General features: G+C 30.5%; 51 protein-coding genes (1 of these 51 cut by a window edge). 25 read left to right on the top strand and 26 right to left on the bottom strand.

Translation table 11 applies throughout. The features are described 5' to 3' along the window. The 7 genes from V9L05_RS08490 to V9L05_RS08460 all read right to left on the bottom strand — a co-directional run. Window positions 1-196, bottom strand: partial view of an NADH-quinone oxidoreductase subunit M gene (locus tag V9L05_RS08490; RefSeq protein WP_338815131.1) — the beginning only. Its footprint begins 1436 nt before the window's first position; the window shows 196 of its 1632 coding nt (coding positions 1-196); its start codon is at window positions 194-196; the stop codon falls past the left edge of the window. Window positions 197-238: 42 nt separating this feature from the next. Continuing rightward, a complete protein-coding gene (locus V9L05_RS08485) occupies window positions 239-775 on the bottom strand; it encodes a hypothetical protein (protein WP_338815130.1) in 537 nt (178 codons plus the stop codon). 141 nt (window positions 776-916) lie between these two features. Further along, window positions 917-1834, bottom strand: a complete 918-nt coding sequence (locus V9L05_RS08480) for a sterol desaturase family protein (protein ID WP_338815129.1) — start codon at window positions 1832-1834, stop codon at window positions 917-919. Between the two features lie 79 nt (window positions 1835-1913). Continuing rightward, a complete protein-coding gene (locus tag V9L05_RS08475) occupies window positions 1914-3158 on the bottom strand; it encodes a competence/damage-inducible protein A (RefSeq protein ID WP_338815128.1) in 1245 nt (414 codons plus the stop codon). 106 nt (window positions 3159-3264) lie between these two features. Next, a complete protein-coding gene (locus tag V9L05_RS08470) occupies window positions 3265-3927 on the bottom strand; it encodes a DsbA family protein (RefSeq protein ID WP_338815127.1) in 663 nt (220 codons plus the stop codon). A gap of 82 nt (window positions 3928-4009) precedes the next feature. Continuing rightward, complete coding sequence (locus V9L05_RS08465; protein ID WP_338793685.1) at window positions 4010-5284, bottom strand: site-2 protease family protein; 1275 nt, start codon at window positions 5282-5284, stop codon at window positions 4010-4012. Window positions 5285-5584: 300 nt separating this feature from the next. Beyond that, window positions 5585-6157, bottom strand: a complete 573-nt coding sequence (locus V9L05_RS08460) for a ferritin (RefSeq protein WP_338793686.1) — start codon at window positions 6155-6157, stop codon at window positions 5585-5587. A gap of 371 nt (window positions 6158-6528) precedes the next feature. Between V9L05_RS08460 and V9L05_RS08455 the strand changes: the two genes are divergently transcribed. Together V9L05_RS08455 and V9L05_RS08450 are read left to right on the top strand one after the other, a co-directional pair. Further along, complete coding sequence (locus V9L05_RS08455) at window positions 6529-6921, top strand: hypothetical protein (RefSeq protein ID WP_338793687.1); 393 nt, start codon at window positions 6529-6531, stop codon at window positions 6919-6921. Window positions 6922-7111: 190 nt separating this feature from the next. Then, window positions 7112-10054, top strand: a complete 2943-nt coding sequence (locus tag V9L05_RS08450) for a glycosyl hydrolase (RefSeq protein ID WP_338815126.1) — start codon at window positions 7112-7114, stop codon at window positions 10052-10054. A 120-nt stretch (window positions 10055-10174) separates the two neighbouring features. Here the strand turns inward: V9L05_RS08450 and V9L05_RS08445 are convergent, their stop codons facing one another. The 5 genes from V9L05_RS08445 to V9L05_RS08425 all read right to left on the bottom strand — a co-directional run bounded on the left by V9L05_RS08445 (window position 10175) and on the right by V9L05_RS08425 (window position 13429). Then, on the bottom strand, window positions 10175-10618 hold the full coding sequence (locus V9L05_RS08445) for a hypothetical protein (RefSeq protein WP_338815125.1): 444 nt from the start codon (window positions 10616-10618) through the stop codon (window positions 10175-10177). A gap of 225 nt (window positions 10619-10843) precedes the next feature. Beyond that, the gene (locus tag V9L05_RS08440) at window positions 10844-11500 is read right to left on the bottom strand and encodes an ATP-binding cassette domain-containing protein (protein WP_338815124.1); all 657 of its coding nucleotides are present in this window, start codon (window positions 11498-11500) and stop codon (window positions 10844-10846) included. A gap of 10 nt (window positions 11501-11510) precedes the next feature. After that, window positions 11511-11810, bottom strand: a complete 300-nt coding sequence (locus V9L05_RS08435; RefSeq protein WP_338793691.1) for a rhodanese-like domain-containing protein — start codon at window positions 11808-11810, stop codon at window positions 11511-11513. A 149-nt stretch (window positions 11811-11959) separates the two neighbouring features. Then, entirely contained in the window at window positions 11960-12475 is a 516-nt protein-coding gene (locus V9L05_RS08430; RefSeq protein WP_338815123.1) for a hypothetical protein, read from the bottom strand. 177 nt (window positions 12476-12652) lie between these two features. After that, a complete protein-coding gene (locus V9L05_RS08425; RefSeq protein WP_338815122.1) occupies window positions 12653-13429 on the bottom strand; it encodes an IS5 family transposase in 777 nt (258 codons plus the stop codon). Between the two features lie 373 nt (window positions 13430-13802). Between V9L05_RS08425 and V9L05_RS08420 the strand changes: the two genes are divergently transcribed. The 3 genes from V9L05_RS08420 (at window position 13803) to V9L05_RS08410 (ending at window position 16032) form a co-directional block, all read left to right on the top strand. Then, window positions 13803-14186, top strand: coding sequence for a hypothetical protein (locus V9L05_RS08420; RefSeq protein ID WP_338815121.1), 384 nt, complete (start codon window positions 13803-13805; stop codon window positions 14184-14186). 132 nt (window positions 14187-14318) lie between these two features. Continuing rightward, window positions 14319-15407 (top strand): alkene reductase, encoded by a 1089-nt coding sequence (locus V9L05_RS08415; protein WP_338815120.1) that lies wholly within the window; start codon window positions 14319-14321, stop codon window positions 15405-15407. A gap of 106 nt (window positions 15408-15513) precedes the next feature. Next, window positions 15514-16032 (top strand): metallophosphoesterase family protein, encoded by a 519-nt coding sequence (locus tag V9L05_RS08410; RefSeq protein WP_338815119.1) that lies wholly within the window; start codon window positions 15514-15516, stop codon window positions 16030-16032. A gap of 2 nt (window positions 16033-16034) precedes the next feature. On the opposite strand, the gene V9L05_RS08405 is transcribed toward V9L05_RS08410, so the two are convergent. The 4 genes from V9L05_RS08405 to V9L05_RS08390 form a co-directional block, all read right to left on the bottom strand. Then, window positions 16035-16631, bottom strand: a complete 597-nt coding sequence (locus V9L05_RS08405) for a hypothetical protein (RefSeq protein ID WP_338815118.1) — start codon at window positions 16629-16631, stop codon at window positions 16035-16037. A 138-nt stretch (window positions 16632-16769) separates the two neighbouring features. Next, window positions 16770-18524: a phospho-sugar mutase gene (locus V9L05_RS08400; protein WP_338815117.1), complete on the bottom strand. Its 1755-nt coding sequence runs from the start codon at window positions 18522-18524 to the stop codon at window positions 16770-16772. Window positions 18525-18650: 126 nt separating this feature from the next. Next, window positions 18651-18956: a hypothetical protein gene (locus V9L05_RS08395; RefSeq protein WP_338815116.1), complete on the bottom strand. Its 306-nt coding sequence runs from the start codon at window positions 18954-18956 to the stop codon at window positions 18651-18653. A gap of 100 nt (window positions 18957-19056) precedes the next feature. Further along, window positions 19057-20106, bottom strand: coding sequence for a hypothetical protein (locus tag V9L05_RS08390; protein WP_338793699.1), 1050 nt, complete (start codon window positions 20104-20106; stop codon window positions 19057-19059). A gap of 327 nt (window positions 20107-20433) precedes the next feature. On the opposite strand from V9L05_RS08390, the gene V9L05_RS08385 reads away from it, so the two are divergent. Next, window positions 20434-21249 carry a hypothetical protein gene (locus V9L05_RS08385; protein ID WP_338815115.1) on the top strand — a complete coding sequence of 272 codons (816 nt, stop codon included), beginning with the start codon at window positions 20434-20436 and terminating at the stop codon, window positions 21247-21249. Between the two features lie 218 nt (window positions 21250-21467). On the opposite strand, the gene V9L05_RS08380 is transcribed toward V9L05_RS08385, so the two are convergent. The 3 genes from V9L05_RS08380 to V9L05_RS08370 all read right to left on the bottom strand — a co-directional run bounded on the left by V9L05_RS08380 (window position 21468) and on the right by V9L05_RS08370 (window position 26811). Next, a complete protein-coding gene (locus tag V9L05_RS08380; RefSeq protein WP_338815114.1) occupies window positions 21468-22949 on the bottom strand; it encodes a leucine-rich repeat domain-containing protein in 1482 nt (493 codons plus the stop codon). Between the two features lie 115 nt (window positions 22950-23064). After that, window positions 23065-23685 (bottom strand): hypothetical protein, encoded by a 621-nt coding sequence (locus tag V9L05_RS08375; RefSeq protein ID WP_338815113.1) that lies wholly within the window; start codon window positions 23683-23685, stop codon window positions 23065-23067. Window positions 23686-23691: 6 nt separating this feature from the next. Next, window positions 23692-26811, bottom strand: a complete 3120-nt coding sequence (locus tag V9L05_RS08370; RefSeq protein WP_338815112.1) for an N-6 DNA methylase — start codon at window positions 26809-26811, stop codon at window positions 23692-23694. Window positions 26812-27091: 280 nt separating this feature from the next. Between V9L05_RS08370 and V9L05_RS08365 the strand changes: the two genes are divergently transcribed. The 8 genes from V9L05_RS08365 to V9L05_RS08330 all read left to right on the top strand — a co-directional run bounded on the left by V9L05_RS08365 (window position 27092) and on the right by V9L05_RS08330 (window position 37946). Further along, on the top strand, window positions 27092-28462 hold the full coding sequence (locus tag V9L05_RS08365; RefSeq protein WP_338815111.1) for a hypothetical protein: 1371 nt from the start codon (window positions 27092-27094) through the stop codon (window positions 28460-28462). A gap of 65 nt (window positions 28463-28527) precedes the next feature. Beyond that, window positions 28528-28935: a hypothetical protein gene (locus tag V9L05_RS08360; protein ID WP_338815110.1), complete on the top strand. Its 408-nt coding sequence runs from the start codon at window positions 28528-28530 to the stop codon at window positions 28933-28935. A 94-nt stretch (window positions 28936-29029) separates the two neighbouring features. Continuing rightward, window positions 29030-30499, top strand: coding sequence for a hypothetical protein (locus tag V9L05_RS08355; protein ID WP_338815109.1), 1470 nt, complete (start codon window positions 29030-29032; stop codon window positions 30497-30499). Between the two features lie 63 nt (window positions 30500-30562). Then, entirely contained in the window at window positions 30563-34390 is a 3828-nt protein-coding gene (locus V9L05_RS08350) for a hypothetical protein (RefSeq protein WP_338815108.1), read from the top strand. A gap of 111 nt (window positions 34391-34501) precedes the next feature. Continuing rightward, on the top strand, window positions 34502-36169 hold the full coding sequence (locus tag V9L05_RS08345; protein ID WP_338815107.1) for a hypothetical protein: 1668 nt from the start codon (window positions 34502-34504) through the stop codon (window positions 36167-36169). An 87-nt stretch (window positions 36170-36256) separates the two neighbouring features. Further along, window positions 36257-36979, top strand: coding sequence for a hypothetical protein (locus tag V9L05_RS08340; RefSeq protein ID WP_338815106.1), 723 nt, complete (start codon window positions 36257-36259; stop codon window positions 36977-36979). Next, window positions 36979-37503: a hypothetical protein gene (locus tag V9L05_RS08335; RefSeq protein ID WP_338815105.1), complete on the top strand. Its 525-nt coding sequence runs from the start codon at window positions 36979-36981 to the stop codon at window positions 37501-37503. The genes V9L05_RS08340 and V9L05_RS08335 overlap by 1 nt, the downstream gene beginning before the upstream one ends. Before the next feature lie 5 nt (window positions 37504-37508). Then, on the top strand, window positions 37509-37946 hold the full coding sequence (locus V9L05_RS08330) for a hypothetical protein (protein ID WP_338815104.1): 438 nt from the start codon (window positions 37509-37511) through the stop codon (window positions 37944-37946). On the opposite strand, the gene coaE is transcribed toward V9L05_RS08330, so the two are convergent. The 3 genes from coaE to V9L05_RS08315 form a co-directional block, all read right to left on the bottom strand. Further along, window positions 37931-38578: a dephospho-CoA kinase gene (gene coaE, locus V9L05_RS08325; protein WP_338815103.1), complete on the bottom strand. Its 648-nt coding sequence runs from the start codon at window positions 38576-38578 to the stop codon at window positions 37931-37933. The genes V9L05_RS08330 and coaE overlap by 16 nt on opposite strands. 93 nt (window positions 38579-38671) lie before the next feature. After that, window positions 38672-39346, bottom strand: a complete 675-nt coding sequence (locus tag V9L05_RS08320; RefSeq protein WP_338793715.1) for a DUF3124 domain-containing protein — start codon at window positions 39344-39346, stop codon at window positions 38672-38674. A 104-nt stretch (window positions 39347-39450) separates the two neighbouring features. Beyond that, the gene (locus tag V9L05_RS08315) at window positions 39451-41181 is read right to left on the bottom strand and encodes a cation:proton antiporter (RefSeq protein WP_338815102.1); all 1731 of its coding nucleotides are present in this window, start codon (window positions 41179-41181) and stop codon (window positions 39451-39453) included. 476 nt (window positions 41182-41657) lie between these two features. Between V9L05_RS08315 and rpmB the strand changes: the two genes are divergently transcribed. The 5 genes from rpmB (at window position 41658) to V9L05_RS08290 (ending at window position 44670) form a co-directional block, all read left to right on the top strand. Further along, window positions 41658-41924, top strand: a complete 267-nt coding sequence (gene rpmB / locus V9L05_RS08310) for a 50S ribosomal protein L28 (RefSeq protein WP_338793717.1) — start codon at window positions 41658-41660, stop codon at window positions 41922-41924. A gap of 208 nt (window positions 41925-42132) precedes the next feature. Next, the gene (gene rpmG, locus V9L05_RS08305) at window positions 42133-42315 is read left to right on the top strand and encodes a 50S ribosomal protein L33 (protein ID WP_338760108.1); all 183 of its coding nucleotides are present in this window, start codon (window positions 42133-42135) and stop codon (window positions 42313-42315) included. A 93-nt stretch (window positions 42316-42408) separates the two neighbouring features. Continuing rightward, a complete protein-coding gene (locus V9L05_RS08300; RefSeq protein ID WP_338793718.1) occupies window positions 42409-42567 on the top strand; it encodes a DUF4295 domain-containing protein in 159 nt (52 codons plus the stop codon). Between the two features lie 304 nt (window positions 42568-42871). Next, window positions 42872-43831, top strand: a complete 960-nt coding sequence (gene ftsY / locus V9L05_RS08295) for a signal recognition particle-docking protein FtsY (protein ID WP_338793719.1) — start codon at window positions 42872-42874, stop codon at window positions 43829-43831. Window positions 43832-43950: 119 nt separating this feature from the next. After that, window positions 43951-44670, top strand: coding sequence for a hypothetical protein (locus V9L05_RS08290; protein WP_338815101.1), 720 nt, complete (start codon window positions 43951-43953; stop codon window positions 44668-44670). A gap of 113 nt (window positions 44671-44783) precedes the next feature. Here V9L05_RS08290 and V9L05_RS08285 read toward each other — a convergent pair whose 3' ends face one another. From V9L05_RS08285 to V9L05_RS08270, 4 genes are all read right to left on the bottom strand, one after another. Next, on the bottom strand, window positions 44784-47312 hold the full coding sequence (locus V9L05_RS08285) for a ribonucleoside-diphosphate reductase subunit alpha (RefSeq protein ID WP_338815100.1): 2529 nt from the start codon (window positions 47310-47312) through the stop codon (window positions 44784-44786). Window positions 47313-47785: 473 nt separating this feature from the next. Continuing rightward, window positions 47786-48139 carry a hypothetical protein gene (locus V9L05_RS08280; RefSeq protein ID WP_338815099.1) on the bottom strand — a complete coding sequence of 118 codons (354 nt, stop codon included), beginning with the start codon at window positions 48137-48139 and terminating at the stop codon, window positions 47786-47788. A 202-nt stretch (window positions 48140-48341) separates the two neighbouring features. After that, a complete protein-coding gene (locus tag V9L05_RS08275; RefSeq protein ID WP_338815098.1) occupies window positions 48342-48815 on the bottom strand; it encodes a hypothetical protein in 474 nt (157 codons plus the stop codon). A 965-nt stretch (window positions 48816-49780) separates the two neighbouring features. Next, window positions 49781-51217 carry a Glu/Leu/Phe/Val dehydrogenase gene (locus V9L05_RS08270; protein WP_338815097.1) on the bottom strand — a complete coding sequence of 479 codons (1437 nt, stop codon included), beginning with the start codon at window positions 51215-51217 and terminating at the stop codon, window positions 49781-49783. Between the two features lie 236 nt (window positions 51218-51453). Between V9L05_RS08270 and V9L05_RS08265 the strand changes: the two genes are divergently transcribed. From V9L05_RS08265 to V9L05_RS08240, 6 genes are all read left to right on the top strand, one after another. Beyond that, the gene (locus tag V9L05_RS08265) at window positions 51454-51870 is read left to right on the top strand and encodes a hypothetical protein (RefSeq protein WP_338793725.1); all 417 of its coding nucleotides are present in this window, start codon (window positions 51454-51456) and stop codon (window positions 51868-51870) included. Between the two features lie 203 nt (window positions 51871-52073). Beyond that, a complete protein-coding gene (locus V9L05_RS08260) occupies window positions 52074-53075 on the top strand; it encodes a hypothetical protein (protein WP_338815096.1) in 1002 nt (333 codons plus the stop codon). Between the two features lie 150 nt (window positions 53076-53225). After that, entirely contained in the window at window positions 53226-53906 is a 681-nt protein-coding gene (locus tag V9L05_RS08255; RefSeq protein ID WP_338815095.1) for a hypothetical protein, read from the top strand. A 239-nt stretch (window positions 53907-54145) separates the two neighbouring features. Further along, window positions 54146-54730, top strand: a complete 585-nt coding sequence (locus V9L05_RS08250; protein ID WP_338815094.1) for an ISAs1 family transposase — start codon at window positions 54146-54148, stop codon at window positions 54728-54730. A gap of 126 nt (window positions 54731-54856) precedes the next feature. Further along, entirely contained in the window at window positions 54857-55021 is a 165-nt protein-coding gene (locus tag V9L05_RS08245) for a hypothetical protein (RefSeq protein ID WP_338815093.1), read from the top strand. 374 nt (window positions 55022-55395) lie between these two features. Beyond that, the gene (locus tag V9L05_RS08240) at window positions 55396-56028 is read left to right on the top strand and encodes a DNA-3-methyladenine glycosylase 2 family protein (protein ID WP_338815092.1); all 633 of its coding nucleotides are present in this window, start codon (window positions 55396-55398) and stop codon (window positions 56026-56028) included. Window positions 56029-57671 lie beyond the last annotated feature (1643 nt).

The raw sequence follows: 57671 nt of genomic DNA, 5'->3' as shown, positions 1-57671 counted from the left end.
GTTCATCAAAAACAGACATATCTAAATTAGTCTTGGCAATGAAAAGCATTATTGCTACCAAAATAAGTTCGATAGAAAGAATACCTACTCCAATCCATTTATAAAAATGAGATTTGTTTTCTTTGAAAGGAATTAAACAAAAAGCAGCTCCCAAAAGTGGAAACCAAAAAATGAGAGACAGAATAAAATTATCCATTATAAATAGTTATAGCTACACGTATATTGAACTACAAATTTACTATTTTTCTTGTTCCGTTCTATTAAAGGTTTTTTCTAATTTCTCTTTTGCTCTTTTTTGCGCTTCTGGTGTTGTAATTATATAGACTGTTTTTCCATTTTCTACGAAAACAACTTGGTCAAAATTCTTTTTTTCAATCAAAGCCATTCCTACAAAAGGAGAATTAGCTTTTACATCTGAATATTCATCTTCATAAAGCCAAATAATTTCATTTTGTGCATAAGTGATATGCTGTGTATTGATTTGAGTAGGTTTTTTTTCATATTTCACCACAGCTACAACAATCTGCTGAGAAAAATCAATATCATCTTTTATGCTTCCAAATGACGTTTCAAAGTCTGTTTTGTTTGTAAAATACATAAAACGAGTAGTGTCAGCAGTAGGATTATACTCTTTATTTTGGTATTCATATCCTCTTAAATCTGAATATTTCAATCTTTCTAAATCATCATACGAAGTAAAAGAAACACAACTGGATAAAAAAGTAGAGACGATAAAAAGGCAAAAAATAGAAATAGTAAAAAATAGATTCTTCATATAGTATAAATGGGATACAAACTTTTGATTGAATTACTTAAAAATCAATAACCAAATAGAAAGAAGTTAGTTAGTTTTTTTTGATTAAATTTCAATAATTCTTGAAATCAGAATCTGTTACTAGCCTCTTTTTAAAATAATTTATTTATTCTTCTTCATCTCATTTACCAAATCCTTAGTAGTTTTTCGGCTTCCATCATGACTCCAACCTGGGGGCTTTATTAGATAATTAATTCTATGTTTCCACGAAATAGGCTTTTTAATATCTGCCCAAATCTTCTCATACTCATGGGAAGCGATACGAATTGGATTATAAGTTTCCAAGTTTTGAACAAGTCCGTAGATTGGTTTTTCTTCATCTTCTATTATAAATGTTCCAAAAAGTCTATCCCAAATAATAAAAATTCCTGCATGATTTTTATCTAAATATTTGACATTAGTAGCATGATGAACTCTATGATGAGAAGGTGTATTCATAAAATATTCTAAGAAACCAAGTCTTCCAACTGCCTCTGTATGTAGAAAGAATTGATAAATAAGACTTATAGACATCATTACAAACATCATAACAGGATGAAAACCAAGTAAAGGCAGCCATAACCAAAAGATATATTTATAAAACATTTCTGTCCAACTCTGACGCAGCGCAACAGCTAAATTATAGCTTTGTGCTGAATGGTGGTTTGAATGAGCAGCCCACAAAATACGAACTTGATGGCTTAATCTGTGATGCCAATAAAAAGAAAAATCATCAGCAAAGACAAGCAGAATCCAAACCCACCAAACATTAGGCAGCGTAAAGAGACGGAAATTATCATAAATCCACATATAAATTCCGATATAAAAAATCTTGGCTAAAAGACTCAAAAACACAGAACCAATTCCCATAACAATTGAAGCCCAAGCATCTTTTTTATTGTACCATTCTTTTTTTTGCGCTAAATCAATTCCTAATTCTAAAAGAATAAGAAATATAAAAAAAGGCGCAAAATAGGTAATCGGGTCGCTTTGGCTTATTTTATCAAAAGAATCTTTTATATGTTCGTAATTCCAAATCATTATTTACTTTATCAATTATTTTATAAATATCTTTATATAATACAAAATTACAAAGTATTTAATGAATCAGAAAATTTGCCTACTTTTCAATCAACTTTTTTCTAAGCAAATTCAAAACTGCATTTGTACTCAGTTGAATATTTAAGTTTCTGTTTTTGGTTAGTTGATAGGTTTTGGCTACTGTTTCATTTTCATCAGAATAAGCAATCCAAACTGTTCCCACTGGTTTTTCAGGCGTTCCTCCACCTGTTCCTGCTACTCCTGTTGTAGCAATTCCAATTTTTGTTCCTAGTGTTCTTCTGATTCCTTCAGCCATCTCTAAAGCTGTTTGTTCACTTACTGAACCATATTTTATGATGGTATCTAATTTTACGCCTAAAATCTTTATTTTTACATCATTTGAGTAGGCAATTATTCCACCCTCAAAAAAAGCAGATGCACCTTCGTGCTGAGTAAATGTACGGGCTACATAACCACCTGTGCAGCTTTCTGCAATTCCTAGAGTAAGATTCTTTTCTTTTAATAAATCAGCTACTTTTCCCTCTATTGTTTCATCATCAAAACCATAAACATATTTTTCTATGAGAGGAATTACTTTTTTAACTTGATTATTTAATTCTTCATCAATTTTTTCTTTGTCATCTCCTTCACTTGTCAATCTCAAAGTTACTTTTCCCAAATGTGGAAGGTACGCCAAACGAACATGAGAAGGCAAATCATTTTCCCAATCTTCAATAGTTTGTGCTAAAATAGACTCAGGAACTCCAATTGTCTGTACTTTTTTGTGTACAATAAAAGGAGGTTTGAAAAAATCTAATAAACGAGGAATTACCTCATTGCTCATTATATTTTCAGTTTCATAAGGCACACCAGGCATTGAAACGAAAATACAACCATTTTTTTCAAACCACATTCCAGGAGCTGTTCCATACATATTATGAATGACAGTGCAATTTGTCGGAACGTCTGCTTGTGATTTATTCAAATCAGTCATCATTCTTCCTCTACTAGAAAATAAATTTTCGATATGCTTTAAAACAACTTCATCTCTTCGCATTCCTACATTAAAATATTCTGCAAATGTTTTTTTTGTGATGTCATCTTTTGTAGGCCCAAGTCCTCCAGTAATCAAAACTATTTTAGCTACTTTTGACATTTCTTCGAAAGTATCCAAAATTGCCTGTCTCTCATCAGCGATAGAAATGTGTTTGATAACTTTAAAACCAACATCAGTTAGCATTTTGGAAAGAGAATAAGCGTTTGTATTGAGAGTTTGTCCGTAGAGAAGTTCGTCGCCAATAGCAACAATATAAGCTGGAATCATTTTATTTTTTATGATATAACAGACTTTCTAATCTGTTTTTGTATTAGTAAGTAGGAATAGAAATTTTAGACTTGAACAGACTAGGAAGTCTGTTATCCTTTAGTAATTACACAGAAGTTTTCATCGCTTCAAAACGCCTTTCTAGTTCTGCCAAATCTACAAAACCTCTAGCAAATAAATAATATTCTTCGTCTTTTTGAATAATGAGAGTAGGAAAACCACTTACTCCAAAATCTTGCGATAACTGAAAATCTTTTTGAGCTAATTTTTCATAGTCTGAATGATTCATTTTTTCTACAAAATCAGTTTTATCCAAACCATATTTTGTTGCCAATTCGCCGTATTTTGAATAGTCTTTTGGTTCTATGCCATCAAAATAAATAAGACTTTGAAGTTCTTCTGCAAAATGAAGAACTTTCTCATTCTTTTCTCCTGCTAGTTGTGGATTTTCTTGAGTTTCTTTTTTGAAAACAGAAAGGGCAATGGATGGAGGAATAGAAGTAAAAATGGCACTTCCTTCTTCCAAAATATCCTTTAAAAATTTCTCTCCAAATTTTACACCTGTCCGGTTTTCTACGTCTTTATAAGCCGTTTTGATGTAAGGAGCAACTTCTCCAATTGCACCAATACGTTCTCCTGTAATCATTCCACCAGAAATAACATCAATGGTTTCAAAGTCGTTTTTGTGGTTTTGATAAAAATCACGCATCGCAGGTGCAAAACCATAACACCAGCCACAAAGGGCATCATAAATATAGATTAGTTTCATAACCTTTAAAGCAAATTTTGAAGAAAAATGTTTAAAAACGAATGGTTCGATATAAGTGAACTGTTTGTTAATTTTTAGAAATCTAAGAAATCACAAAAGGCTGAGGCGAAAAGCAAAGAGCAAAAATAATAAAAGTAATTACTCCCAAAATCATTCTACCTTTTGTAAGTGGTGTAACTTGGTTTTGTGTAGGTGGATGTGAAAGTCCTAAAATTCGTCCTAAGAGAAAACCAAAAGCCAACCAACCATAGTAACCATGAACTTCTGGAAAAATACTTACAAGCACAAACTGAAAGGCGTAAATTCCTAGCGCAAAGACAACAGCAGTAATCGGTTTTTCTGTATTTTTTAGAAAAATAATAAACAAGAAAAAGAGATAAAAAATACTGTAGAGAGCAATATCTTCGATAGGGTCTTGAGGCGAAATAAGCCCTAGTCCTGCATAGGTCAAGAAAAGTGTAAACATTCCCATAGATATTTTTTTATGCCATTTTTGACCAAACATAGCATACAAAACATGTCCTCCATCAAGCTGACCAATCGGCATCAAATTTAAAGCTGTAAAAAACAAAGCTAAATAACCTGCCAATAAAAAAGGATAATGAAAAATTTCTCTATTATTTGGCACCCATTCAGGATTTGGAGCAACATAATTTTTGAAAAATTCAAATAACAAATTTGTTCCCAATTCCATATTTGCACCTTCTGGAATAGATTTATACACTTGAGAAGCATAATCTAAACCATATTTTTGCCAAGATGGATGTGCTACTTCAATTACATATTCAGGAGAAGGAAGATTCAAAAAACCATAAAAAAGTACGACTAAAGCAATTATAAAACCTGCCAAAGGACCTGCTACACCCACATCAAAAAGTGACTTTTGAGAGGTAAAAGGAGATTCAATTTTAATAAATGCACCCATTGTTCCGATAGTAGAAGGCATTCCCAAAAAACCAAGCCACATCGGAATATAAAAAGGCAAAGAAGCCCGAATATTATGATATTTAGCAGCAAAATAATGTCCGAATTCATGCACTGTTAATATTCCCAAAAAAGGAATAGAATAAGCCAAACCAGCCACAAAGCCATCAAAACCGAGTCCTCCACTTCCAATGCCTGCAAATCCATCTGCATCAAAGAGAAGAGCAATAAAACTTTTTTCTCCAAAAATCCATTCTGCTCCAGCCAAAGTAGTTGCAATGAAAGTAATCACAAATAACAAAATATGTAACCAATATTTAGGCTTTTTCTTCTTATATAGAACTTCTTCATACAAAAATGGATTTGAAGCATCATCTGCATCTGAATAGTTTGAAAAAGAAGGATAAGGCAAATTTTTGTTTTCTTCTTGCATATTTTTATTATAATACGTTTTTGCAGACTTATAATTTTGATTAAGCTGTTCTATCTATTATTTTACTCAAATTTTAATTAAACGCTCTAATTTATAAAGTTACGAGTAATAAAGACTATTTCTATAAAGAAAATCACTTTTAAATATTTTTTTTATTTATCTAAACTCAAAATAAGAAAAACAGTTTAATTTTTGAAATGTAGTACTACATAAGATAGCTTAAAAATTATTAGAATAAAAAAAATCACTACAAAAATAAATTTCATAGTGATTTCAAGATTATTATTTTTTTATAATAGTTTAGGCTTCTGCATCTGCCCCTTCTGCTTCTTGTATCTCAGCTTCTATTTTTCCGATTGCTTGATCAATAAGCCAAATTCCTTGACCTTCTTCACCAATAATATCAAAAAGCTCTACAGCACGACGAGAAATTACCTCTTCTTCACGCTGTTCATTGACAAACCATTGTAAAAACTGAAAAGTAGCAAAGTCTTTTGCTTTCAAACAGGCATCTACAAGGTCATTAATTGCTAAAGTTACTTTGATTTCGTGCTTTAAAGCTGTTTCGAAAACATCTCTTAACTTCTCAAAATCATAACGCATATCTGTAATTTCGGGTGCTAGTGCATGTCCACCTGCATTATTTAGATAATTGAAAAATTTCATCATGTGCATGCGTTCTTCTTCTGCATGATTGTAAAGATATTTAGCCGAATTGACATATCCTTCTTTATCACACCAAGAAGCAGCAGCTAAATAAGCCCAAGAAGAACGAGCTTCTAACTTAATTTGCTCATTGATAAGGTTTTGCATTTCTTGTGTAACTGATGTTTTCATCGTTACAAACGGTTTTTGAATTCCATTTTTTGACATATTTTTTTTGTATTTTTGTTAATTATAATTCATAAATTTTAAAAGTAGGCAACATATCACATTTTCTCCTACTCTATCTCTATAACGAAAGCAATGAAACAAAAGATTTGTTTTTGAAAAACGAATACAAATATGGAATTAGAATTAGTCAAAATAAAGATTAGACAAATTAACCTCCAATCCATATCAATTTATATAAAACAAAACCTTGTTTTTTCAGAAGCTACTAAATGTTTTTTTAATAGTTAAAAAATATTTTCAAAACATTTTTAGAATAGGTACGTTTATATAATTGTAAATCAAGTCATACTTTTGGCTTGATTTATTTATTTTTTAAACTGTATTTCAAATTTTTTAAACTGTATTATACTATGAAAACGAACAAAATCTTAATGTTCTTCGTGCTTGCTTTTATGGCTATTTCTTTTACTTCTTGTGATGAAGATGATGTAATTAATTATGCTGATGACCTTCCAGGAACATATAACAATCTGTTATTAGGTGATATTAATGTAGAAGGAGCAGTTAATGTAATTACACTCTCAAATAAAGGTGACAGCGAAGTGCTTACAAAAAATATTGTTGTGGAAATTACAGATAAAACAACTGAAACAAATGGAGGAGTAGAAACAGTGCGTTATTCTACTAATAATAATGATGTAGATATTACTCGTGTTGAAAATACAATTTCTATCAAAGTTACAGGTAGCGAATATGTACAAAATCTCACAAATATTTATATTGGAACAAAAACAGTACAATAATCTGTTCTGAAAAATATAACTTCAAGAGCCTAGCAATTTTATAAAAAATGCTAGGCTTTTTTTTGTCCTTATTTTTTCTTTTGTGTTAAAAAAAAGAAAAGTTATTTGAACATTTTTTTAAGCAACGAATTTGTTTGCAAATTGTATCAGACTAAAGACAAAACAGATTTTAAACCTTAATCAAACTAACATGAAAAGAGTTTTTCTTACTTTTATTTCCTGTGCATTGCTTTCAAATACAGCTTTTTCACAGGATATTGAATTAGAATTTACGACAGCTCAAGACCGTATCAATTCTCAAAATAAAATTAATTCATCAACCTCTTGGCTCAAAAATATTCCTATAAAATCAATAGGACCAACAATTATGAGTGGAAGGGTTGTCGATATTGAAGTAAACCCTAATAACCCAAATGAGTTTTTGGCTGCTTTTGCTTCTGGTGGACTTTGGCATACCAATACAAACGGAACTTCTTTTACTCCTTTGTTTCAAAATGAAAAAGTAATGTCTATTGGAGATATTGCTGTTTCGTGGGAAGATTCTACCATCTGGATAGGGACTGGAGAAAATAACTCTTCTCGTTCTTCATATTCTGGAGATGGAATGTATGTTTCGTATAACATGGGCAAAACGTGGGAACACAAAAATGATACAGAATTAAATGAAACGCAGCATATTGGTAGAATAGTTTTGCATCCAACTGATAAAAATACACTTTTCGTTGCTGCGCTCGGTCATCTATATTCGAAAAATAAAGAAAGAGGAATCTATAAAACAACTGATGGAGGCAAAACGTGGAAAAAAACACTTTTCATTGACGAAAATACAGGTGCAGTTGATTTAATAATTGACCCTACAAATCCGAATACACTTTATACAGCTACTTGGCAAAGACATAGAGCAGCGTGGGATTTTGAAGAAGCAGGTGCAGGAAGTGGAATTTATCGTTCTGATGATGGTGGCGAAAACTGGACAAAAATAACGACAAAAGGAAGTGGTTTTCCTATTTCAGAGGGAGTTGGAAGAATTGGTTTAGCTATTTCAAAAGCAAATCCTGATTGGGTTTATGCCTGTTTGGACAATCAAAACAGAAAGCCAAAAGATGAAACAAAAAAAGAGAATAATAAACTAACTCTTACCAAAGATGCTATTTTAGCAATGAAAAGTGAAGATTTTTTGAAAGTTTCTGATGCAGAAATAACTGAATATTTGAAAGAAAATCACTTTCCAAAAAAATATGATGTAGCTTTTGTAAAAGAACAAATCAAACAAGGCAAAATAGAGCCAAAAGCATTAGTAGAGTTTTTGGGAGATGCTAATTCTCGTTTGTTTGACACACCCGTAAAAGGTTTAGAATTATATTTATCAAAAGACAAAGGCAAAACATGGCAAAAAACACACGAAGGGAGTATCGATGAAGTTGTTTATTCGTATGGTTATTATTTTGGACAAGTACGAGTTTCACAAAATAATCCTCAAAAACTCTACATTGTCGGCGTTCCAATCTTGACAAGTGATGATGGAGGTAAAAACTGGAAAAGCATCAATGGTGATAACGTCCACGCAGATCATCACGCCTTATGGATTAATCCAAAACAAGAAGGACATTTAATAAATGGAAACGATGGAGGAATAAATATTTCGTATAACGACGGCAAAACATGGTCAAAATCAAACTCTATTCCTGTTGGTCAGTTTTATAGTGTAGCAACAGACAGAGCAGAACCGTATAATGTGTATGGAGGTTTGCAAGATAATGGTGTTTGGACAGCTTCACATCAATACGAATATTCAGATTCATGGCAACAAGAAGGTAATTACCCTTACAAACGACTTTTAGGAGGTGACGGAATGCAAGTTGAGATTGATTTTAGAGATAATAATACTGTCTATACCTGTTATCAATTTGGAAATTGTTATAAAATCGATAAAACAACGTTAGCATCTGACTACATTACACCTTCACATGAACTAGGACAAAAACCATTTCGTTTCAACTGGCAAACTCCATTACACCTTTCAAAACATCAGCAAAATATTTTGTATATGGGTTCGAATCGTGTACACCGTTCGTTTGACCAAGGAAAAACATGGGAAACTATTTCAGAGGACTTAACAAGAGGAGCAAATCCAAAAGAAGCAAAAACTGGTGATGTAGCTTACAATACACTTACTTCTATTGATGAATCTGCTTTGCGTTTTGGTCTTTTGTATGTTGGTTCTGATGATGGAATGGTTCATGTGAGCAAAGATGCAGGATATAGTTGGGAAAATATTTCACAGAATTATTTGAAACAGTTTCCTCAGTATAAAAACTTTTGGGTAAGTCGTGTACAGGCTTCAAAACACAAAATGGAACGAGTTTACATTAGCTTGAATGGATACCGTTTTGATAATTTTGAATCAATTATTTTTGTTTCGAATGACTTTGGTAAAACTTGGACACGCATTGGAACAGATTTACCTTTAGAATCTGTAAATGTTATTAGAGAAGATTTTAAAGAAGAAAATTTACTTTTTGTTGGAACAGACCATAATTTGTATACTTCTCTTGATGCTGGAAAGTCATTTATGACTTTAGGAAAAGATTTTCCTCGTGTGGCAGTTCATGATTTATCAGTTCAGCCTGTGGCAAATCATTTGGTTGTAGGAACTCATGGACGTTCGCTTTATGTGGTGGATATTGCACCTCTACAAAGTCTTGTAAAAATGGATAAAGAAAAATCATTTTTCTTAGACAAAGAAAAAATTACTTTCAATAAAAACTGGGGCAAAACTTATTGGAGTAAGTGGTTTGGGAATTATGAACCAAATGAGGAAGAGCAAAAATTTATTTTCTTTACTACTCAAAAATCAAATGTAGAACTTCGCATTTTAGATAAGAACAATGTAGTTCTGCATTCTGAAAAACTAGAAGCAAATAAAGGTTTGAATTATTGGAAATATGATTTGACAATAAATGAAGAAGCTGCAAAAAAATTATCAAAATCCCTTTCTACAAAAGAAAAACCTTTTGTTGTCTCTAAATCAGATAATGAAAAGTATTATTTGCCTATCTCTACTTACAAAATAGCTTTAGTAGAAAATGGAAAAACTACTCAGCTTCCTTTTGAGATTGTAGAGAAAAAATAAAACTATTGTATCACATTCAAAATAAACTCCACAAAAAAAGACTTTTCTTTATTTATAAAAATAAAGAAAAGTCTTTTTTTATAATCTATTTTCCTAAGAATACATTAGGAAAAATTTAAATTATCTAGGTACAAGAGTAAACTGTACAACTGGCTCTGGTTTGCCATCAGCAGCAGCTTCATTGTAACGAATAACAAGCTGGGTAGAAGAAGCACTTACTAAAGTAGCAGTAGAACCACTAAAAACAATTGAAGTAGGATTCTCATTGTCTGGAGCTAATGTCCAGTTACCAGAAGTGTTTGGTGCAAAGTTATAAGCCAAACCACCTGTAGTAATGCTATATGTAGTAGGAGCATCAGCATTTTGATTCAATGTAAGTGTAAAGCCATCAATATCCTCAGTAACAGCATCACCATTTACTGTAAGTGTGCTAATTTTCCAAGATTGAGAGATTTGAGCTACTAAAGATTCTGCATCATCAGTGTCATCACCACATGTACATTTTACAAGAAACAAAGAACAAAATAATACTACTAAAAGAAAAGGGTTACGAAATACGTTCATAAATTCAGGATTTAAAGAGTTGAGATTGAGTTAAAATTTAAAATCAAATTTAAGTTAAGATTAAAGCAAGGTTTAGTCGTTAATTTTAATTTTCGATTATATATTTCTAATGACAATTTTCATTCAAAATTAATAATCATTAAAGATAATGCGAATTTTTGAATTTCTAAAAAAAAGCAAGTAAAAAAACAGAAACTTAATACAAAAATACAATTTTTTACAAGTTTACGGCTTTAAGTTCTGAATATCAATGATTTGTGAACAAAAATAATATTCAGATTCTTGATTTGATGCAATAATAAGTGTTTTTTTGCCAAAAACTGTATTTATTTCTTGCAAATACCACTCACTATTTTGTTTATCAAGGTTAGAAGTAGGCTCATCTAAAAACACTATTTTGGCATCAGAATAGATTGCTAAGGCTAATTTTAGTTTTTGTTTCATTCCTGAAGAGAAAAAACGAATTGTTTTACTCTTCGTGTTAGAAAAACCTAATTTTTCAATTATTTCTTCTATCTCTATATCAAAAGATTTAAAAGACTGATGAAATTTTAATTGTTCTAAAAGTGTAAACTCTTCTATCAATTCAGTATAAGGAGCAGCCCAAGAAATATGAGACTGCCAATCTTCTTTTTGGATTATTTTTTTATCTGTCTTGGAATCAAAAGAATAAACTAAGTTTCCCTCTGATAAAGGCAAATATCCAACAAGCGTTTTGATAAGAGTTGATTTACCACTCCCATTACTCCCTACGATAGCTGTAGGTTGTTTGCTGCAAAAATGACAAGAAAGTTTTCGAAAAATCCATTCTCTTTCGAATCTTTTTCCTATATTTTCTGCAGAAATAACAATGGTGTTTTCTTTTTCTAAGGACGTAGTCAAAATACTTTTTTTATGATAATTTCTTATATCCTTCTGCACCTTGTAAAAGATTTCTGACATTTTTAAAGCCTTTAGAAATCAAGAAGTTTTTAGCTGTTGCACTGCGTCCTCCAGATTTACAATGTACAATGACTTCTTTTTCTTTCCAGTCTTGCAATTCTTCTAAACGTGTAGGCAGCTCTCCCAAAGGAATAAGTTTGCCATCAAGATTATATTCATCATATTCAAACTCTTCTCTGACATCTAAAAGCTGTATTTGTTTTCCTTCGTCTTTCAGAGTTTTTAGCTCTTGTGGTGTAATATCGTTCATCTAGTAAAGTAATAATTAGAATTGATTATATATTACAAAGTTACGCAATTTGTATAAAACTTTATGTTCTTTAACTCAAAAAAACTGAGCTTTTATTGTTTTGTAATCTTGAATTGATATAAAGTTCATAATTTTGATTAGAATTAGAATCAAAATTCTATCTCAATAGGAATATCTTTTCTTATCCATTTCTCACCTTCTTTTTCATAATACGAATAGTCTTTATAAGGAACATAATAGACATTTGCTTCAAATGAAATTAGTTTGAAATAAGATTGATACTTAATTTGATTAGAGTTTTTATCAACTCCATAAGAATACGAATTTGATTGAACAACTAATTGATTATCAGTTACTAAATTGCAATAATCAAGATAAACAGGAAGTTTAGTCTCAATATTAAGTTTAGAAAAAGCATACAATAAGTGTGTATTAAAATTTACTTTTGAAATGTAAAACTCTTCTTCTCCTTTCATTTTTAAATATTCATATTTATAACTTGTTGCTTCTAATTTAGAAAAAGAATCTTTTTGATTTAGCTTTTCAATTTCTACAAGTTGATTTTCGATAAAAGGCGTTTTATTCTTAGAGTCAGTTTGAGAAATTTCTATTTTATGATAAGGTAGCACGAAACTTTTTATACTACTTTCAGTGTGTTTAAACACACTTTAACTATCAGAGTAAATTCAATTTATAAAGTTAAAAACTAGCTTGACTTGCTTTAAACGAGTACGTTTTTTTTTCGTGCGTTTGCCCTAACAAACTCTTGATCTTCTTTCTATTTCTTTGTCAAGTAATTTAGAGCCTGTTCGATTTTTTATTTTTTATTTCTTCTAGCTCCTTTATTTATTGAGATTCAAAATCATAGCTAAATAAATAAAAGCCTTCGCAGATTGTATGGTTTTCTCATAATCAACCTTTAATCTTCGGTTTTGATTGAGCCAAGCAAAAGTTCTTTCCACTACCCATCTTTTGGGCTGAGGACTGAACGATTTATCTTCTTTATCTTTTCTTCTTGGGCTATTGACAACCTCAATTTGCACACCCGTTTGACTAAATATTTCACTAGCTAAGCTAGTGCTTCTATAGCCTGCATCGGCAAGAATTTTAAAAAACTTTCGTCCTCTAAATTGCGCCAAGTAAGCCAAATAGGATAGCTGATTTACGTCAGCTTCATTCGCTGGACTAATCTCTATTTCTAATAAATTTCCTTGCATATCTACTAGAATATGGCGTTTTCGCCCTTTTTTTAGCTTATAACCATCTATGCCTATTGCCTCACCTCCATAAATGCTTTGTACACTTTGAGAATCTACACAACCCAAAGAGGGTTTAGCATCTCTACCTTTTGCGAGTCGTTCTCTTTTCACTAGTTTGTCCAATAATTCCTTATACCAACCCAGCTTCTGCCACTTGCTAAAGTAATCATACAAACTACTCCAAGGAATACCATAACTGCTAGGGAGTAGACGCCAACTACTTCCTGAACGTGTCAGATAAAAAAGATCTGAAAATAAATTATACAAGCTGTGTTTACGCTTTCTTTTCAAATACGAAGAAGGTATAAATTTTTTCATATATTGCCAAAGAGCATCAGATAAATATTCAGTAGTAAACATAAGAATTGATATTTTAATTAGTAACTGAAAATCAATTACTTAACTAAGAAAAAAATCTGATGTTCTTTTTATTTAACTAAAATCGAACAGGCTCTTATCAACATTGAATTTAAAGTTACTATTTGTTTTTCAAATTTTTATATAAAAATGTCTCTTCATTATCTTTTATAGCTATTTTTTGTATTAGCTTTTCTTTACAAGGATGTACGAAATCTACTAATACAGAAAATACACAAAAATCTGATCAAATCTCTACTCAAGATAGTACAGAACTGACAACACATATAATTGGGTAGAAACAGCTGACCCAGCAGTTGGTGGTTTTGAACCTATTCAAACAAATCTGACAGATACTATTTATTCAGGTATAGATATGGAAGCGCAAAAAAATAGTATCAAACGACTAGAAAAAAGTGGCTTTTTTGCAAAAGAGTTTTTAGAAAATTATGAAAAACTATCAGCTACAATGGATGAAAAACTCAAAAATGAGAGTGCTGTTTGGCAAGTTGGTGATTTATCTCCTTTTATTGATAGTGGTGTAAATGCCTTGTGTAACTGTCAAGATTATCCAGAAAAATACTGGGAAAAACTCCTTCTTTCTAAATTTGAAAAACAAGGAGAAGAAACAGCTTTTATTTGGACTTTAGACAATGGCTTCATTTATAAGGTTAGAGCAAAAAAAGAAAACGAAATTTGGAAAATCAGTTATTTAGAAGGTTTTGACAAGAAAAATTCTGAAGTAGAAGTAATTGAATAAATAAACTAAATCAGTTTAGATATTTTAACATAACCTTTAAACAAATCAATGCGTTAGAATTTTGGAACAAACGTTCTATTATTATTCAACATATTTTTTATTCATTGATTTTTCATAAATTTTATAGACATTATGCTTTTTGATTCATTCAAACTTGGAAATATAACTCTTCAAAATCGTGTTGTTATGGCACCTCTTACTCGCTCAAGAGCAACTGACAATATTCCAAACGATTTGATGGCAACTTATTATGCTCAGCGTTCTAGTGCTGGTTTACTTATTACAGAAGGAGTTAGTCCTTCGCCAAATGGTTTGGGCTACCCACGTATTCCTGGTGCTTTTTCCGATGCTCAAACTAAGGGTTGGAAAAAAGTAGCTGAAGAGGTTCATAAAGGAGGAGCAAAAATTTTCATGCAATTGATGCACACAGGTAGAGTTTCACACCCTCTTAATATGGCAAAAGATGCGAAAGTATTGAGCACAACTACAACTCCAGTAGAAGGTGAGATGTATACTGATAAGGAAGGTTTGAAATCGTACCCAGCAGCAAAACTAATGACTGAAAGTGAAATCAAAAACACGATTCAGGAATATGTAGATAGTGCAAAGAATGCTATAAAGGCAGATTTTGATGGTGTCGAATTACATGGTGCAAATGGTTATTTAATAGAACAGTTTTTAAATCCTCTTGTAAATTCTTTAGACAATAGTTATAATGGAAACAATGAAGCAAGAGCAAAATTTGCATTAGAAATAGCAAAAGCAACTATTGCAGAAATTGGAGCAGAAAAAGTAGGTATTCGTCTTTCTCCTTATGGAGTTTATAATAGTACAGGAGTTTTTGAAGGTGTCGAAGAGTTTTATGAGTATTTGGCAAAAGAATTAGGTAAACTTAACCTTGCTTATATTCATATTGTAGATCATTCTTCAGTAGGTGCGCCTGAGGTTACTCTTTCTGTAAAACAAAAAATTAGAGACGCTTTTGGAGGAACAATCATTATCAGTGGTGGTTATGATAAAGAAAGAGCTGAAAAAGATTTGAAAGATGGTTTGGGACATTTAGTAGCTTTTGGTCGTTCATTTATTTCTAATCCTGATTTAGTAGAAAGAATGAAAGAAGATGCTCATCTTAACGACCCAAATCCAGATACATTCTATACATCAGGAGCAGAAGGATATACAGATTATCCGACTTTAAAAGAAGAAACTCAAAAAGCGTAATTTAGTTTTCTCACTAAAAAATTCACAAATCCTTTTCTAATTTATTTAGAGAAGGATTTTTGTTTGTAAATTGGTCATTATTCAAAAAACAGAATCAAAACAGAAAATGAAAATAGGAATTATTTCAGACACACATTCATATTTAGACCCACAAGTAAAAAATTATTTTAAAGATTGCGACCAGCTTTGGCATGCAGGAGATATTGGAAGCATAGAAGTTGCAGATGAATTAGAAGCCTTCAAGCCTACTATTTTTGTCTACGGAAACATTGACGACCAAAAAATGAGAGTTCGTTATCCCAAAAATCAGATTTTTGATTGTGAAGGACTGAAAGTTTTTATGACACATATTGGAGGTTATCCACCAAATTATAAATCAGAAGTGAAAAAAGAATTAGACGAAATAAAACCTAGAATTTTTGTGTGTGGACATTCGCATATTTTAAAAATAATGCCTGATGCTAAAAGAAATTTAATACATTTTAATTCGGGTGCAGCAGGAAAACACGGCTTTCATTATATAAGAACACTTATTCGATTAGAAATAAACAAAGCCAAAATCACAAATGTAGAAGTAATAGAACTAGGAAAACGAGGAACAATTACAGAGGAAGATAACTTATAATTTTATCTACTAGCACTTCTCAAGTCAATCCAACCTCTTCGAACCCACTCTTTAGCAATTTCTTTGATTGAAAGAGGATTTGCAAGGCATTTTGCATTTTTGTCTTGTTCTCCATTACTACTCACAAAACAGATTGCTTTACAAGAAAAACAAATTTTCAAAACTGAAATAGGAACTCCATCTTTATAAAAAACTAAAATATCTCTATATATAGCTCCACAACGGGTTACTGAATAACTTTCACAGCTCGTTGTAGGAAAAATTTGTACTAATTGTTGAATATCTAATACATCTGTCAAAACAGCTCTTTTTTCAAAATAACTTTCTAAGAGTGGTACAGGATTATCAAAAGGAAACTCATCATTCCTAAAATATAATTCTAAGTTTTGGCTTACAGGTTTTGTACTATCAATCTTTTCAGCGTCTTCTTTTGCTATTGCTCCATAATACCATTGAACAGAATCTACTTTTTGTTTTGGAAAGTAATCTTTATAAGAAAAACTATCTTGTGCATTAGAAAAATGAATTACTCCAATAGTTAGAGTAAAAAAGAGATATAGTCTTGTAAGACAACGAATAAGTAAGTTTTGTTTTAACATACACAAAGGTAATTATATTTTTTAATTTCACGTCTGTATGTTGTTAAAATATGTATGTTTTTTTTGAATTTTGATTAAAAAAGCCTCCTTTAAATGAAATTTATTTAAAAGAGGCTTAATAAAATAATACATCAAGGTTTAATTAATATCCAAATCAGAAATCTGTTTTTGAATTTTTGCTTGAAGTCCTTCTTTTACTTTTTCATAATCCTCTGTTCTATCTAAATCATCTTTTACAGAAAAATAGAATTTGATTTTTGGTTCTGTTCCCGAAGGTCGCATACTTATTTTACTTCCATCTTCTGTATAAAAAGCAAGTACATTAGATTTTGGTAAATCTGTTTCCATTGGATTAGAAGTTCCTTTCTGAACATCTAAAATAGTTTGATTTTGATAGTCATAGACAGATAACAAATCACTTCCCGCTAATTTTTTTGGAGGATTTTTTCTAAATGTTTTCATCATTTCTTCTATCTGTGAAGCTCCTTGTTGTCCTTTTTTAGTAATAGAAACAAGTTCTTCCAAATAAAAACCATATTCTTTATAGATTTCAATCAGCCATTCGAAAAGAGAAAAACCTTTATCTTTTGCATAAGCAGCCAAAAGTGCAATACTTGCACACGAAGCAACTCCATCTTTATCACGAACTTCATCACCAATCAGATAACCATAACTTTCTTCTCCTCCTAAAATAAACTCTTCCTTACTACCTGCTTGTTTTTTGCTTTCAATAAGTGCAGCAATATGTTTGAAACCTGTCAAAGTATCGTAGATATTTACGCCATATTTTTGTGTAATTTCTTTTATCAATTCTGTCGTAACAATGGTTTTGATTACCATTTGATTGCCATTTAATTTTTCTGCATTTTTCCAGGCTTCCAAATTATAGGCTACCAATAAAGCAAGGGTTTGATTTCCATTCATTAATACAAAGTCGCCTTCCTTATTTTTTACAGCAATTCCTACACGGTCAGCATCTGGGTCAGTTGCCATCACAACATCAGCATTTACTTCTTTTGCTTTTTTGAGTGCTAAAGTCATTGCTTCAGCTTCTTCTGGGTTTGGATAAACTACTGTTGGGAAATTTCCGTCTGCTAGAGCTTGTTCTTCTACTACATGAATATTTTCAAATCTCAATTTTCTCAATGCCTTTGGTACAAGTGTAATTCCTGTTCCGTGAATTGGTGTATAAACGATTGATAAATCTTTTTGACGTTTTACAATTTCTCTTGTTTTTTTATCAGCTAAAGGTTCTAGTATTTGATACAAATATTCTTTATCAATTTCTACTCCTATGCTTCTTATCAAATCTGGTTTTCCTTCAAATTTTATTTCATCTACACTTTTTATCGCCTGTACTTCTGTGATAATGTTTTTGTCGTGAGGTGCAACTACTTGTCCACCATCTTCCCAATAGGCTTTATAACCGTTGTATTCCTTTGGGTTGTGTGAAGCTGTCAAGACAACACCACTTTTGCAACCCAAATGACGAATGGCAAAAGAAAGCTCTGGAGTAGGACGCAGTGCAGTAAATAAATATACTTTTATATCATTGGCAGAAAAAACATCGGCTACAATTTGAGCAAATTCAGGTGAATTATTACGACTATCATAAGCAATAGCTACACTAATATCTCCTTCTTTTTTATTTGGAAATGATTTTTTGAGGTAATTTGAAAGTCCTTGAGTAGCTGCACCGACTGTATAACGGTTCATTCGGTTCGTGCCAACTCCCATAAGTCCACGAAGTCCACCTGTTCCAAATTCTAAATCTTTATAGAAAGCGTCTGCAAGGTCTGTTTCAGATAGTTTTTTGATAGCTTCCTTAGTTTCATTGTCATAATTTCCGTCTAACCAATGATTAACTTTTTGTTGAATAGTTGTTTCTAGCATAAAAAATAGTTTCTATGTTGTTGGTGTCGCTACGCTAAAACACCAATAACGGCAAGGTTTTAAATATTATTTATTAACTTCAAAAATACGTAAATGAATTTTGATTTATAATGATAGTAAAGATAATTATTCTTCAAGATATGAGCGAAAATTAGGATATTCTTCATAGAACTTATCTTCTATTGTAATACCTTTTACCATTTCACTAAAGTGAATATTAAGATCTTTAGCTTCGCCTGTCCATTTATTTATAACAATCCTTGAAAAACCTCCCACCAAAATATTCTTTGCATTCATAGGAGTACCATAACCAAATGTCCATCCGAAAGTATGTTCTTCAAGGTAACCTCCAACTACTTTTTGTTTGCACATTCTACTTAGACTTTCTAAGTATTTATCTTGTATAATTTCTGCTTCTTTTATTGTAATCATAATTTATTTATCATATAACACTACCTTATCTATTTCTGGATACAACTTAACTTTTAATTACTAAATAATACAGAAATGAATTTTGATTTGTGAGAATGATTTAGTTTTCATAATCTAAAATCTTACGAGTTTCTACCTCTCTAGTTTTGACAGGAATTACAAAACGAAGCGAAAATGCATGACGATTGAGGTTACTAATTACTTTATCTAAACCTTGTGGAACAAAGAGAAATTGATAAGAATAAGTAAGATGTAAAGCATTTCCTATTTTACCAGCATTACCACTTCCAAATAAAGTTCTAGGAGAAACTCCCATCAAAATACGTGCACCCGGATTTATTTTATCACCATCTGAGTGAACAGTAAGTGCACCTCCTAAGGCTACCCAAGATTGAGTCCAACCTGTAAGAGCCAATCCATAGTAGTTTTTCCAAGGAGAAGTTTGAATAGAATCAATTGTGCCTAATGAGTTTTCTCGCAATTCAAACTCTTCTTTAAATGAATTATTAAAAGGAGCAATTTCTCCAGAGAGAGAAACAGCAAAAAAAGTTTTTTTCCAGTTCCATTTTGCTTTAGCAATTCCAATTTCTAAAACAGGACTTTTGTAATACTGAATTCCTCCAACAATTCCCCAACCTATAGTTTCTTGAAAAAGAGAACGAGAATCATAAAACTGACTCACATCATTTGCTTTACACTCTGCATAAACTTCTAAATATGTATTTCGCTGAGTAATATCCAAAATAGCCATACTATCAAAACTACTTGTAGAATTTGATTGTGATGAAATACCATAAATTTCATATCTTCTAAGCACTTTACCATTTGGTTTCTTCAATACAAAAGTAGAATCATTTTCGGTTTGCCAAGTTCCTTTTTCTGTTCTATCAAAAGCAGAAAAATTATAACTTTTGTCTTCCTTTAGTTCTAAAAATTCTTTTTCGCAATCTCTAACACTGAAGAGTGTGTCTGATTCATCAATATAAACTTCTATGTAATGAGCTAATCCCCATTTTTTACCTATAATATTTTTCATCTTATTTTCTAATTTCCCTTCTAGTTTTTCAGTTGTATCTTGAGCAGCCACAAAAGAAAAAGAGCAAATAGTAATCACAAAAACAGCAAAAAATAAAGTGAATTTAATTTTCATTTTAAAAATAATAAATACAGATTGAAGAAATAGAAAAAAATAAAGTTTTGATAGAGCAAAAATACTACTCTAATTTAGAATCTGCTCAAAAATTAGAATCTTTCTTTTGTAGTTTTACAAAAAAGCTCTCTTTTTGTAAGAAAAGAAGAAAATTATCTCCTAAAAAAAATAACAGCAACAAAAATTTACAAAAAATCGCTTTAAAAACACTTTTAGTTCTGTGTCGTTAAATGAAAATAGTACTGAGATATTCTAAAATATCTATATTTATTTTTTGGGGAAAGCATCAAATTATTTTTTATTTTTATTATTTTTCAATATTTCATCATGAAACTAACACATTCTATCAAAAACATTCTATTTACAGGTATTAGTCTTTGTTTTTTGGGAGCTTCTAGTTGTCTTTTTGCTCAAAATACAATTACTTCTTTTTCTACTAATAATTTAAACTCTGAGTTTTCAAATGCTATTGTTCAAAACTCTTCTTTTACTAACTTTTCTTCAAAAGATATAAAAGAAACAGATATGGCAATTTCTCCTTGGGAAAAACGAATTGGTATTACTGGAGCTTTTGGGGAAGCCACAACAAGTCTGACTTTGGGTTTTTCTCATGTATATGGGTTTGGCTCTTCTCGCCGTTTCAAATTAGGTTATGGTGTGCGCTTATCTTCTTTTTTTGGTTCAGATAGACAATTTACGGCAGCTCCACCAGATTTAGCATCAGAAGAAAATCCTCAATCTTTTTTTGTTGAGAGTAGTCAATCCAATGCAATCAACTTAGGACTTTATACTGATTATTCTATTACAGAAAATATCCTTATAGGTTTTAATATTGACATAGTAGGTCTTAGTTTTGGAGGAGAAAAAGATGGAATTGTTGTAGATCCTACCATAACTAGCTCTGCTATTTCTGATACAGGAAAGCCAACAGGTTTCAATTTACTTTTGGTAGGTGATAATGATAAGGGAACGCTCAACTCTGAATTTTGGATTGGATATAAAATCGCTTCAAATGTAATGGTAAGAGGAGCATTTTCATACCTTTTTGCAGAATATACAACAAATGGAAAGTATCAAGATGATAATGATAGATTTAGATATAAGGCTGCACAAGGTGCTGTTGGAATTAGTTATAGTTTTTAGTAGAGTTTTAGTAAAAGTTTATCTTATCAAAATTCCCTTTATTTTTTACAGATAAAGGGAATTTTTTATGAATGAGAAAGACTAAAAAAATAAACTTACATTTTTAGCTATACTATAAAAACAGGGTTTTAACCCTGTTTAGTAATGTCTCAATTTTTCAAAGTGTAAATTTATTTTATATTCCTTAGAAAGAAAGCCTTTAGATTTATTTTCAGATTTTAATAATCGTCGCCTTCGCCTTCTTCTTCTTCTATTTTTTGTTGTAATGGTGTTCCTTTAATGTACAATTTCTTAAGACTTTGTCTTTTGAGTTGTTCGGCAACTTCCATATTATCTAATTTTGTATCTATTAGAATAAGTTCTTGAAGATTTTTACAAGTTTTGATGGGTGTCAAATCTTGTACTTCTGTTTTTTGGGCATCTAATATTTCCAAATTTGGCTTATTTTCTAATCCTTCTAAAGTCTTTATTTGTGTTTCTCCACAAAATAATTTTTCTAGTTTTACTAATTCTGAAAGAGGCTTTAAAGTTTTGATTTGAGTCTGATAAATATACAAATCTTTTAAATTCACTAAATTTTCAATTCCTTTTAAAGAACTTAACTGTGTTTCCCCTGCTTCTAAAAGCTCTAGCTGTGTAGCATTTTTGAGAGAAGAAATACTTTTGATTCTAGTCTTATTGAGAAATATTTTTTTCAAATGAAAAAACTCTTCCAAAACATCAATTTTTTCAACTTCTGTTTCTGAAACAGAAAGAATTTCTAAATTCTTAGCATTCTTGAGAGGTTCTATATCTGTAACTTTGCTATCATTTAATTGAACTTCGGTAAGCTGTGTCATATTCGAAAGCGCAGAAATACTACTTACTTTTGTGTTGCCCAAACCAATTACACGAAGGTTTATAAGATTTTTGAGAGCAGAAATATCTTCTACTTGTGTCCAATTTAGATAAAGTTCTTCCAAATTTACCAGTTTTGATAAAGGAGAAATATCATCTACAGGAGTTCTCCAAGCCAAAATTGATTTTAGATTTTTGAGCTTTGATAAAGCAGAAAAATCTTTGATTCCAGTTGCTGTAAAACTTACTTTTTCTAAGTTTTCAAGATTTTTGAGAGCAGAAATATCTTTTACTTTTGTATAAGCCAAATACACACGTTCTAGACTAGAGATAGAACTCAAAGGCGAAATATCAGTAACTCCAGTGGCAGAAAGCGATAATTTTTTAAGATTTTTAAGAGCAGAAAGAGAATTGACCGAAGTAATTCCTGCACATTTTTGCACCCAAATTTCCTCTAGGTTTTCTAGTTTGGAAATAGGAGAAAGATCTGAAACTAAAGTTCGTTCTGCATCTATTTTACGCAAATTTTTGGCATTTTTCAATGGCTCTAAAGAACTCACAGGACAGTACGAAAAATTAACTTCTTCTAAAAAAGGCAAATCTTTCAACGGATTGATGTCTAAAATAAGTTTGTTGTAATATTCTTGTGTTCCTGCACAATCTATTTTTTTAAGATTATAGATTTTTTCTAAATTTTGAGCTGTCGGAACGCTGTCTATTTCGTGATTGTACCTAAAATAAAGCTGCCAACCTTCGTTCAAATCATTCCACCATTTTTGATTGATATTGTTTTGTTGGGCGAAAGCTGAAAGAGAAAGAGATATAAAAACAGAGACTAGAACAAGAAAACGAAGGTTTTTCATAATTTTTTTAGAAGAGTAGTTTTTTTATTAATTCAAGCATCAACACTTAAATTAGGTAACGACAAAAATCTGATTTTGATATATTTTTTATCAAATAGAAAATTGATGCCAAAATCTATTTTTCAGTAAAATCAAATATGAAATGCTTTAAAATTCCAATTTCAATATGTTCTGACTCATAATAAAAATCATGTAAATCAGATTTTTTGAAATTTAAAAACTCTGCATCTCGTTTGTCTTTCTTTAGTAGAGAGTTAATTCCTTCTACTGTAAGTTCTAGATTTCCTTTTAACAAATAACCCACTAAACAACCATTTTCATATTTCTTTGATGTGAAATTATCTATTCCTGTATTTATATATCTACGTTTGAGTTGTGAACCTTTTAAGCCCTTCTGCTCAATATTTTTAGCTTCAATAAAATAAATATGTTCAAATGTAGAAACAAAATTTGAAAATCTTAAATCTATTCTAGCTAATTTTGCAGAAAAACCTTTCGTTTTTTGAGTATCATTTTTAGGTAAATGGTGTTCGACATTCGTATGTATTTGCCATTCTAATCTAAGTGGATTCTCATTAATGTAACGATTTAGTTCAGCAGTAATATCATTTTCCTCTAAATCTATCTTTACAGAATTATTCTTTATGGCAGATTTATAGGCTGAAACAAATAACTTTAAACACTTTATTTCAAAACTATCCTTAAATTTCTTGCGAATACTTTTTTGTACGGACATAGTAATTTAGTTATCTGTTAGAATTTCAAGAATTAGTTCAGAAGCATCTTCTAAAGCCATTGACTTTGTCCAAAAACGTCTTTGATTTGGTCGTATTATATAAACATCGTTACCTGTTTTGTAATTGAGTTTTTTTCTAAAATAGATACTAGGAGAGTTTGCTTCCCACAAATATTTATCAAATTGTTTAAGTTCATTTGTTAGTTGTTCTTCTGATTGAAAAACTTCTTTTTTTGTATCTTCAAAAGAAATTTTTATCATCATTAAAGGAGAAAATCTATTAACTTTATATATCGTTGCATTAGCAAATAACTCATCTCCTTCAAGAAAATTATTTATTTCATTACAAAAAATAGTCGCATATTCAGATGTCTCTAAAATAGGTAATAAGCTCTTCGATTTTTCTCTCTTATGAAATAAATCCATAGAAGTTTCTAAAAAATCTTTTATAATAATAGTTTCTTTATAAGATAATTTATATAATTTATATATTAGTTTGTTTAGTTTTTTTTCAAAATTTTCATCTTGAGAATAAATATCATTTTCTTTTATATCATTTTCTATTTCTTTATGAATTTTCACTAAATTATTATATAATTCTATATTTTTATCCAAAGGAAAATCATATATTTCATTAGGCTTAATTCTTTCTCTTTCTATCCCCCATGAACTAGATGTTAAAAGTAAAAAATAAGTAGCTAATTCAGAATTCAGTAATGCAGATAAAACTCTGAGATGACTTGAGTTCTTAGAATGAAAACCTAGTACAGAGCTATTAAATGTAACACTTGAATCTATATAGCTAAAACATAACTTATTATCTTTAAAACCTTCTTTTGTTAATACCATAGGACCATTATAGACTTTAGTTGCTCCAACTCTTCTAAACACATTTATAGTGGTAAGCTCTGAAATTTCTTTTTTGTGATAATAAGATAAATATTTATTTATTGTATTTTCATCTTTTAACAAATCAATAATATTTGTAAAGTTGCTTTTTTCAGTAAAAAATCGATTTATTTTTTCTGGTCTAATAAATTTTAATTTTGCTATATCATAATTAACAATAGGGTTTTGAGTTGAGTCATTTATTGGTTGTAATCCAACACCAAAAATAATATCATTATCTCTAGTAAAATCATTAATATTGTAATTAAGAGATTTTAATTTATTTATTAGATTATAGTCATTTGTTCCTCCCCACATTGCAATTTTCCAAATTTTGGTATTTGAATTTTGACATTCTTCTCTAGGTAAATATTTTACATCTGTACTATCAAGACTTATTCCTTCAATAATATTTGTTTTAATAAATGTTTTAGGTGCATAATAGGTAATTCTATCTGACGGCTTTTTTGGAGTTTCTTTTCTGTAAAATAGAATACTAATTGGTACAGTAACTGACTCAAAAAGTTGTCCCCCAAAGTTTTTTGGAGCATTTCTCAAAATAGAAAAATTATAAATTTTTTCTACATAACATTCATTAAAAATCCATTTCCTGAAATTTTGATATTTACTTCCTGTGTTTGTTAAAACTTTGGTATTAAAAATAAGTGCAATTTCTCCATCAGGAGCAAACTTAATTGCTTTGTGTAAAAAACTTAATACCATTTCTGGCGCAAAATTATGTTCAACATTATAGCTTTTGATAGAGGGAAGTAATTCTTTTGTTCCAAAGGGAGGATTACCTACAACTAAATCAAATTCTATGTTTTCAATTTCTTCATTTATTGAAATTGTGTCTCTACAATACAGATTTTTTCCTTGTTTTTTTATTGACTTTTCCTTTAAATCATTAATCAAATAAGGAAGTTTGTAGTTTTTGTTCTGCCAAATTGTTTTAGGGTTAAGATTATCAACTAAAGCCAAGTATAAACTGAAAGCTGCTACTTTTATTGATTGTGAGTTTATTTCAATTCCAAATATATTATCAGTAAGCAGTTTTGATAAAATTTTAAAATCAGTAAGTTTTGTATTATGATTATTTTCATATCGCTTTACCAAACGTTTAAAACTTTCGACCAAAAAAATTCCAGAACCACAAGAAGGATCTAATACTTTTACATTAAACTTTTCTTCTTTGTTATTTATTGGTAATTTTTCATTCAATATAAGTTCTACTAAAGAAGGAGGTGTATAAAAAGTACCAGTTTGTTTTTTTGATTCTTTATCGATTTCAGAAAGAAATTTTTCATAAATTTCACTTAATAATTCTATCTGAATAATACTAAAATCAAACAATCTCCAATCTTCAAAAAGTTTAATCTGTGAAGTATTATCATTTCCACTAATAAAACATTTTTTTATTAATTGCAGTTGCTCTACTGTAATATCTTCTTTGTCTTCTAAAGTAAATACATTTCCATTAAAATGTTCTTCTAATTTACTAAATAAGTTATATGTATCTTCTACATTATCAAGAATATCAAAATAAGATTCTGCTCCCTTTCTAATTTTGGAATAAAAAATTTTGTCAGTTGCTCCTCTATCTTCAAGATATAAGAGAAAAAGAGAACGCATAATAATTTTATGAATAAAATCAATAGTTAATCCTTGACTTTGAAGTTGCTTTGCTGTATTTATTAGACTTTCAACTAAATATTTATCAACTCTTCTTTGTAAGTTTATCTTTTTTCTAATCTTGGCAGCTTCTTCTATTGTCCAAATTGTACCTGTATCAATAGCTATGGAAGAAAATAAATTATTTAACTCTTGTAAATCTTTTTTATCAGAAAATTCATAAGATTCTAATTCAATTTTCTTTACTTCTTTTTTAAAATCAAAGTCTTCTTTTTCAATCAGTAATGGTTTTTCTGCACAATTATAAATTTTAATCTCTGTTTCTGAATAAACATAGAGAAAAAGAACTTTCTTATAATTCCATATTTTCTGTTGAATTTTTGCTATTTTTTTGAATGTATCTTCATCAAAACGATCTGTTTTTTTTATAAAAACAGCAGGGTAACTAATATTCTTTTCATCAGTACAGAAATAGACAGCATCAATATCAAAATCTTTTACTTGCGTTAGGACACTATTTTGACTTTCAGATACTTCTTTAGTATCTGTAAAAACAGAGATTGCTCTGTTTAAGCCTAATTGTTCTAAATTATTATTCGTTTCCATTTTATGTTTAGCTGTTTATCTTCATTTTCAAATAAAGAATTTTGTATCAAAAATACAAATAAAATTGCTAATATTATTAGAAAAGGCAATTATTTTTTTATTTGACATTTCGTTTTATCTTGTTTTTTGGAATAATCTTAGAAATTTAAGATATAAAATATAGAAATAAAAATTTATAGTTTTCTTTTCTACCCCTCCCACTTTCCTATCTAAAAAAAAAATTACATATTGCATACGATTCTACTTCTGTTTACAAACAAAAAATAAAATAAAGAAATCTATGTCTAAAGTAAAATATGATTGGTTATTAGGAATATTCATTTTGTGTTTTTCTTTGTATTCTTGTGGTGGAGCGTGTCCGAATGACGATGTAGATTATGATAATGTAAGTGATGTAATAGATAATTGTGTTTCTAGTGAGCCTGTCGAAAATTCAGATTTGATAGACCCTTGTACGGGTTGCAAAAGAGATACACTCAAAATTACGTCTAGCAAAATTGATAACTTAAATGTCTATTTAGAAATTTCTGGAAGTATGAAAGGCTATATGCCGAAGCAAACAGGTAGAAGTACAGGTTTTCAGAAAGAAATGGCAAGTCTTTTTTCGTGGTTTGTAACGAGTGTAGAATCAAAATCTAAAAACTTTTATGGCATAAAAGACGACCAAACGACATTAGAATTTGAATCGAAAGATGATGTAGCCTCAAAAATTTCAAGAGCAGATTTTGATTTTGGAAAAACGACAACCCTTCCCGATTTAGTAGAAAAAATCATCAAAAAAAATAGTCAAGAAGACGTTAGTATTATCGTTTCTGACTTTTTATATTCTCCTCCCAATGTTCTGAATTTGGAAGGAACACTCAATGTCAGACTACGAGAAATGTTTTTGAAACGTCCAGAAATGGCTCTTTCTGTTTATGCCTTCAAATCAGATTATTCAGGAAAATTTTATACAGTAAGTAATCAAGTTGTTGAAAACTGCTGTTCTGATAAACGTCCGTATTATGTTTGGGTGTTAGGAAAGCAGTCTTTAGTAGAACAGATTGATAAATTGATTAGTGAAAAAGTAAAGTTTTCGGAAGAGCTGCATATCGGCAAAAAATATGAAACTGTTCAAGGAGAAATATTAGCACAATCGGGTAGAAATCCAGAGTCATTGTGGCAACGAAAATCAAATTGTACAAGCATTATTGCAGAAGCAAAATATATTTCTGAAGAAGAAAAACTGGTTTATACGATTGGACTGAATCTGAGTAAGTTACCCAAACAACAGCAAGATTTAGAATACTTGAAAGCGAATTTATCAGTTCGTTCGTCCAACTCAAAGAGTAACATAAACAAAGTTTATACGTATAAAGAGTTTGAGCCAAAAGTGGCAAAAGAAGATGTTGTTCTTGCAAAAAAATATACGCATTTTGTAGAAATAGAAACTTATTCAGTAGATATTCCTTGTAAAGCAAGTCTAAATTTAGAACTCAAAAACAGCTTGCCTACTTGGATAAACGATTGGAATACAGAATCTGACGAAACAGATGCAGAGCGAAATGAAAGAACGGTACTTCTCAAAAGAGTTATATCAGGAATTCAAGAAGCACACGATAATGAAACGTTGTTTTCTTATCCGTATATTATTACTGCGAGTGCTTTATAAAAAACTTAAACCGTCAACGACGGCTTGAAATAGTCTAAAAAATAACAACCAACTACCTAGATTTTATGAGAGATTTTTTGATGTTTATTTATGAGAAGTTTTTGAGAAGTGTCGCTCAAATTCCATCGAATACTGTAGCCACTTGGCGAAACGATGTTTTTCCTCTTACTCTTTGGCTTCTTTTGGCAATTACTATTGTGATGGCTATTCTTTTCTATTTTTTCTACAATCGTTTGTATTCTTCTTACAATAGTTTTGGTAGTTGGTTCAGAACATTTCTACTCAATGGATTTCTTACTGGAGTAGTTGCTTTTGTTATTGCTTATTCAGCTTTTTCAAAAGCCTTCAAACCTGTCTTGACACTTTCACTTTGGTATGCTGTCATCAATTTATTGTATGGTTTTCTTTTGTTTTTTGTACTTTCTATGATTTTTAAATGGTTTTCTACCAATGGACGAAAAACGCCTTTTTAGTAAACTTATATTTCCTCAATAACGGCTTTATGCCTCGTTGACGGTTAAAAACTAGAGTAAAAAAAATTCAAAAGCTATAAAAAACACAAAGAAAATGAGCAGCAAAAACAATCTTTTTATATTCGGAATTGGTGGAACAGGAACACGAGTAGTCAAATCTTTGATTATGCTTCTTTCGGCAGGCGTAAAAATAAATGCTGAAAAAGTAATTCCTATTCTGATTGACCCACACGAAACGAGTGATGAGTACAGAAAAGTAAAAATGATGTTGGAACAATATGAAAAAAACTTCCAACACGCCAAAACGACAAATTCTTCGTTTTTCTCTACCGAAATATTGCCTTTAGGAAAACTACATAGTGAAACGATAAATGATGCCGAAAAAATAGACAATTCTTTTGGTCTTAATTTTAGTAAATATGCCAAAAATACCTTTGAGGAATTTATCGGTTATAATAAAGATATGTCTAATCAAGACCAAAGTTTTGTGTCGTTGTTCTTTTCAGAAAAAGACCGAAAAAGTGAAATGGCTGTCGGTTTTAGAGGAAATCCAAGTATGGGAAGTGTGATTTTGAACAAACTAGAAGATTCAGAAGAATTTAAGTTTTTCAAACGAGTTTTCAATACTGGCGATAAGATTTTTTTAGTTAGTTCTATTTTTGGTGGAACAGGCGCATCAGGTTTTCCTCTGCTTCTCAAAAACCTACAAAGTGCTGGGGATAATATTCAGAAGGCTGTAAAAGGTGCTGTTAGTGTGATGCCTTATTTTAAGCTCAATGAAAATAAGGATAGTTTCATTGATTCGAACTCGTTTATTACCAAAACAAAAGCTGCCTTATCCTTTTATGAAAATCAGTTAAAAGGAATTGATGAACTGTATTACATTGCTGATAGTCAATTAGCAATGCACAACAATGATGAAAAAACACAAGAAAATGCAGCACATTTAGTAGAAATGATGGCAGCAATGGGAATAATTAATTTTTCATCTATGCAAAAAGGATATGATACAAATGTAGCTTCTACGTATAGAGATAGTCATTTTCATGAATGTTCTGTTGAGCTAGATAATAAAGAACTCTCTTTGTATAATCTTGATGAAGAAACACTCCGAATTATTCATAAGCCGATTATTAAGTTTTTATTTCTAACTTATGTTTATAATAATTTGGGTAGAAATGCAGATTCTCAACCTTGGTTTAAAGAAACACTTGGAAGTGAATTTGATGATGCCTTTAAAAAAGGAAATGGAGAATTCGAACCATTAGTAAAATTTTTGATAGATTATAATGCGTGGCTTAGAGAATTAGGTGTAAAAGAAAGAAAATTTCTTCCTTTTAATGTAGATACAGATATGAACGAGTGGGTAGTTGACCATGGAAAAATTGTCAAGAAAAGTTTTGCTACCAAATTATTTAACACTCGTCTTTCTGATGATAGAATAAATGTAATTATGAATGATGAAGTAAGAAACCTAAAAACTGACCAAAAAGGATTTGAAAAGATGTTGGAATTGATGGATAGAGCAACTGATTCTATTTATACGAAATATTTTAAAATATAATTTCAACTAAACCTATAAGGTTTTCAGAAACCTTATAGGTTTGAGCATAAAAAAACACTCATTATGGCACAACCTCAAAATAACAGTCGTCATTTACTCACATTACGCAAAGAAAGAAGTACCGACAAAAAAGGCTGGCATACTACCGAAATTTATAATTCTTCACGTATAGAAGAAATAGACGACCCTAATGGCTCAAAAGTAGCGATTCCACCCAGTTCGATTCCTACACCTTTTGCACAAATGCACCTTTACGATATTGCTTTCAAAATGGTAAATCGTTTGGGACACGAAGGAAGCACAATTTATCATCAACTGGTTTCGGAATGTCTTGATGCCATAGATTTAATTTATAATCTTAGAGAACATTTACAAGCTGATAAAGACGGACATTTTTCGCTTGTAGAATGGAATTTGGATGAAAGAATAAAAGCTCTCAAAAATTCTGATAATGATGGACACCGACTTTTAGGAAAAACAATAGACCTTTTTACTGGCGAACTTTCTCCTTTTGGAAAAAATAATCAAGGAGAGCGCAAAACGCCTAGTTTTTATATTCTGACTTACGATTCTACGCCAATTATTGCTACTTCGCCTCTTACTTTTGCTTTCGTTTCGAAGACAGCCGAAGAAGAAGAAAAGCATTTTTTAGACTTAATTAGTCCTATCAAAACGTTAGATGGTAGAGCGATGTTTACAGGTTTGAAACCGTTGCATCAGCGTCCGATGGAGTTTCAAATGTATGTGCATCGTCTTTTCTATTTGCATAAAGGACTTCTCAATCAAATGGACAACCTACACGAATACATGCGTGTACAAAGAGAAAAATTCCATAACACAAAAGGCGACGAGATAAAAGATATTTATGACGAAAACTCTAAAATGGGAGCTTTCGAAATGGATTATAAAGATGTTGTTATTGGTGGAAAAACGCCACGTATAGAAAGAGTTGCATGGAAAAGTTGTGCGCCAATTATCACAGATGGCGATTTGGATAGTAGTTATTTGATAAAACCAAGTATTTCAAAAGAAAAAACGGCTCGTTTGGAAATTGGCGAAGGAAGTAATGTCAAAAAAGTATTGCCTTTGGTTTTACAAGAAGGTTTTGATAATCCAAACTTTAGTTATTTCAAAGGAAAAGAATGGAACAACAAAACAAAAGTAGAATTTTCATTACCAAAAAATAATTGGGCTGATCGGAATTTGCCACAAATAGGTTATAATTATCCGTATTTGGTAACAACAGATTTATTAGCTGAAGATTTGATTAGAATGCCTTATCTTATCAATCCTGATACTTTTGTTGTTCCTGAAAATCATATTCATGCTCATAATGTAGATTTCCTTTTGCCTGTAACAGATTTGTATTTTAAGTTTTTTGATGAAGCAACGCTCATTGAGAATTTAGCGATTGAGGAAGTAGAATCCGAACAAGGAAATATAAAAGTAACGTTGAAAGTTCCTATAAAAGGAAGTAAAAATGTTTCCTCTGCCTTTATTACCTTTACTCGTTTTTATGATTATGGAAACCCAAGAAATGCGAATAATGGAAAAATAATCAATTTGGTAGATGATGGAAAAGATGAAACTATGGATGATATTCCGTCGCCTTTTTCTATCTCTATTTATCCTTTTGTTCGTACTGGCGATGCTGAGTATGACACAATGTATAAAATAATGTTGCTTTCTTCGCAGCTTGATAATGTAGAAGAATATGATTTGTTGGCATATAATGAAGAAAATGCAATTTCTACAAGTGATAGTGCGATTGAAAAAATAAGTAGATTCGAACGAAAAGTAGAAGGTTCTCATTTGTCGGTTTATTCTGTTTCAGGAACTTGTTTTGATGCTTTAGAAATAATTACTCCCTATCAAGGCAAAACAGGCGAAAAAGCAAGAGGTTGGATTGTACCACGTTGGAAAAAACCACCACACAGAGGAACAAATCCAAAACCATTTACAGTAGCCGTAGATTTTGGAACAACAAATACATTTGTAGCCTTTACAGATGATGATGCTATGGCAGCAGGAAAAATAAAAACCTATCCATTTTTCATAGGAGAAGAAGACATGCAAGCCGTTACACTCAACAAACCAACAGCAGATAAAAAACATGTCATGTTGGAAAGATATAGTTTTGATGATAATGCAATCGGACTTGCAACGACATTTTTTCAAGACAGAATGTTTATGCCAAATCTAATTGGAAATCCTCCAGCACAAGAAGCATTGTATCAAAACTGGCGAAATGCTTTTCCTATCCGAACAGCTCTTATTCATTCCAACGATGTAAAATTCGATGTTTTACTTAATTCGTCTATCGGATTTTTGTATGAAAAAGACAATTTAGACATAGCAAGACACGGACAAGAAGTAACGACTAACTTAAAATGGTCTGCCGAAAACTCAAAATTAGTAGAAGTATTTATCGAACAGATACTTTACATGATTCGGAATAAAGTAATTTTGAATGGTGGCGATTTATCAAGAACTCGTTTAGTTTGGTTTAAGCCATTGAGTTTACCAAAAACATTAACAGATAAACTGACTAAAGTTTGGAACGAAAACAGTAGAAAAATTTTAGGTAAAAATGTTACAATTCGTTTGGTAAATGAATCCGAAGCACCTTATTTTTATTATCGTGCAACTGGAAAAATAGACAAAAGTAGTTCTGTTGTTTCGATAGATATTGGTGGAGGTTCGACTGATATTGCACTTGTTTCGAATGGTGGAAAAAAACGTTTAGCAACTTCTGCATTTTTTGGAGCAAATACACTTTGGGAAGGAAGAGACAGCAAAGATTCTAATCAAACAACAGAAGGAGGAATTGTGGCAAAATATCGTCCTTGGTTTAAAGAGCGAATTTCTCTTACCAAAAAAGGAATTAGTCAAGCAGCAGGTTCACGAATTGAAATGATTTTTAATGAAATTATGGATAGTGGACGTTTTGATTCTGGCGACAAATCTAGTTTTATGTTTTCAGCAGACCACATCAATTTTGCTGAAAAACTAAGCGAAGATAAAGATATGTTATTGCTTTTCTTGTTACATTATTCGGCTTGTATTTATCATGCTGTTCAGCTTTTGGCTGTTAGTGGAATGCCTTATCCAAAAGATTTTTGTTTTAGTGGAACAGGTTCAAAATATCTCAATCTTTTAGACCATAGCGAAGACAAAAATGGATTGCAGAAGTTTACCGAAATTTTTGCTCAAAAAACCTACGAGAAATACAAAGAATTAGGAATTAATGCAAAACCACAAACAGAAAATAGTTTTGATGTAGAAGAAGAGGAAGAAAATGTCTTTGCAGGTTTTGGAGAATTAGAAGGAGGTCTTCCATCTTCAGATTCAGAAGAAACAGGCGAAATTGGAGGAAATATCAATCTTCACATGACCAAAGAACCAAAAGAAGCTACTTGTTTTGGTGGAATTCATAGTTTTTCAGATTCCTATAAAGATTTAGGTTTGGGGCAGAATATAAATACTGTCTTTTTGGGAGAAATAGATGCAACAGCAGACGAACTATTACCTCAAAAAAATCTAACTTACGAGGAATTAATAGATGAAAATGGCAGACCAACGAAAGAAGGAAATCAGATGGCAATTAGAGTAAGTAAAAATTTAGACCAATTTTTAGAACTCTTCTTAGATATGAACAAAAATCCTCAAACTCGTTTTGAAGATTTTAATATTGAAACCAATTTGGCAGCTTTCGAACAGGGTTTTAAAGCTATCAAATCAAAAGAACTTGCCAAAGGAATGATATATGAGCGTAGCAATGCTTCGGGTGGTTATACGCCTGTACGTGAGTCGTTTTTCTTTTATCCTTTGCGTATTATTATTAGAGATTTGGCTCTTGCCATGGCGAAAAATACGACTGTAAATATGTAATTTATAAATAAAATCGAACGGTTCGCTCAAAGCGAACCGTTTGGTAAATACAAAACAACAACTTCCATGAAACCCTTTTACATTTTTTTATCTCTAATTGGAATATTTTTTTTGAGTAACAACACTGCATTTGCTCAAACCCAAAAAACAAACAAAGAAGTAGTTCATAAAGCTATCGATAAGATGAATTATGAATTTGCTATTGCTGTTTTGAAGAGAATAAAAAAAGGCGACCCAAATTCTGTCATTGAAGTAAATCAAAAAGTAAATGATACTACTTTTGCAAGAGTCAGAGCATTAGAACCCAACATAAAAGCAAATTCTATTAAAAGAATGTTTAGTAAGGAAAAATTGAGTGATAATGTTACAGGCTATATTTATGAAATAGATTATATAAAATTTAGCTCAAAATATTATCCTACCAATGATGTCCTTTCTGCTGTACAATCCCTAGAAAAAATTGTAGATAAAATTATAACTAGAACTAAAGATTTTGGAGATGAACAAAAAGCATTTACGCTAAAAGATGAGGAAATAAAAGCCTTAAAAGAAAGACTGAATAAAATTAAAAATTCGGCAATTAGTCAGTTAAATACAGAAAAACCAACAGACGCAGAAAATCAAACAGATTCAATAAAAGCAGATACGACCAAACAAAATTCAACACTAGAAACAAAAGTAGTTGAAGATTCAACGCAAACAGCTTCATCTGAGATTATGTATTATAGAATCAATCAAGATGAAGAAAAAGAACTTGTTGGAACAAATGAAACATCAGAAGGCGAAAAGACTACTTATAAATTTGGCTTAGACATAAAAAAAACGGATTCTATTCATATTCGTATAAAAAATAATCCTACCTTAGATACTACATTTTTAGTAGCAAATGCCAATACTTCACTTATTTTAGAAGAAAAAGACAACCGTTATATTATTGATTTGAATATTGCAACAACACAAGAAGACGATTATATGATGTGGATTATATTTGGGGTAATAGCTATTTCAATTATTGCTTTTGTGATGTATAAGCAATATGAAAAAAATAAGCCAACTGTTCCTAGAGAAGCTAAAAAAGATATTGTAAAAAAAGACCCTTTGAGTAGAGATAATGTTGTAGTTAATACAGTTTCTTCAACAAATCAAAAAATAGAGAATAAAGAAGAAAAGACACAAATAATCCAAAATCAAATCAAGGAAGAAAAAAACCGATTGACAGCCATTCTGACTAACTCTAAACTATCTGATGAGCAAAAACTCAAAGAAGCTAGAAGCAAAAATATAATATTAGAAATAGCTAATAATGCAGAAATAAAAGAATTGATGAGAGTAATAGGGGAATTATCAACTAAAACTAAAGTCGAAAATACAGAAAAAGAGTCAATAAAAAACCAAGAAACTACAAGCACTCCAAAAGTAGAAACACAACCTAAAAATAACATAACTTCGCAAGAACCTTTATATGTTTCTTTGTCAGATATTGGAGAGAATGGAATAAGTTCAGAACGCACAAAAGGGATGAGTAACAGTATTTTTGTAATTCGTCCGTATAATGACAAAAATAATGAAGCAAAAAAAGCAGATTTGATGCTTCATTCAGATATAAAAGATATGGCTTTTGAGTCTATTTTTCGTTCTATTGAAAAGCTAGACCATGTTATGGAACATTCAACATTTAGTGAGAGTGCAAAAAAAATAACGCAAGAAGAAAAAGGAGAATTGATAAAAGAAGATAATGTTTGGAAAGTGAAAAAGCGTTTGAAGGTGAAATTTTCATAAGTTGTTTAAAATACCTCAACGACGATGAAATCTCGTTGACGGTTTCAAAAAGTTATTCTATAAAAAAAATCAAAAAAGATAAATCTCATGGACGATAACGAAATCGCAAAATTTAAAGAACAATTACGCCTTCGTAAATTGGGTGTAGCGATGTACGAACTACAAACTACTTTAGGACAAAAAATAAGTGCAGAAGAAAAAATACAAAGAGCAAATAACTATTACAAAACACTTGATAATGGAATAAAGAATGAAGGAGCTATTCTAAATTTGATGTATAGAATTACAGGACAGAAAATAGAACCCAAAGAATATACACCACCAGTAAATCAACAACCTGTACCGATTAGAAAAAATCAAGCTATCATCAATCAACAATTACAGACTAATGAAGTAGAAAATACAGCACAAACAAAACCACAAACTCAGAATCAAAATATATCAGCACCTACACAAATAACAACTTTTCCAATTACGAGTTATCTTTCAATAAGAGATGTAGAAGAACAAGACGACGAGAAACTTTTAAAACAAGGCAGAGAAAAACCTGTCAGTAATAGTATTTTTGTCATTAATCAGATTTCTAGTACCGAAGCAACTTTAGAAACATATAAGGAAATGAAGACAAATTTTTTCAACTCTTTTTATCGTTCTCTGTCTGGTTTTGTTTTTGCTTTTGAAGTTATCGGCTCTCCATCTTTTGAAGATAATGCTGTCGAAACAGTAGAAAAAGGAAAGCTAATCAAAGAAGGCGAATATTGGAAAATAGAACAAAAAGCCAAAATACAATTTAAGAAAGAAGAAGAGTAATGTTTGACAGACCCCAAGAAAGAAGTCCTAGAAATACAGGAAGAGTTAATAACACAACAGAAAATCCAGCTCCAGTAGAATCTAGAAATAATTATTTGTACGCATTGGTTGGTATTGTGGTGATTACTTTATTGATAGCAGGAGGAATTTTTGTTTTTAATTTAGGAAAAAAATCAAGCTCAAACTCAGAACCTTATTCTAATTCAGAAAATGACACAGTTATAGAAAATATAGCTACGTCTTCCACAAAAATTGAATCAATTCCCTTTCAAGAGCTAGTGGGAGAATATACAGGAAGTATCAATAATAAAATAATTACAATTAAGATTTTTTTGGAGGGAACAAAAAAAAGATATACTTATTCAGAAAACAAACGACTTTCCTATATGCTTTCTCATTTTGAAGCTACTAATGAAATGAGTTTTCATAAACCCAAAGAAGGTTTGGCAGAATTTAGAGCTTTCAAAGAAGGAAACACAATTGTTTTGCGTTCTCCAAAAGTTGAATTACTAAAAACAAAATAATTCAAATGCCTATAATAAGAAGTAAACGCCAAGCTGGTGAAACCATTGAAGAATTTTATGCAAATGAAGATGTGGGGATGGCTTTTGTAATGACAGGAAAAGTAATGTTAAAACTGATAAAGTTCATCAATGACAATATTACTGAAACCAAATTATCTGTTTTCTCATCTCACTATAAAATGTGTATTCAAGCGAAAGATTCTGAGCGATTAGAAGAATTTATTACTATTAATGCTTCTCCATTTCTAGAGAATTATCATTTCCACTACAAGTTACCTATTGAAAAAAGTCCTTGGAAAGATGCTTGGGTTTCAGGAACAGCTCAAGGAGTAGAAGAAGGCTTAATTTTTCTAATAAAATCAATGATAGGAACAGAGAAATGGAAAGGCAATAAAGAGCTAGAAAAGTTAGCTAAGAAATATAATATCTATAATAAGGATTGAAATTTTTCATGAAGCTCCAAAACCTGCTTAATCAAAGGATGAGAAGCATCATTATAAATCACAAAATCGGCACGCTTTAGTTTTTCACTTTCGGGCATTTGTTTGGAAATAATATCTTTTACTTGTTCTTCTGTTCGGTGGGAATCTCTTTTCAAAACTCGTTTTATACGTTCTTCCAATGGTGCATGAACTACAATAATAGCATCCAAAACCTTGTATGAATCTGACTCAAACATCAGAGCTGCTTCTTTCAATAAATAAGGACTTTTGTCTTTATGTTCATTGTACCAAGTCTGATAATCTCTTCCTACGGCTGGATGAACAATAGAATTAAGGATTTCTACTTTTGAATTATCATTACTATTATCTGGTTGATTTGAAAAAACTGTTTTTACTAAAAAATCTCTATTAACTTCATTTTCACTTAAATAAACTTCTTCTCCAAAGGCTTCTTTGAGTTCTTGTTTTAAGATATTATCAGTTATCATTACTGATTTTGCACGGCTGTCAGCATCATAAACAGCTATTCCTAGCGTTTCGAAGATTTTACAAACAGTGCTTTTTCCTGTTCCTATTCCTCCAGTTATTCCTAATTGAAGAATTTCATTTTTCTTTACTATTTGTTTTTTCATTTTAATCTATAATACAAAATACTTATAAATGATTTTTGTTAAGGATTAGTAGGGTTTACAGGATTTTGAATACAGATAAATGCATTTCTACAATTAATAAGGTCGAAGTATTCTACCATAATTTTCTATTGTTCTTGAGGTAGCCGTAAAAGAAAGCCCCCAATTAGACTCTGTACTAATCATAATCGATTCTACCATAGGCGCAACAATCGGCTTACTACTTCTCCATTCTAAAATAAAATTTGCTCCTACGCCTCCTCTATCATCATAAAGCGCAATAACGTGATTTTTTGTTTCCAAACTATTTACTTTTATAGGCAGTTCGGAGGCTTTTATTTCCTTCAAAATATTTCCTTCTGTATCGTAATATTCCAAACGAGTAATATAAAATTCGCCATCAAGATTTACATTTCTGATGCTTAGTGTAGAAGAAAGTCGCTCTGTTCTATGGTGTCCGATGCTATAAATTTCTGAATAAACAGGAACGTATAAAAGCTGTCCAAAAGCTAAAGAATCTTTGAGTTCTTGGGGAGGAAAAGTGTTTGAACTAAGCGAATTTTTATTTTTTGCATTAGTAAGTTTTATCAAACTCTTTGAGTTGAGTTCTTTTATATAGTTTACATCTGCATCTGTATATGTTTTTTCATTGTCTGATTGAGAAATAAACTCTTTCGAACCTGATTCACATGAAGAAAGTAGAAATAGATTGAAAAAACCTATAGAAAGAATACAAAGAATTGATAAAAAGGATGAGTTTTTTTTGAGCATTTTAATAGAAAAATTTATATATAAAAACGAAATTTTTGATAAAATTTTATTTGACAATTGAAATTCAACTTACCATTAACCCTTAATAAGTTATCACTAAATTATCATTCATCAATAAGGTCTTCTTTGATTTTTGAAATTAAAGCATACACTTCTCGTTGTGGTAAGTAATAATACTGTAAGGCTTGTGTAAAAAGCTCCAAATTAGTTTCTAGTTCATCAGTTACGATAACATCAGCCCCTGCTTTTTCAATGGCTGCAACATCTTTAGCACGTTTATTTCTTACCAAAACACCTACTTCTGGATTAAGATATTTTATTTTATGAGTAAGTACCTTCGTAATTTCTAAATCAGTCAGAGTAATTACGACAATACGAGCTTTTTCAAAACGAACCTGATGCTGAACTTCTTCATTCATTGCATCTCCAAATAAAATATTTTTTCTATATAAGCTATCTTTTTTTACTTTTTTAGGGTCAGTTTCAATGACTATAAATGGAATATTTGATAGTTTAGCAGCTTTTGCGATTGTTTTTCCATTGTAGCCAAAACCTATTATTATAATATGGTCTTCTAAGTTTTTATCTTTAAACTCTTGTAAAAATTCAGGTAGCTTTACTCTTTTTGTAGCCCAACGGTTTATTATTTTTGGTTTGGGTAATTTATAAATCAAGAAATGAGAGATTGGTTTAGAGTTTAATATCAAAATAGGTGCAAATGCCATTGTCAAAACAGAAGTAGAAAGAAAATACTGATACAGTTCAATAGGCATCAATCCGATTTCTGTTCCAGACTTTGCAAGAACAAATGCAAATTCTCCTATCTGACAAATAGAAAGACCAACAAGCATAGCCGTTTTAGCTGTTACTTTCAAAGATTTAGCAGCCCAGAAAGCTAAAAAAGCCTGAATAGCAATACTCATTACTGTAAGTAAAAGAATTTCTATAAGATTGTGCCATAAGAAATTAATATCCATCAACATTCCAATAGAAATAAAGAAGATACTTGTAAAAATCTCTTTAAAAGGCAAAATATAACCTGTTGCATCGTGTGAATATTCTGACTCCGACATTACTAATCCAGCCAAAAAAGCACCCAAAGCAAGTGACAGACCAGCCAAAGAAGTAAGATAAGCCACCGAAAAACAAATTACGACAATAGTAGAAATAAAAAGCTCTTTACTCTTGGTCATGACAACCAAATTAAGAAAAGGTTTTAAGACAAACTTTGAAACCAAAACTAAAAATGCAAGTACACCAGCTGTTTTGGCAATCATCAGAAATACTTCTTGTAGTACATTATCTGCTTGTCCTGCTAAAATAGGCATCATGAGCATCATTGGTACAACAGCAATATCTTGAAAAATCAAGATAGCAAGAATAATCTGACCATGTGGACTTCCCATTTCCCCACGCATTTGCAAGAGTTTCAAAACAATTGCTGTACTACTCAGTGTAGAAAGAAAACCGTAAAAAATAGCAATTGGCAAGTAGTCATACGTTCCAAAATAGGTAATTGCACCAAAAACAACTGTTGTAAGAACAAGTTGAAGAGAGCCAGCTAAAAAAACAGCCTTCCTAATACGCAAAAGATTGGGTAGAGAAAACTCCATTCCAATAGTAAAAAGAAGTAAAATAACTCCAATTTCTGCCAAAATATCGATGTGTTCTTGACTTGTAACCAGTTTCAAAACATAAGGACCTGCAATAACACCTGTTACCAAAAAACCTACAATACTTGGCAAGCGCATTTTATATAGCACTAAAATAACAGGAATGGCTAAAGCCAAAATAACAACTACATCTGTTAGGATAGGGGGAATATTGAGAAGCATTTCATAAAATTTATAAAAAATTAATAGGATATTTTTAAAGCACTGCAAGTGAAGTTCAACTGATTCTAAAGATAATAAATTCTAACAAAGCAAAAAACTAGAATTAATTTTGTTTATCATCTTTTTTATTTTAATAATTGCAATTCACAAAAAAAGGGTTTACCTTTGCAATTCTATTCAAAAGAGTAAAAGGTTGAAAATGAGCCTTCTCAGCAAATTATATTTTTATTTAAAATTCTTTTTAGAGATTATTAAATAAAAAAGTAGGCAAGAAATGCTTTTAGAAATGATGCAACTTCTGAAAAAATAATTTTTGTCTTAGTTCATTTTGCATTCGTTTTCAAAAAAATATTTACTTCTTTTAAATTAAAATTTAAAAATACAACTCGTATTTCATTTATATTTACAACTTAGAGAAACAAAAGCAATTTATCATATATATATAGACTTTTGTTTTACTATAAATTTTATTCATTATGGCACGAGTGTGTGATATCACTGGCAAAAAAACGCAGACAGGAAACAATGTTTCTCATGCAAACAACAAAACCAAACGTTGTTTTTATCCAAACTTGCAGAAAAAACGTTTTTATATTGCTGAAGAAGATCGTTTCGTTACTTTGAAAGTTTCTACTTCTGCAATCCGTACTATCAGTAAAAACGGTATCCTTCCTACAATGCGTAAAGCAGTAGCAAAAGGACATTTGCACAAAAGTTTTTTAAAGCCTGCTCAAGAAGCATAGGCTTAACAATTTGATTTGCTTATTTTTTTTAATATATTAATTAAAAAATAAAAATTTAATAAGGTAAACAATCGTAAATAGATTTTTATAAGTCTGATACAATTGTAATTCTTACTTATTTTTAAGCATCTTAATTAGAATATAACTTTACATCTCTACTTTTGAAATTTTATTTTTATAAAACTCAGAAGTTAATTTTATTATTATCATGGCTAAGAAAGGCAACCGAGTACAAGTGATTTTGGAATGTATGGAACACAAAACATCTGGCGTTCCAGGTACTTCTCGTTACATCACTACAAAAAATCGCAAAAATGTAACTGAGCGTTTGGAGTTGAAAAAATACAACCCAATCCTTAAAAAACATACAATGCACAGAGAGATTAAGTAATTTTTTATTATCTTATCTTTCATTCAAATTAGATTTTAATCATATTAGATAGTCAGACTATTTAGTATTCTCACTCATTTAAGTTTAACTATTATGGCTAAGAAAGTAGTAGCAACCCTAAAAAAAGAAGGTACTCAAAAATATGCTAAAGTAATCCGTACTATCCGTTCGGAAAAAACTGGAGCTTATACATTTAAGGAAGAAATCGTTCCTGAACAAATGGTACAAGAAGTATTGAACCGTAAAAGCTAAATTTTATTTTTTATAAATAAAATAGCATTTAAGTTTATTAATACTTCAATAGTTCTTACAAATGGTATTTCTCAAAGCAAAAGACTAAAAAGTCCCATTACAGTAATGTTTTTAGGGACTTTTTTTCATTTACTACTTCAAGTATCTGTATTTTAAACTAGTAAACAAAAAATACTAAGTTAAGAATACCTAAAGTCTGAATACAAATCTGTATTTTTGCATTTCAAACAATCTAAAACTTTAAGCTCTTATGGTTTAAGTTTTCAAAGTTACTTCTCTTCTCCACCTATTTTCGAACAACAGTATGTCTATTTTCAAGAAATTTTTTACTAAAGAACAAAAACAAACGCTAGACAAAGGTCTTGAAAAATCAAAAACTAACTTTTTTGATAAAATTGGAAAAGCCATTGCAGGCAAATCAAAGGTCGATGACGACGTTTTAGATGAACTAGAAAATATTTTGGTTGCTTCAGATGTAGGTGTCGATACAACTGTAAAGATTATCAATCGTATCGAAAAGCGTGTTGCAGAAGACAAATATACCACTACATCAGAACTTGATAGAATATTAAGAGAAGAAATAGCTGCACTTTTAGCTGAAAATAATTCTTCTGATGTTGAAAATTATGACCTTCCAAGTAATATAAAACCTTATGTTTTATTAGTTGTTGGAGTAAATGGTGTAGGAAAAACTACAACAATTGGAAAACTAGCTGCTAAATACAAAGCATCTGGTAAAAAAGTATTATTAGGTGCTGCTGATACATTCCGTGCTGCTGCCGTTGACCAACTTATTGAATGGGGACGCAGAGTAGATGTTCCTGTTATTTCAAAGGGAATGAATGTCCACCCTGCAACTGTCGCTTACGAAACGGTAGAAGAAGGAATTAGACAAGGTGCAGACATCGTAATCATAGACACAGCAGGACGTTTGCAAACAAAGGTAAACTTGATGAATGAGCTAACAAAAGTGCATAAAGTAATCAAAAAACACATTCCAGATGCACCACATGAAGTAATGTTAGTTTTGGATGGAAGCACAGGACAAAACGCATTTATGCAAGCAAAAGAATTTACAAGAGCTACTGAAGTTAGTTCTTTAGCTATCACAAAATTAGATGGAACAGCAAAAGGAGGCGTAGTAATTGGAATTTCAGATCAATTCAAAATTCCTGTAAAATATATTGGTGTAGGTGAAAAAGTAGAAGATTTACAGATTTTCAATAAAAAAGAATTTGTAGAGTCATTCTTTACAAGAGGATAATTCTAGTTTATTTATATCAAAACTAATTAAAGAGTTTCTTAAAAAACCACTTAGAGAATCAGAAAATGATTTTTTAAGTGGTTTTTTGTATATTTATTTTTCAATCAAAAAATCTAAAAATGAAAAAATATAGCATTTCAGAAAAAATTATTAAAAAGTCATTTTATTTATCTGTTTGGATAATAGAAAAAATATGTGATACAGAAAAACTAAAGTCTAAAATCGCAGAACTAGAAAAACTAGAACAAGGAACTTTAGGAAAAGAAATTGCTAAAAATTTGAAAGAGAATAATCTAAATTTAGTACCTAATTTCGAAAGTCATGACTTAAAACACTCTCTTTTGGATTTTAAAATGACTCCATTAGATGAGATAAGAATGCAAGCATTTATGATAGGTAATGGTAACTGGTCTTTAGTTAGTATTCTGATATTTCTTTATGGTGTCATTCTCTTACCTAATAAATGGAATATATTTTTACAAGATTTTAGAAAAGGTCAGCAAGCAATACCAATCAAAGAATGGAGTATTGATGAGTTTGCAGATAAACAAATCAATGAGCTTCGTCAAAGTTTATTTAATCCAAAAACAAAAAAAGTATATAGTATGAAAAAGTGGAGAGTAAGAGAAATTAGCCAATATGGAAGTTTTGCTATAATTGCAGCAGGAATTTTTGGAATGTTATTTTGTCTTCCGTATTTATGGTCTGCTAATATTGCAGATTTAGTGGGAGCAGGTTTTCCTTTTGTAGCAGGGGCAATATTAGTAGTTGGAGGATTGATAAACCTTTCTATTTTATCACAAAAAATAGAACTAGAAAATAGTATTCCTAAGAAATAAAACATTCATATTTGTAAAACTAAAAAACCACCTAAAAAAACTAATTTTTTAGGTGGTTTCAAAATATAATCTGCCGTTGTTGGTGAGAACACCGACGATATTATTACATCAAATTAACTTCCACAAACCAAACAATCTTCGTCGTCTAGTGAACAAGCTGCTCCTCCTAGTCCGTCTTTTAATTGTTCTTCTTGTGCTTGTCCGTTTTGGCGTTTATGGATTCTAGCAAGTGCTAAATTTGATTGTTCTTCCATATCTCCAGCTCCAGCCATTTCTAACATTTCTTCGTTGCTTTGAGCAACTATTTTTTCAGCCTTTGCTTTTGTTGCACTTGCACCTTTGTTTATTTCTAAAGCATCTTTATCTACTGTAAACTTAATTGCATCAGCAGCAGCTTTTGTACGAAGGTAATACATACCTGTTTTCAAACCTCGTTTCCAAGCGTGGAAGTGCATAGAAGTCAATTTTCCGAAAGTAGGATTTTGAATATGAACATTCAAACTCTGACTCTGACAAATATAAGCTCCTCTATCAGCCGACATGTCAATAATTGTACGCTGACTAATTTCCCAAACCGTTTTGTAAATATCTTTTAATTCTTGAGGAATACGCTTGATACTCTGAACCGAACCATTTGCAGAAATAAGTTCATTTTTCATTTCATCATCCCACATATCAATTTCAATCAAATCTTTCAAAAGATGTTTGTTTACCACAACAAATTCCCCAGAAAGCACACGACGAACATAAATATTAGATGTATAAGGTTCAAAACATTCGTTATTTCCCAAAATCTGAGAAGTAGAAGCTGTTGGCATTGGTGCAAGTAAAAGCGAGTTTCTAGCTCCATGTTTTACTACTTCGCTACGCAATTCTTCCCAGTTCCAACGTCCATTATGATAATCTTCATCTACATTCCATAAATCAAATTGGAATTGTCCTTTTGATAATGGCGAACCTTCAAAAGTTTCATAAGCTCCTTCTGTGATAGCTAAATCTTTAGAAGCAGTCATGGCAGCAAAATAAATGGTTTCAAATATTTCTTTATTCAATTTTGCAGCTTCTTCCGACTCAAAAGGCATACGAAGTAAAATAAACGCATCCGCTAAACCTTGTACACCCAATCCGATTGGACGGTGACGCATGTTTGATTTACGAGCTTCTTCGATTGGATAATAATTTCTATCAATAATTCTGTTCAAATTGACAGTTGCTTGATAGGTTACATCATAAAGTATTTCATGATTGAATTCTAATTTGCCTTCTTTATTTTCGATAACGAATTTTGGAAGAGCAATAGAAGCCAAATTACAAACTGCCACTTCATCAGGTGCAGTATATTCCATAATTTCAGTACAAAGATTTGAAGATTTGATTGTACCCAAATTCTTTTGATTTGACTTATTATTTGCGTGGTCTTTATAAAGCATATACGGAGTTCCCGTTTCAATTTGTGCTTCTAAAATAGCAAACCAAAGTTCTTGCGCTCTGATTGTCTTTCTTGCTTTTCCTTCTAATTCATATTTTGTATATAAATCTTCAAATTCTTTTCCATAACAATCTGCTAACCCTCGTGCTTCATTCGGACAGAAAAGCGACCATTCGCCATCATCCTGTACACGTTGCATAAATAAATCTGAAATCCATAAAGCATAAAACAAATCTCTTGCTCTAGCTTCTTCTTTACCATGATTTTTCTTCAAATCTAAAAACTCAAAAATATCAGCATGCCAAGGTTCTAAATAAACAGCAAAAGCTCCTTTGCGTTTGTTTCCTCCTTGGTCAATATAACGAGCTGTATCGTTGAATACTTTCAACATCGGAACAATTCCGTTTGAATAGCCATTTGTACCACGAATATATGAACCTGTCGCACGTACATTATGAACACTTACACCAATTCCACCAGCCGATTGAGAAATTTTAGCACACTGCTTTAATGTGTCATAAATTCCATCTACACTATCACCTTGTATTTCTAATAAGAAACAAGAAGACATCTGAGGTTTTGGAGTTCCTGCATTAAAAAGTGTTGGTGTAGCGTGTGTAAACCAACGCTCAGCCATCAAATGATATGTTTTGATAGCTGCATCAATATCAGTCCCATGAATGCCTACAGAGACACGCATAATCATTTGTTGAGGACGCTCAGTTACTTTACCATCAAGACGCAAAAGGTATGAACGTTCTAAAGTTTTGAAGCCAAAGTAGTCATACTCATAATCTCTACCATAATCAATAGCTTGATTCAAAACATGTGCATATTTACGAACTACTTGTACAACCTCATCAGAAATAAGACCTGCTGGCTCATTTGTCTTTGGGTTTACATAATTATAAAGCTCTTCAATTGTTTCTGAAAAAGCATCTTTAGTTTCTTTATGAAGATTTGAAATAGCAATTCTTGAAGCTAAAATCGCATAGTCTGGATGAACAGTTGCCATAGTGGCTGCTGTTTCGGCTGCAAGTTCGTCGAGTTCTACGGTAGTAACATTATCATAAAGTCCTGCCAAAACTTTATAAGTAATTTCTTGAGGTTTTATATAACGATTATCCAAATTATCACAAAGCCTTTCAATTCTGGCTGTGATTTTTTGCATAATCACTTCTTCTTTCCTGCCGTCTCGCTTGATTACGTACATATATATATTTTTTTGAAATAAATTAATTTTGATGGAGAACGTATTTTCTAGTTTCTTTTAAACTCATTTTTCTAACTGATTCTGAATGAGTTATCATTTTAAAAATACGCTATCGGATTTTGGTACAAAAATACGCATCTTATTTCAGAACTGAATTATTTAGATTCAATCTAAGAAAGATTACTTTGTTGGTAACGAAGAAAAAATATTTTTGTTAGGAAGAGATTTGTGTATCGGTCTTTATAAAAGCAACGAACAATAAATTGTTTTTAGTGAAATTTTCCCAATAAAAATAGCCTTCTGTTACAAATTTCTGACAAACATTAATTTACAATTTTTGATTTGCAAAGACAAAAACCAATAAAAATTTAACATAGAAATTTGTTGATAACTTTTTATATATCAAAAAAGCCTTATTCAAAACCGAAATATACGGATTGAATAAGGCTTTAATTATTTATAAAATTAACAATTTAGATTGCAATAAATTGTGTAAAAAGAAAATATAAAGCAGCTATAAAAATAGCGATTAAAAGTCCTGCAAAAACATAAAAGCTAGTGTAATTGTATTTCTGTTTTGCTGGCTTTGGCTTCTTGTTATGCTTTTGGATTTCTTTGTCTAAAGCAAAAATTTTCTCTTTGTGATGATTCTGATGATTTCTAATCTCCAAAATACGTAACTGAATTCCTTCTAATTCCTTTTCAAAATCAAAGAAGTGTTTTTCGTGCTTTGCTTTTTGGAAGTAAAGATTTTCAAGAACTTCTTTTGTGGTTCTGAATTTAGGTTGATTTTGGATTTTCTGATTTTTGGTAAATAAAGCAGTCATAATAATAGTAGTTAAGATTGATAGGATTTAATTAAAAGCTAATTTTATTCCTTCCCATTTTTTTGAAGGTTTTAGATTAAATTAACTACCTCTTAACCCAACTATATATTTATTAATTCCATAATTATCAGTTATTTATCTATTATCATCTTATTTGTATTAATTCTGAATATACTTTTTATTTGACTTAAATGGAACTTTTTTAAAATTTTATTTCGTAAAAAGGTTGTTTTTCTTCTTGTGGTTGTTTAGTTAAACTAATAGTAGATTCTATAAATTTCAACTCATTTATTTTGTAATACGAACAACAAGATATGATATTTGCTTTCGTTTTTTGGGTTTTCAAAACAAAACTTCCTATATACATATCTTTAATCCATAGTTTAAATAGCTTATCAGTAATATACCCTTCTTCATCAACTCCTACAATTAAATAAGGAGGATTATCATACCAAGTTGTTTCTCTTACTGTTGCATTTACCTTATTATTAAAACTATCAGTTAAATAAAAATCTCCTATAAGTGTATCATATTTAATTAAAATATTTTCTCCTGTTATTTTATCTATGGGTCTGAGATAAAAAGCCTCTGTCGTTTCCCAACATTCATCTCCACAAGCACAACAACTTGTACATAAAAATAGAATCAAAATATTCAGAATTATTTTGTAGGACATAATAGAATTAAGTTTAAGGTTCGATAACATTTATTCCTTTCTCCACGAAATTCGAATACAAGTTGCTGCAATTACATCAGAAATAAAAAGTGAAATAATTTTCAAATCCATCTCAAAAAAATTTTTTTTCTTCTCAATTTCAAAACTTATTCACACACTAATTAATAAGAAATTCTTTTTTTAAAAACCCCCTACTATTACTATTATAGTGTTGATAAGTTGATAAGTCTAGTTATCAACACGTTATCCACAGAAAAATAGAGGTTATCCACACTTTTTTAAAAGTTATCAACCTGTTAATTTACTGATAATCAGTTTATTATGTGGTTTATCCACAGTATCAACATTTGATAAGCACTTTTTATACACATTGTGGATAACCTGTTGATAACCATAAACTTACTGTTGGTAACGTTATCAACATCTGTTAGTAACTACTTCTTAACATGAGTTACACACAATCGATAGGCGAGTTATGCACAGATATTCACACAAATTGTGTATAAGTGTCGAAAAAGTGAATAACTTTCGTTTTTACAAGAAAAAAGGAGTTGAAAGTGTTGAAAACAAAGAAGTTATTCACATTTTATTGTGGATATGTTGATAAGTCTGCAAATAAGATTAGTTTTTAAAAATAACAAGTGAAAAAAACTAAAAATATATTTCAAAATGTGGATAACTTTTGTTAAAATGTGGATAACTCTAAAAAATATCGAATAAAGTTTGGATTTCTAATGTTAATAACGTGTTAAATCAGAAAAAAGGAGAAAATAAGGCTAACAATGTGGATAACTTTATTCAAAATGTGGATAACTCTAAAAAATGTGAATAAAATTTGGTTTTTGGAGGTAAAAACAAACAAAAAACCATTCCTCCTTGCGAAGAAATGGTTTTTTATAAATTTCATAAAAAATAACTCTATACTTTGAATAACAAAGTTTAAGTTGTTTTCTAATTTGGTCAAATCAAGGAAAAATTCCTGATTCCATATAAGCAATTGCAATTTTATCAATCGAAGTAATAAAGGCTGCGTTACGCAAACTCTTTACATCTTTATAGGTTTTGAAAGTTTCTCTTACTTGATGGTATGAAGTAATCATAGTTTCCTCTAATGCAGAGTTTACTAAATCACGCTCATCAGCACCACGCATAATCATTTTACGAAGATCATCACCAACTCCTTTTCCTGTCGCAGCTTCAATCGCTTGAACAATACGAGTATTTTCCATTTGGTCATAACGTTTAGTTATTTTACCAAAAGAAACACGAGAAAGATTTTTTAGCCATTCCAAATAAGAAACAGTAACACCACCAGCATTTAAGTAAAAATCAGGCAAAATCATTTTGCCTTTAGCTAATAAAATTGCTTCTGCTTCTCTAGTAATAGGACCATTTGCACCTTCTCCAATTACCTTTGCTTTTATTCTTGGTGCATTTTCTTCTGTGATTTGGTTTTCTAATGCAGCAGGAATCAAAATATCACATTCAAACTCCATAAGTTGATTGCTTGGTTTGACTTCTTGTGCTTTTGGGTAACCCATAAGAGAACCTGTTTCTTTACGATGACGGAACAAATCTTCCACATCAAAACCATCTTTGTTATATACTCCACCTTCGTACTCAGCAATTCCGACTATGATTGCACCTTCTTGTTGTGCATAAAGTGCTGCATGATAACCAACATTACCAAAACCTTGTACGATAACTGTTTTTCCTGCTAATCCAGGTTCTAAACCTAAATCCTTCATATCCTCAGCAATACTCATTGCTTCACGAATACCATAAATTACTCCTAAACCTGTTGCTTCAGTACGCCCACGGATTCCGTGCATAGAAAGAGGCTTACCTGTTACACAACCAAGGGCATTAATCCCTGGGCGAAGAAGTGCATACGTATCTGCAATCCAAGCCATTTCTCTTGCTCCTGTTCCGTAATCTGGTGCAGGAACGTCAATAGAAGGCCCTATCATTTCTTTTTTTACAAGCTCTGTTGTATAACGGCGTGTAATTGTTTCTAGTTGGCGAGCAGTATATTTTTTAGGATTGATTTTTACTCCTCCTTTAGCTCCACCAAAAGGAACATTTACGAGTGCACACTTAAAAGACATAAGTGTTGCCAGTGCTTTTACTTCATCTGCGTTTACAGCTTCAGCAAAACGAATACCTCCTTTTACAGGAAGTTTGTGATGAGAATGCTGAACTCTCCAAGCCTTAATTACTTGATAGTCTCCATTATCTAAATGAAGTGGAAAACTCATTTCATATACACTATTTGGAACAATAATTTGTTCAAGCAATCCTTTTGGGTGCTTTGTTAGTGCTGCAGCGTTATTTAGAGAGCCAACAACATCCTTATAGAATTTTGCGCCTTGTTCTAAATGTTCTCTATCTTTATCTGTCATATCGAACGTGTGGGTTAGGTGTGTTTGAATTTGTATTTATATATTTTGGCTTAAAGTTACTTCATTTTTTTATTCCAAAAAATACAAATCTTATTCTTTAGAAACAATTTTTTTTCGATAAAAATAAATTATTGTCTATTGAGCTTTTAGCCTTTGTTTATTCTCCTTTATAGAATAGGAAACTTTAAATTGCGATATTTGAAACCTAAATTATTTGCCAAAAAATCATTATTGAAATGAAAACTATAAAATCATTTTTACTTCTTGCTATTTTATCATTCTTTTTATTTTCGTGTCAGAACAACTCTGAAAAAATGAAAGATGAATTTGCTAAAAAATTTGAAGGAAGTTGGAAACTTTTTCGCCTAACAGGTAAACGTGGAGTAGCTGATTCTGTTATAAAAAAATTTCCTGTAACATTAAATGTAGAAGATACAGCTTTTTTGTTTCGCCAAGCCACACAATATGGAGGAACAACGTACAGAAACTGGATTTTTGAAGATTCTATTTTGCTTTTACCTTATTCTAATCCTTCAAGAAAAGAAGATACTTTGAAATTCAAAGTTTTAGGGTTAAATTTAGAACAATTGATTTTACAACGAAGAGATAGTCTACTTATAGAATTTGATACACTTTATTTTGAGAAGTATTGATTTGACTAGAATAAATTTTTATTTCAATAAGACTTATTTCTAAAAAAATAAAACTTTTTTAAGTTTTTATGAGCTAGTTTGTACGTTGTTTTTTGTATGTAGTAGTGAAGGCACTAATTGACTAAGTACTTACCTGAGTTTAATTATTGTTTTCACTTTTATTTTAAATCACTACTACTCTAATCAATTTAATCAAACTAAACATGAAAACTTATTTTTTAATTGCAATTCTAAGTCTTATTTTTTCATTTTCTACACTTGAAGCAATGGCTCAAAACCAAACAGTAGAAAAGACAAAAGAAAAAGCAAAAAACAAAACAAATAATCGTATCGATAACAAAATCGATAATAAACTTGATGAAGGTTTGGATGCCATTGAAGGACTTTTCAAACGCAAGAAAAAGAAGAAGAAAAAAGAGGAAGAAAAGAACGACAATAACTCTGAAAACAATTCGAATCAATCCACAGAAACACAAAATAATACGGGTTCAGGATTTTTGGATAATCTTCTTGGAGGAGGAAATGGAGAAAAAATAGATATAAAATCAAGCTATAATTTCAATTCTAATTTTGTGATGCGTATGCAGATGTACAAAAAGAATGGAAAAGAAGATGGTGATATGTTTATACGCTACTACAACTCTGCTGACCCTAATTATATGGCAATGGAAGTGATGGAATCGACTAAAGATGGAAAAATCAAATCTTTAGAATCAAAAGTAATTGTTGATGGTTCGCAGCAAGCTATGATAACAATTATGGAAGACCAAAAACAAGCTATTGCGATGAAAATGCCAAATATTGAAAATTATGAGCAGGCACAAGAACAAGAACAAAATCCTGATCAGGCAATGAAAGATGTCAAAATTACTCGTACAGGACGTACAAAAAACATTTTGGGTTATACATGTTCGGAAACCATTATGGAAAGTAATGATATGAAAGCTACTTCTTGGACAACCAAACAAGTCAAATTATCTCAATTCAAAGCCTTTGCAGGAATGATGATTCAAAATAAAAAAGATAAAAACCAACTTATGGCTGTTCCATTAGAGTTTACGATGGAAATGGAATCAATAGATAAAAAAACAGGAGAAAAAACAAAAATGACTGTTACAGAGGTAAATGAAAACCAAAACTCCACAATTGATATGAGTAGCTATAAGGTTATGGATATGTCTGGACTTATGAAAGGTGGAAACTAAAATAGTAAAAGTAAAAAACCAAATTTATCTCTTTCTGATAGAGTAGTTTGTATCAAAGTGGGCTTAGGCTTTGCTTTAGCTCACTTTTTTTCACAGACACTTCTCAGAATTAGTAACCAAATATAAACTACTTATTAAAAAAATATTCAAATGAAAACTCAAATTTTAATATACTCTGTTTTATCATTTTTCATTCTTACTTTCGTTTCTTGTAATCCTAAAAAGTATGTAGAAGACAAAATCAATGAAACTATTGCTGAAAAAATGGTTGGTGCTGCTATAGGAACAGATGTAGAAACCTCTAATATATCAGATACAGAAAAAGCTACAGGTCAATTAGACTTGACTATAGATGGAAAGCATCTGAATAGTAAAATCAATCAACCTGTTTTTCAAATTGCTTCTGGAGCTGGTAAGGAAAGTGAGAAAGTTGTGATAGCTACTATGTTATCTATGCAAACACAAGATGGAAAAGAAAGTGGTTTACAGTTTGGTATTTCTGGAAACAAAAACCAATTTAAAACCTCAATGGTAATTAATTTTGAAGATGTTGGAAAAGATGATAAAGTCAGTCCAACACTACAAATTATAACTACTGGTAAAGCTACTGATACTAATCCAATGGGTATGCAAATAATTGTAGTAAAAACAGGAACTCTTAAAGTTCTTTCTTTTTCTGACGAAGAAGTAAAATTTGAAATAGATGCAATGGGAGGACCTAATACAGCCGAAACCCATGAAGGAAAAAATCTAGTTCCAATAAAAGGTACAATAACTTGCAAATATCCTGTTATGACATTTATGGGAGTAAAGAAAGACGAAATTTTCTAAGTTTTTTAATATCATTTTATTTTTTAATAAAGCCGTCGGTAAAGTAATCGCTTTTACGACGGTTTTTTCGATTCAAACTTTAACTTTTTACCAATTATGAAATTTATTTTCTGTAGTCTTATTTTTTTATGTTTTGCTTATACAGGATTTCCACAAAATGTACAAACACCTATTAAAGATTAGGGTAAACGCACGAAAAAAAACTTATCTTTATTGGTTTATTTTCTATTTTCTATTTAATGCAAGACTCTATTAATTTTTTGTTTTCTGATATTAAAGATTTCAGACAACCTTGGAAAGTTCTACATAAACTTTGTGATATACTTTTTATAGCTCTTTGCGCCTTGATATCTAATGGTAAAGACTTCGAAGATATGGAATCTTTGGGAAAAGAATGCTTTGAATGGCTCTTACAATTTATAGAACTTCCTAACGGTATTCCTTCTCACGATACTTTCAACAGGGTTTTTCAACTTTTAGATCCCTCTGTTTTGATAGAAATTTTGAAGAATGATGGTTTTGATTTTATCCATAGTTTAGTAGGTACACATATCAATATTGATGGTAAAAAAGTAAAAGGCTATTCGCCTAAAAGTAAAGGTAATGAGGGACTTTATATTGTTAGTGCTTGGGTAAATGAACATAAATTATGCGTAGGTCAGACCAAAGTAGCAGAAAAAAGTAATGAAAAGACCTCTATACCTATTCTACTTAACTCAATAGATATAACGGGTAGTACGATTACTATAGATGCTATGGGAACACAAGAAAATATAGCGCATCAGATAATAGATAAAGGAGGAGATTATATTTTAGCCTTGTAAAAGAACCAAAAAAAGCTATTTGAAGAAGTAAATGATGAATTTGTTTGGTCAAAAGTAGCACCAGAACAGACCGATATAACAGAAGATACTCTACACGGAAGGACTGAGATTAGAAAATGTAGTATTATGAAAGCTGATCAGCTATTAGAAACTAATTTTTTGGAAAAGTGGAAAGGGTTAAAAACACTTGTTAGAATAGAATATGAGCATATAGAAAAAAATATAACTATCTGCAAAACAAGATATTACATAAGTAGCAAAATAAATACGGCAGCTTATTTTAATCAGTAGGTTAGAGGACATTGGGGAATAGAAAATCAGCTACATTGGCACTTAGATGTAACATTTCAAGAAGATAAAAATAGAAGCAGAACAGCTCATTCACAAGTGAATCTAAATATTTTAAGAAAAATAGCTTTAAATAAAGTAAAGCGTTCGGATGAAAAATTAAGTCTAAAAAAAAGAAGATTTAAAGCAAGCTTAAATAAAGACTACTTAGAAAAACTGATTTTCTCATAAATCTTTCGTGCGTTTACCCTAAGAGTTTGCCAGAATAAGCCATACTTTATTATTTACAACAATTCTCATATTACTATTTTGAGGAAATACGTTTTTTCGTTATGTTACATCTTAATTATAGATAGAGTATTCAAACTAGAAAAAACATGCTTCAAAAAGCTAAATATCATTTGTCTAAAGATCCTTTATTTGTTCCTATATTAGAGAACATAGAAATTAATACATTTAAAGACTTTGAGAATGAAACTGTCAAAAGTGAAGTAAATGTTATGGCTGCTCTTATAAAAGCTATTGTTTCTCAACAACTTTCTGTAAAAGCTGCAAACACCATATACAAACGTTTTCTAGATTTATTTGATGGAGTTTCACCAAATGCAACTATTTTATTAGAAACTGATGCCGAAATTCTAAAGTCAGTAGGATTATCGAAACAGAAAATGACTTATATAAGAGAGGTAGCTTTATTTTCTCAGAATAACGACATATCTATAGAACTTATCAATCAAAAGAACAATGAAGAAGTAATAAAGTACCTCACACAAATAAAAGGAGTAGGAAGATGGACAGTTGAAATGTTATTAATGTTTACTTTATGGCGTCCAGATGTTTTTCCTGTGGCAGATTTAGGAATCCAACAAGCGATGCAAAAACTTCTAAAAACAGATGAAAAAGGAAAAGAGTTAATAAAGGTAATGCATTTGCATTCTGAAAAATGGAAACCATATCGAACTTTTGCAGCAATGTATCTATGGAAATGGAAAGATAGTGTTAATTTGTAAGCAATTTTACTATATAATAAACCTTATCATAGTTTGAATTTATAGTAGTTCAGATATCTTGTCTGAACATAAAAAGCAGTGTTTTATCCTATTCAACAGTCTGTAAGACTGGTCTACAAAAACAACCTTGATAGTCTTTAATAAGTAAATCTATTTCTAATTACATACAACTTGTTTATAATCAACAGCTTGTCTTCTTTGGAAATTTAGGTAAACAAATTAAAGCCTAAAAAAGTTTCAAAAAGTCTTATTTTTTTATAGAAATAGTTTGCAGAATTAAAAAAGGTTCTTACCTTTGCACTCCCAAACGAGGGAAAAGAGACAAATATAGTTAAGGATTTAAAGCGAAAAAAAAACTTTAAAGATTTTAGAAATAAAATTTGATAGTTTAAAAATTAAGTTTTACCTTTGCATTCCCTTTCAGAAATGCTGAAAGAAAAAGGTGGTAAAAAGATAAAGAGTTGAAATAAAAAGAATAAATAAAATATAAATTTTAGTTTGTTTTTAAAATAAAGATTCTTACCTTTGTGCTTCCAAAAAAAACAACAACGAATGTTTAAGTTATTTAATAAATATAAATATTCGTTTTAAGTAGAGGTTTTAAAGCAAAAAAAAACTTTAAATATTTTAGAAATAAAATTTGATAGTTTAAAAATTAAGTTTTACCTTTGCATTCCCTTTCAGAAATGCTGAAAGAAAAAGGTAGTAAAAAGATAAAGAGTTGAAATAAAAAGAATAAATAAAATATAAATTTTAGTTTGTTTTTAAAATAAAGATTCTTACCTTTGTGCTTCCAAAAAAAAACAACAACGAATGTTTAAGTTATTTAATAAATATAAATATTCGTTTTAAGTAGAGGTTTTAAAGCAAAAAAAAACTTTAAATATTTTAGAAATAAAATTTGGTAGTTTAAAAATTAAGTTTTACCTTTGCATTCCCTTTCAGAAACGCTGAAAGAAAAAGTAAGTAAAAAGATAAAGAGTTGAAATAAAAAGAATAGATAAAATGTAAATTTTAGTTTGTTTTTAAAATAAAGATTCTTACCTTTGTACTTCCAAAAAAAAACAACGAATGTTTAAGTTATTTAATATTAAGTATTCGTTTTAAGCAGAGGTTTTAAAACAAAAAAAACTTTAAAGATTTTAGAAATAAAATTTGGTAGTTTAAAAATTAAGTTTTACCTTTGCATTCCCTTACGGAAGGAGCTAATGAAAACAAATTAAAAACGTTTTTATTCTTTTCAAAATAACTAAAAAATAATTAAAATTTTATTTGGAAGTTAAGAAAAAAAGCTCGTATCTTTGTAAGACCTTTCAGAAACAAAATGAAAAAGTTAATCAAAATGTAACGAAAGATTAATTTGAATTTGACAAATGAAGTCATAATTCACAACTACTAAAGTAATTCAATTTATTGTTTTGCATTTGGTAACAAGTTCCTTGACATGCAGGAAAGATGAACAAAACAGGAAAATTTAAGTATCAATTAATTTATAGCAATATTAATTAATTATCATAAAAAAAACTTTCTGTCAATTCTTAAAACAAAAGTAATACGGAATTAATAATCAAAAAGAATAACCGTATATGTTACATATACAAAATCAACTTTGATTCTTAATTATAAAACAACAGCTTAATAAC

It is taken from the genome of Bernardetia sp. Wsw4-3y2, assembly GCF_037126295.1.
In the GTDB taxonomy this organism is placed as follows: Bacteria; Bacteroidota; Bacteroidia; order Cytophagales; family Bernardetiaceae; genus Bernardetia.
Note: the sequence above shows the minus strand (reverse complement) of the source record. Positions and strands in the feature narration are given on the sequence as shown.

What these genes read in the sequence shown, in the direction of transcription:
- V9L05_RS08485 (WP_338815130.1), bottom strand. Translation starts at nt 775, where the DNA reads ATGAAGAATCTATTTTTTACTATTTCTATTTTTTGCCTTTTTATCGTC.
- V9L05_RS08480 (WP_338815129.1), bottom strand. Translation starts at nt 1,834, where the DNA reads ATGATTTGGAATTACGAACATATAAAAGATTCTTTTGATAAAATAAGC.
- V9L05_RS08475 (WP_338815128.1), bottom strand. Translation starts at nt 3,158, where the DNA reads ATGATTCCAGCTTATATTGTTGCTATTGGCGACGAACTTCTCTACGGA.
- V9L05_RS08470 (WP_338815127.1), bottom strand. Translation starts at nt 3,927, where the DNA reads ATGAAACTAATCTATATTTATGATGCCCTTTGTGGCTGGTGTTATGGT.
- V9L05_RS08465 (WP_338793685.1), bottom strand. Translation starts at nt 5,284, where the DNA reads ATGCAAGAAGAAAACAAAAATTTGCCTTATCCTTCTTTTTCAAACTAT.
- V9L05_RS08460 (WP_338793686.1), bottom strand. Translation starts at nt 6,157, where the DNA reads ATGTCAAAAAATGGAATTCAAAAACCGTTTGTAACGATGAAAACATCA.
- V9L05_RS08455 (WP_338793687.1), top strand. Translation starts at nt 6,529, where the DNA reads ATGAAAACGAACAAAATCTTAATGTTCTTCGTGCTTGCTTTTATGGCT.
- V9L05_RS08450 (WP_338815126.1), top strand. Translation starts at nt 7,112, where the DNA reads ATGAAAAGAGTTTTTCTTACTTTTATTTCCTGTGCATTGCTTTCAAAT.
- V9L05_RS08445 (WP_338815125.1), bottom strand. Translation starts at nt 10,618, where the DNA reads ATGAACGTATTTCGTAACCCTTTTCTTTTAGTAGTATTATTTTGTTCT.
- V9L05_RS08435 (WP_338793691.1), bottom strand. Translation starts at nt 11,810, where the DNA reads ATGAACGATATTACACCACAAGAGCTAAAAACTCTGAAAGACGAAGGA.
- V9L05_RS08425 (WP_338815122.1), bottom strand. Translation starts at nt 13,429, where the DNA reads ATGTTTACTACTGAATATTTATCTGATGCTCTTTGGCAATATATGAAA.
- V9L05_RS08420 (WP_338815121.1), top strand. Translation starts at nt 13,803, where the DNA reads ATGGAAGCGCAAAAAAATAGTATCAAACGACTAGAAAAAAGTGGCTTT.
- V9L05_RS08415 (WP_338815120.1), top strand. Translation starts at nt 14,319, where the DNA reads ATGCTTTTTGATTCATTCAAACTTGGAAATATAACTCTTCAAAATCGT.
- V9L05_RS08410 (WP_338815119.1), top strand. Translation starts at nt 15,514, where the DNA reads ATGAAAATAGGAATTATTTCAGACACACATTCATATTTAGACCCACAA.
- V9L05_RS08405 (WP_338815118.1), bottom strand. Translation starts at nt 16,631, where the DNA reads ATGTTAAAACAAAACTTACTTATTCGTTGTCTTACAAGACTATATCTC.
- V9L05_RS08400 (WP_338815117.1), bottom strand. Translation starts at nt 18,524, where the DNA reads ATGCTAGAAACAACTATTCAACAAAAAGTTAATCATTGGTTAGACGGA.
- V9L05_RS08395 (WP_338815116.1), bottom strand. Translation starts at nt 18,956, where the DNA reads ATGATTACAATAAAAGAAGCAGAAATTATACAAGATAAATACTTAGAA.
- V9L05_RS08390 (WP_338793699.1), bottom strand. Translation starts at nt 20,106, where the DNA reads ATGAAAATTAAATTCACTTTATTTTTTGCTGTTTTTGTGATTACTATT.
- V9L05_RS08385 (WP_338815115.1), top strand. Translation starts at nt 20,434, where the DNA reads ATGAAACTAACACATTCTATCAAAAACATTCTATTTACAGGTATTAGT.
- V9L05_RS08380 (WP_338815114.1), bottom strand. Translation starts at nt 22,949, where the DNA reads ATGAAAAACCTTCGTTTTCTTGTTCTAGTCTCTGTTTTTATATCTCTT.
- V9L05_RS08375 (WP_338815113.1), bottom strand. Translation starts at nt 23,685, where the DNA reads ATGTCCGTACAAAAAAGTATTCGCAAGAAATTTAAGGATAGTTTTGAA.
- V9L05_RS08370 (WP_338815112.1), bottom strand. Translation starts at nt 26,811, where the DNA reads ATGGAAACGAATAATAATTTAGAACAATTAGGCTTAAACAGAGCAATC.
- V9L05_RS08365 (WP_338815111.1), top strand. Translation starts at nt 27,092, where the DNA reads ATGTCTAAAGTAAAATATGATTGGTTATTAGGAATATTCATTTTGTGT.
- V9L05_RS08360 (WP_338815110.1), top strand. Translation starts at nt 28,528, where the DNA reads ATGAGAGATTTTTTGATGTTTATTTATGAGAAGTTTTTGAGAAGTGTC.
- V9L05_RS08355 (WP_338815109.1), top strand. Translation starts at nt 29,030, where the DNA reads ATGAGCAGCAAAAACAATCTTTTTATATTCGGAATTGGTGGAACAGGA.
- V9L05_RS08350 (WP_338815108.1), top strand. Translation starts at nt 30,563, where the DNA reads ATGGCACAACCTCAAAATAACAGTCGTCATTTACTCACATTACGCAAA.
- V9L05_RS08340 (WP_338815106.1), top strand. Translation starts at nt 36,257, where the DNA reads ATGGACGATAACGAAATCGCAAAATTTAAAGAACAATTACGCCTTCGT.
- V9L05_RS08335 (WP_338815105.1), top strand. Translation starts at nt 36,979, where the DNA reads ATGTTTGACAGACCCCAAGAAAGAAGTCCTAGAAATACAGGAAGAGTT.
- V9L05_RS08330 (WP_338815104.1), top strand. Translation starts at nt 37,509, where the DNA reads ATGCCTATAATAAGAAGTAAACGCCAAGCTGGTGAAACCATTGAAGAA.
- coaE (WP_338815103.1), bottom strand. Translation starts at nt 38,578, where the DNA reads ATGAAAAAACAAATAGTAAAGAAAAATGAAATTCTTCAATTAGGAATA.
- V9L05_RS08320 (WP_338793715.1), bottom strand. Translation starts at nt 39,346, where the DNA reads ATGCTCAAAAAAAACTCATCCTTTTTATCAATTCTTTGTATTCTTTCT.
- V9L05_RS08315 (WP_338815102.1), bottom strand. Translation starts at nt 41,181, where the DNA reads ATGCTTCTCAATATTCCCCCTATCCTAACAGATGTAGTTGTTATTTTG.
- rpmB (WP_338793717.1), top strand. Translation starts at nt 41,658, where the DNA reads ATGGCACGAGTGTGTGATATCACTGGCAAAAAAACGCAGACAGGAAAC.
- rpmG (WP_338760108.1), top strand. Translation starts at nt 42,133, where the DNA reads ATGGCTAAGAAAGGCAACCGAGTACAAGTGATTTTGGAATGTATGGAA.
- V9L05_RS08300 (WP_338793718.1), top strand. Translation starts at nt 42,409, where the DNA reads ATGGCTAAGAAAGTAGTAGCAACCCTAAAAAAAGAAGGTACTCAAAAA.
- ftsY (WP_338793719.1), top strand. Translation starts at nt 42,872, where the DNA reads ATGTCTATTTTCAAGAAATTTTTTACTAAAGAACAAAAACAAACGCTA.
- V9L05_RS08290 (WP_338815101.1), top strand. Translation starts at nt 43,951, where the DNA reads ATGAAAAAATATAGCATTTCAGAAAAAATTATTAAAAAGTCATTTTAT.
- V9L05_RS08285 (WP_338815100.1), bottom strand. Translation starts at nt 47,312, where the DNA reads ATGTACGTAATCAAGCGAGACGGCAGGAAAGAAGAAGTGATTATGCAA.
- V9L05_RS08280 (WP_338815099.1), bottom strand. Translation starts at nt 48,139, where the DNA reads ATGACTGCTTTATTTACCAAAAATCAGAAAATCCAAAATCAACCTAAA.
- V9L05_RS08275 (WP_338815098.1), bottom strand. Translation starts at nt 48,815, where the DNA reads ATGTCCTACAAAATAATTCTGAATATTTTGATTCTATTTTTATGTACA.
- V9L05_RS08270 (WP_338815097.1), bottom strand. Translation starts at nt 51,217, where the DNA reads ATGACAGATAAAGATAGAGAACATTTAGAACAAGGCGCAAAATTCTAT.
- V9L05_RS08265 (WP_338793725.1), top strand. Translation starts at nt 51,454, where the DNA reads ATGAAAACTATAAAATCATTTTTACTTCTTGCTATTTTATCATTCTTT.
- V9L05_RS08260 (WP_338815096.1), top strand. Translation starts at nt 52,074, where the DNA reads ATGAAAACTTATTTTTTAATTGCAATTCTAAGTCTTATTTTTTCATTT.
- V9L05_RS08255 (WP_338815095.1), top strand. Translation starts at nt 53,226, where the DNA reads ATGAAAACTCAAATTTTAATATACTCTGTTTTATCATTTTTCATTCTT.
- V9L05_RS08250 (WP_338815094.1), top strand. Translation starts at nt 54,146, where the DNA reads ATGCAAGACTCTATTAATTTTTTGTTTTCTGATATTAAAGATTTCAGA.
- V9L05_RS08245 (WP_338815093.1), top strand. Translation starts at nt 54,857, where the DNA reads ATGAAAGCTGATCAGCTATTAGAAACTAATTTTTTGGAAAAGTGGAAA.
- V9L05_RS08240 (WP_338815092.1), top strand. Translation starts at nt 55,396, where the DNA reads ATGCTTCAAAAAGCTAAATATCATTTGTCTAAAGATCCTTTATTTGTT.